This window comes from Chryseobacterium sp. RU33C (assembly GCF_900156015.1).
GTDB classification, from domain to species: domain Bacteria; phylum Bacteroidota; class Bacteroidia; order Flavobacteriales; family Weeksellaceae; genus Chryseobacterium; species Chryseobacterium candidae.
This window is the reverse complement of record NZ_FTMT01000002.1, coordinates 288358-346028: the sequence shown is the minus strand read 5'-3', so window position 1 is coordinate 346028 and position 57671 is coordinate 288358. Positions and strand designations below refer to the sequence as shown.

Annotated in this window: 52 protein-coding genes (1 of these 52 running past the window's edge); 21 read left to right on the top strand and 31 right to left on the bottom strand. The window is 36.0% G+C overall.

All coding sequences use genetic code 11. The annotated features are described in order from the left end of the window. Window positions 1-139 precede the first annotated feature (139 nt). The 5 genes from BW946_RS03370 to BW946_RS03350 all read right to left on the bottom strand — a co-directional run bounded on the left by BW946_RS03370 (window position 140) and on the right by BW946_RS03350 (window position 4623). Window positions 140-1315, bottom strand: a complete 1176-nt coding sequence (locus BW946_RS03370) for a M28 family peptidase (protein ID WP_076594817.1) — start codon at window positions 1313-1315, stop codon at window positions 140-142. A gap of 62 nt (window positions 1316-1377) precedes the next feature. Beyond that, window positions 1378-2559 carry a M28 family peptidase gene (locus tag BW946_RS03365; RefSeq protein WP_076594816.1) on the bottom strand — a complete coding sequence of 394 codons (1182 nt, stop codon included), beginning with the start codon at window positions 2557-2559 and terminating at the stop codon, window positions 1378-1380. Between the two features lie 351 nt (window positions 2560-2910). Next, window positions 2911-3255 (bottom strand): 50S ribosomal protein L20, encoded by a 345-nt coding sequence (gene rplT / locus BW946_RS03360; protein ID WP_002979659.1) that lies wholly within the window; start codon window positions 3253-3255, stop codon window positions 2911-2913. Window positions 3256-3374: 119 nt separating this feature from the next. Then, a complete protein-coding gene (gene rpmI, locus BW946_RS03355) occupies window positions 3375-3572 on the bottom strand; it encodes a 50S ribosomal protein L35 (RefSeq protein ID WP_002979658.1) in 198 nt (65 codons plus the stop codon). Between the two features lie 229 nt (window positions 3573-3801). Further along, window positions 3802-4623, bottom strand: a complete 822-nt coding sequence (locus tag BW946_RS03350) for an alpha/beta fold hydrolase (RefSeq protein ID WP_076594815.1) — start codon at window positions 4621-4623, stop codon at window positions 3802-3804. 389 nt (window positions 4624-5012) lie between these two features. Between BW946_RS03350 and BW946_RS03345 the strand changes: the two genes are divergently transcribed. The 4 genes from BW946_RS03345 to BW946_RS03330 all read left to right on the top strand — a co-directional run bounded on the left by BW946_RS03345 (window position 5013) and on the right by BW946_RS03330 (window position 10987). Then, window positions 5013-5255 carry a hypothetical protein gene (locus BW946_RS03345; protein ID WP_076594814.1) on the top strand — a complete coding sequence of 81 codons (243 nt, stop codon included), beginning with the start codon at window positions 5013-5015 and terminating at the stop codon, window positions 5253-5255. 362 nt (window positions 5256-5617) lie between these two features. Continuing rightward, window positions 5618-8086 (top strand): tetratricopeptide repeat protein, encoded by a 2469-nt coding sequence (locus BW946_RS03340; RefSeq protein WP_076594813.1) that lies wholly within the window; start codon window positions 5618-5620, stop codon window positions 8084-8086. 61 nt (window positions 8087-8147) lie between these two features. Continuing rightward, a complete protein-coding gene (locus BW946_RS03335) occupies window positions 8148-10355 on the top strand; it encodes a histidine kinase (RefSeq protein WP_076594812.1) in 2208 nt (735 codons plus the stop codon). Between the two features lie 2 nt (window positions 10356-10357). Further along, on the top strand, window positions 10358-10987 hold the full coding sequence (locus tag BW946_RS03330; protein WP_076594811.1) for a response regulator: 630 nt from the start codon (window positions 10358-10360) through the stop codon (window positions 10985-10987). 80 nt (window positions 10988-11067) lie between these two features. Here the strand turns inward: BW946_RS03330 and BW946_RS03325 are convergent, their stop codons facing one another. Beyond that, window positions 11068-11634 (bottom strand): hypothetical protein, encoded by a 567-nt coding sequence (locus BW946_RS03325; protein ID WP_076594810.1) that lies wholly within the window; start codon window positions 11632-11634, stop codon window positions 11068-11070. 86 nt (window positions 11635-11720) lie between these two features. Continuing rightward, the gene (locus tag BW946_RS03320; protein ID WP_076594809.1) at window positions 11721-12794 is read right to left on the bottom strand and encodes a resolvase; all 1074 of its coding nucleotides are present in this window, start codon (window positions 12792-12794) and stop codon (window positions 11721-11723) included. 158 nt (window positions 12795-12952) lie between these two features. On the opposite strand from BW946_RS03320, the gene BW946_RS03315 reads away from it, so the two are divergent. Further along, window positions 12953-13516, top strand: a complete 564-nt coding sequence (locus BW946_RS03315) for a hypothetical protein (protein ID WP_076594808.1) — start codon at window positions 12953-12955, stop codon at window positions 13514-13516. A gap of 145 nt (window positions 13517-13661) precedes the next feature. Here BW946_RS03315 and infC read toward each other — a convergent pair whose 3' ends face one another. Both infC and thrS read right to left on the bottom strand, forming a co-directional pair. After that, complete coding sequence (gene infC / locus BW946_RS03310; protein ID WP_027372223.1) at window positions 13662-14162, bottom strand: translation initiation factor IF-3; 501 nt, start codon at window positions 14160-14162, stop codon at window positions 13662-13664. A gap of 158 nt (window positions 14163-14320) precedes the next feature. Continuing rightward, window positions 14321-16240: a threonine--tRNA ligase gene (gene thrS / locus BW946_RS03305; protein WP_076594806.1), complete on the bottom strand. Its 1920-nt coding sequence runs from the start codon at window positions 16238-16240 to the stop codon at window positions 14321-14323. A 92-nt stretch (window positions 16241-16332) separates the two neighbouring features. Between thrS and BW946_RS03300 the strand changes: the two genes are divergently transcribed. Beyond that, window positions 16333-17520 (top strand): DUF4932 domain-containing protein, encoded by a 1188-nt coding sequence (locus BW946_RS03300; RefSeq protein ID WP_076594805.1) that lies wholly within the window; start codon window positions 16333-16335, stop codon window positions 17518-17520. Window positions 17521-17540: 20 nt separating this feature from the next. Beyond that, window positions 17541-18515 (top strand): dipeptidase, encoded by a 975-nt coding sequence (locus BW946_RS03295; RefSeq protein WP_076594804.1) that lies wholly within the window; start codon window positions 17541-17543, stop codon window positions 18513-18515. A 229-nt stretch (window positions 18516-18744) separates the two neighbouring features. Here BW946_RS03295 and BW946_RS03290 read toward each other — a convergent pair whose 3' ends face one another. Next, window positions 18745-20289 (bottom strand): hypothetical protein, encoded by a 1545-nt coding sequence (locus BW946_RS03290; protein ID WP_076594803.1) that lies wholly within the window; start codon window positions 20287-20289, stop codon window positions 18745-18747. A gap of 148 nt (window positions 20290-20437) precedes the next feature. On the opposite strand from BW946_RS03290, the gene BW946_RS03285 reads away from it, so the two are divergent. The 4 genes from BW946_RS03285 to leuB all read left to right on the top strand — a co-directional run bounded on the left by BW946_RS03285 (window position 20438) and on the right by leuB (window position 24939). After that, window positions 20438-21601 carry a 2-isopropylmalate synthase gene (locus BW946_RS03285; RefSeq protein WP_076594802.1) on the top strand — a complete coding sequence of 388 codons (1164 nt, stop codon included), beginning with the start codon at window positions 20438-20440 and terminating at the stop codon, window positions 21599-21601. Between the two features lie 30 nt (window positions 21602-21631). Next, complete coding sequence (gene leuC / locus BW946_RS03280) at window positions 21632-23020, top strand: 3-isopropylmalate dehydratase large subunit (protein ID WP_076594801.1); 1389 nt, start codon at window positions 21632-21634, stop codon at window positions 23018-23020. Window positions 23021-23225: 205 nt separating this feature from the next. Next, window positions 23226-23834: a 3-isopropylmalate dehydratase small subunit gene (gene leuD / locus BW946_RS03275; RefSeq protein WP_076594800.1), complete on the top strand. Its 609-nt coding sequence runs from the start codon at window positions 23226-23228 to the stop codon at window positions 23832-23834. Further along, complete coding sequence (gene leuB, locus BW946_RS03270) at window positions 23815-24939, top strand: 3-isopropylmalate dehydrogenase (protein ID WP_076594799.1); 1125 nt, start codon at window positions 23815-23817, stop codon at window positions 24937-24939. The genes leuD and leuB overlap by 20 nt, the downstream gene beginning before the upstream one ends. A 97-nt stretch (window positions 24940-25036) precedes the next feature. Here the strand turns inward: leuB and BW946_RS03265 are convergent, their stop codons facing one another. The 9 genes from BW946_RS03265 to BW946_RS03225 all read right to left on the bottom strand — a co-directional run bounded on the left by BW946_RS03265 (window position 25037) and on the right by BW946_RS03225 (window position 33755). Next, window positions 25037-25222: a hypothetical protein gene (locus tag BW946_RS03265; protein WP_076594798.1), complete on the bottom strand. Its 186-nt coding sequence runs from the start codon at window positions 25220-25222 to the stop codon at window positions 25037-25039. A gap of 72 nt (window positions 25223-25294) precedes the next feature. Further along, window positions 25295-25900 (bottom strand): DUF4230 domain-containing protein, encoded by a 606-nt coding sequence (locus BW946_RS03260; protein ID WP_076594797.1) that lies wholly within the window; start codon window positions 25898-25900, stop codon window positions 25295-25297. A 3-nt stretch (window positions 25901-25903) separates the two neighbouring features. After that, a complete protein-coding gene (locus BW946_RS03255) occupies window positions 25904-26467 on the bottom strand; it encodes a TlpA family protein disulfide reductase (RefSeq protein ID WP_076594796.1) in 564 nt (187 codons plus the stop codon). 3 nt (window positions 26468-26470) lie between these two features. Continuing rightward, window positions 26471-26938 (bottom strand): pyrophosphohydrolase domain-containing protein, encoded by a 468-nt coding sequence (locus tag BW946_RS03250; RefSeq protein WP_076594795.1) that lies wholly within the window; start codon window positions 26936-26938, stop codon window positions 26471-26473. 268 nt (window positions 26939-27206) lie between these two features. Beyond that, a complete protein-coding gene (locus BW946_RS03245; protein ID WP_076594794.1) occupies window positions 27207-27617 on the bottom strand; it encodes a hypothetical protein in 411 nt (136 codons plus the stop codon). A gap of 10 nt (window positions 27618-27627) precedes the next feature. Further along, entirely contained in the window at window positions 27628-28341 is a 714-nt protein-coding gene (locus BW946_RS03240) for a glycohydrolase toxin TNT-related protein (protein ID WP_076594793.1), read from the bottom strand. A gap of 487 nt (window positions 28342-28828) precedes the next feature. Continuing rightward, window positions 28829-31759, bottom strand: a complete 2931-nt coding sequence (locus BW946_RS03235; protein WP_076594792.1) for a reprolysin-like metallopeptidase — start codon at window positions 31757-31759, stop codon at window positions 28829-28831. 337 nt (window positions 31760-32096) lie between these two features. Beyond that, window positions 32097-32594, bottom strand: a complete 498-nt coding sequence (locus BW946_RS03230; RefSeq protein WP_076594791.1) for a DinB family protein — start codon at window positions 32592-32594, stop codon at window positions 32097-32099. Window positions 32595-32615: 21 nt separating this feature from the next. After that, entirely contained in the window at window positions 32616-33755 is a 1140-nt protein-coding gene (locus BW946_RS03225) for an acyl-CoA dehydrogenase family protein (protein ID WP_076594840.1), read from the bottom strand. A 191-nt stretch (window positions 33756-33946) separates the two neighbouring features. Between BW946_RS03225 and BW946_RS03220 the strand changes: the two genes are divergently transcribed. The 7 genes from BW946_RS03220 (at window position 33947) to BW946_RS03190 (ending at window position 41425) form a co-directional block, all read left to right on the top strand. After that, complete coding sequence (locus BW946_RS03220; protein ID WP_076594790.1) at window positions 33947-35860, top strand: endonuclease; 1914 nt, start codon at window positions 33947-33949, stop codon at window positions 35858-35860. 457 nt (window positions 35861-36317) lie between these two features. Continuing rightward, entirely contained in the window at window positions 36318-36923 is a 606-nt protein-coding gene (locus BW946_RS03215) for a SatD family protein (protein WP_076594789.1), read from the top strand. A 2-nt stretch (window positions 36924-36925) separates the two neighbouring features. Then, window positions 36926-37621 carry a DUF3307 domain-containing protein gene (locus BW946_RS03210; protein ID WP_076594788.1) on the top strand — a complete coding sequence of 232 codons (696 nt, stop codon included), beginning with the start codon at window positions 36926-36928 and terminating at the stop codon, window positions 37619-37621. 36 nt (window positions 37622-37657) lie between these two features. After that, window positions 37658-38380, top strand: a complete 723-nt coding sequence (gene purC, locus BW946_RS03205; protein ID WP_034698289.1) for a phosphoribosylaminoimidazolesuccinocarboxamide synthase — start codon at window positions 37658-37660, stop codon at window positions 38378-38380. A gap of 35 nt (window positions 38381-38415) precedes the next feature. Next, window positions 38416-38775 carry a four helix bundle protein gene (locus BW946_RS03200; protein ID WP_076594787.1) on the top strand — a complete coding sequence of 120 codons (360 nt, stop codon included), beginning with the start codon at window positions 38416-38418 and terminating at the stop codon, window positions 38773-38775. Between the two features lie 66 nt (window positions 38776-38841). Further along, window positions 38842-40341, top strand: a complete 1500-nt coding sequence (purF, locus tag BW946_RS03195; protein ID WP_076594786.1) for an amidophosphoribosyltransferase — start codon at window positions 38842-38844, stop codon at window positions 40339-40341. 136 nt (window positions 40342-40477) lie between these two features. After that, a complete protein-coding gene (locus tag BW946_RS03190; RefSeq protein WP_076594785.1) occupies window positions 40478-41425 on the top strand; it encodes a glycerophosphodiester phosphodiesterase family protein in 948 nt (315 codons plus the stop codon). A gap of 92 nt (window positions 41426-41517) precedes the next feature. Here the strand turns inward: BW946_RS03190 and BW946_RS03185 are convergent, their stop codons facing one another. The 7 genes from BW946_RS03185 to aroB all read right to left on the bottom strand — a co-directional run bounded on the left by BW946_RS03185 (window position 41518) and on the right by aroB (window position 47314). After that, on the bottom strand, window positions 41518-42225 hold the full coding sequence (locus BW946_RS03185; RefSeq protein WP_076594784.1) for a porin family protein: 708 nt from the start codon (window positions 42223-42225) through the stop codon (window positions 41518-41520). Between the two features lie 491 nt (window positions 42226-42716). Then, entirely contained in the window at window positions 42717-43094 is a 378-nt protein-coding gene (locus tag BW946_RS03180) for a porin family protein (RefSeq protein WP_076594783.1), read from the bottom strand. Next, a complete protein-coding gene (locus tag BW946_RS21145) occupies window positions 43069-43392 on the bottom strand; it encodes a hypothetical protein (protein ID WP_136522428.1) in 324 nt (107 codons plus the stop codon). The genes BW946_RS03180 and BW946_RS21145 overlap by 26 nt, the downstream gene beginning before the upstream one ends. Before the next feature lie 318 nt (window positions 43393-43710). Then, entirely contained in the window at window positions 43711-44298 is a 588-nt protein-coding gene (locus BW946_RS03175; protein ID WP_076594782.1) for a porin family protein, read from the bottom strand. 207 nt (window positions 44299-44505) lie between these two features. After that, a complete protein-coding gene (locus BW946_RS03170; protein ID WP_076594781.1) occupies window positions 44506-45126 on the bottom strand; it encodes a porin family protein in 621 nt (206 codons plus the stop codon). A 230-nt stretch (window positions 45127-45356) separates the two neighbouring features. Then, window positions 45357-45992 (bottom strand): porin family protein, encoded by a 636-nt coding sequence (locus tag BW946_RS03165; RefSeq protein ID WP_076594780.1) that lies wholly within the window; start codon window positions 45990-45992, stop codon window positions 45357-45359. A gap of 275 nt (window positions 45993-46267) precedes the next feature. Continuing rightward, window positions 46268-47314 (bottom strand): 3-dehydroquinate synthase, encoded by a 1047-nt coding sequence (aroB, locus tag BW946_RS03160; RefSeq protein WP_076594779.1) that lies wholly within the window; start codon window positions 47312-47314, stop codon window positions 46268-46270. Window positions 47315-47682: 368 nt separating this feature from the next. Between aroB and BW946_RS03155 the strand changes: the two genes are divergently transcribed. Then, window positions 47683-48597 (top strand): pseudouridine synthase, encoded by a 915-nt coding sequence (locus tag BW946_RS03155; RefSeq protein ID WP_076594839.1) that lies wholly within the window; start codon window positions 47683-47685, stop codon window positions 48595-48597. 529 nt (window positions 48598-49126) lie between these two features. Here the strand turns inward: BW946_RS03155 and BW946_RS03145 are convergent. From BW946_RS03145 to BW946_RS03125, 5 genes are all read right to left on the bottom strand, one after another. Then, the gene (locus BW946_RS03145; protein WP_076594777.1) at window positions 49127-49633 is read right to left on the bottom strand and encodes a pyridoxamine 5'-phosphate oxidase family protein; all 507 of its coding nucleotides are present in this window, start codon (window positions 49631-49633) and stop codon (window positions 49127-49129) included. Window positions 49634-49850: 217 nt separating this feature from the next. Continuing rightward, window positions 49851-50495 (bottom strand): ligase-associated DNA damage response endonuclease PdeM, encoded by a 645-nt coding sequence (gene pdeM, locus BW946_RS03140; protein WP_076594776.1) that lies wholly within the window; start codon window positions 50493-50495, stop codon window positions 49851-49853. Window positions 50496-50948: 453 nt separating this feature from the next. After that, complete coding sequence (locus BW946_RS03135) at window positions 50949-53402, bottom strand: ligase-associated DNA damage response DEXH box helicase (RefSeq protein ID WP_083688771.1); 2454 nt, start codon at window positions 53400-53402, stop codon at window positions 50949-50951. Window positions 53403-53500: 98 nt separating this feature from the next. After that, entirely contained in the window at window positions 53501-55081 is a 1581-nt protein-coding gene (locus tag BW946_RS03130; protein WP_076594775.1) for an ATP-dependent DNA ligase, read from the bottom strand. Then, window positions 55078-56100 carry a ligase-associated DNA damage response exonuclease gene (locus BW946_RS03125; RefSeq protein WP_076594774.1) on the bottom strand — a complete coding sequence of 341 codons (1023 nt, stop codon included), beginning with the start codon at window positions 56098-56100 and terminating at the stop codon, window positions 55078-55080. Before BW946_RS03125 ends, BW946_RS03130 begins: the two co-directional genes overlap by 4 nt. A gap of 308 nt (window positions 56101-56408) precedes the next feature. Here BW946_RS03125 and BW946_RS03120 point away from each other — a divergent pair, with 308 nt between their 5' ends. Next, entirely contained in the window at window positions 56409-56888 is a 480-nt protein-coding gene (locus BW946_RS03120) for a hypothetical protein (RefSeq protein ID WP_076594773.1), read from the top strand. 2 nt (window positions 56889-56890) lie between these two features. After that, window positions 56891-57671: the 5' portion of a T9SS type A sorting domain-containing protein gene (locus BW946_RS03115; protein WP_076594772.1), read on the top strand. The gene runs 581 nt beyond the window's last position; only the first 781 of its 1362 coding nucleotides appear in the window; its start codon is at window positions 56891-56893; its stop codon lies off the right edge, out of view.

The following is a 57671-nucleotide window of genomic DNA, read 5'->3' as shown; positions in this document are numbered from 1 at the left end:
GATTCAAATTAATAGTATATTTATTATGAATGTCATATTGTTTTTTGTAAACCTTTTGTGAATCTTGCAATTTGGTTAAAAATAAAAACCTTTGAATTCTTTCAAAGGTTTTATGTATTAGAGGGTTTTCTAAATCGTATTATCTCTCAATCATAACTTTTCTTACAACCTTTTGATCTCCAGTATTTAAAATTCCTATGTAAGCTCCGTTTTCCAGCTCTGAAGCATTAATTTTTGTTTCATTGTTTCTCTTGAAAATAGAACGTCCCTGAAAGTCTGTAATTTCAAAAGTGAAGTTTTTAATCCCGGAGTCCGGAAGTTCAATATTGATAATATCTTTTGCTGGATTTGGATAGATTTTTACACTTTCTAAAGTGTTTTTTCCAGATGCTTCATGTGTTCCCAATGTGCCGGTAGCAACAGCAAAATGCTGCAATGCTCCCACAGATGCTTTTCCTATCTTGTAAATGTAAACAGGATCTGTATTGGCAAAAGTATCATTCACTGTATGCGGATAGGTACTTCTGATTCTTTCAAAAAAACCAGTGATCACTTCTCCTTTCTGTTCAAAAGGAATATAATCCGTATCGGCAGCCGGATCTACAGCGGTTAAAAGAGGAGAGTAGAGTGCTGTGCAGTTTCTAAGTTCCTGGGTAACAGCAGCAGAAGCGGCATTATTTGTTGACAGCCCGCCCTGATCTTCATCACAGTAAACCGTATTGTTATTATTTCCCATCACACCGCCTACCTGATCCAGATTAAATACAAGCTTAATATCCAGAACACGGATGCCGCTCTGATAGACTACATTGTTGACATAATGTTTGCTTCCCAGAAGTCCTTGCTCTTCCCCTGAAAAATGAATGAATTTTACAGAATATTCAGTAGGGACATCTTTCAGAATCCTTGCGGCTTCAAGAATAATAGACGTTCCGCTTCCATTGTCATTAATTCCTAAGCCGTTAATACTGTCGAAATGTCCACAGATAATGACATATTTATTAGGATATACTGTACCCGTTTTAGTAATCACAAGGTTTTTAGAATTATAACTCCCTGCCATGAATGGGTCTTCTGCTATCTGGCTGGCTGTATATCCGTAAGAAAGATACTTGTTTTTAAGCCATGTCAGTGCATTGGCGTTAGCAGTTGAGCCTGTCGTTTTTACGCCTAAGTTAGCAAATTCCTGAAGGTAGGTTGTAATATTGGTCTGAGTTACCATATCTGCTCTGTCCTGATAAGCCTGAATGAAACTTTGGGCTTCAACACTTTGAATAGCGATAGAAACCAATAAAAAAGTAGCAATTTTCTTCATTTTGTGGGAGTAATGCTGAATATTCCTGAATGTAAACCAGATTCAGAATATTCTATCTGATATTATTTATTAATGATTATTTTTTTTGTGATACTTCCTTTATCGGTTGTAATAGTAAAAGTATACAGCCCGTTTGTTAATCCTGAAGTATTTATTTTCTCCTGATTTTCAAGCGTTAAAACAGTATTGCCTGCCATGTCATTGACTTCAACTTTAAATTGTTTTACTTTTTCCTGAAATTCCACAGTTACAAGATCTTTAGCCGGATTAGGATAAACCCTGATTGTTTCACCAGATTTTTGAACAGATGCTTCGTTGGTATTTAGCAGGTTACTGGCTGTGGATGCAACAGCAAAATGCTGTAAAGCTCCTACAGCTGCTTTTCCTACATTGAAAACATAGACAGGATCCAGATTGGCAAAAGTATCATTTACTGTATGTTCATTTTCACTTCTCAGATACTCGTAGTAACCTGTAATGGTGTATCCTTTTGCTTCAAAAGGCATATAATCAGAACTGTAAGCGTAAGAAAGATTCGTCTGAAGAGGAGAGTAAAGGCTAGTGCAGTTCATCAGTTCCTGTGTTACAGCTGTAGAAGCTGCATTATTGGAAGATACGCCTCCGGTATCTCTTTCACAGGTAATGGTATTGTTGTTATTTCCAATGAGTCCGCCAACCTGATCAATATTTAAAACCAGTTTTATATCCAGAGCCTGACTGCCATTCTGATAAGCGACGTTATTGACATAATGGTTGCTGCCCACAAGACCTTGTTCTTCTCCGGAAAAATGAATAAACTTGATTGAGTATTCTGTAGGAACATTTTTCAATATTCTTGCTGCTTCCAGGATAATGGAGGTTCCACTGCCGTTGTCACTTACTCCGGGACCTGTAATTGTATCATAATGCCCGCAGATAATAACATATTTATTAGGATATACAGTTCCTGTCTTGGTAATAATTAAATTTTTTGAAGTGCTGCTTCCGTAAGTAAAAGAATCTTCAGACATGTTACTTACGGTATATCCGTAGGACAAATATTTGTTTTTAAGCCAGTCCAGAGCATTGTTATTGGCTGCTGTGCCTGTTTTCTTAATCCCAAATCCTGCAAATTCCTGAAGGTTTGTACTGATATTGGTTTGAGTAACCATATCTGCTCTGTCCTTGTAAGCCTGAATAAAACTTTGTGCACTTATATTTTGCAGTGCAATGGAAGTGAGCAAAAAAGCGGCAACTTTTTTCATTTTTGATACTTTCTTTAGAGATTGCTAATATAGCAATAAATCATTATTTATTGCTAATTTTCAACTGGAATAGTGCTTATTTGATTTATTTATCAATAATAATATATCTTTTTGTTAAATTTATTACTTTTTTAGATTAAAATTCGCTAAATGAATAAAATATAGGTAATTTTTTCTTTATTATGGGTGGTATTTAATGATAAATTCATGTTTTATCAGTTCTGTCTAATAAGGTTTGCTGTTAATATGGCAATTACACCAGGATTTGAAAAATAATAAAGATGAGAAGTATATAACGAAAAAATCCCGGGAAACCCCGGGACTTATATTGATAACAAAATCTATTCTACATTATTTTACTTGATCTACAACAGCTTTGAAAGCTTCAGGATGATTCATTGCTAAATCTGCTAAAACTTTTCTGTTAAGTTCGATGTTGTTCTTTTTAAGAGCTCCCATAAATTGAGAGTAAGACATTCCGTGCTCTCTGGTTCCCGCGTTGATACGAGTGATCCAAAGTGCTCTGAAATTTCTCTTTTTCTCTTTTCTACCACGGTAAGCATATTGCATTGCTTTTTCTACCGCGTTTTTAGCTACAGTCCAAACGTTCTTTCTTCTTCCGAAATAACCTTTAGCGTGCTTAAAAATTTTCTTTCTGCGAGCTCTTGAAGCTACGGCATTTACTGATCTTGGCATAATTTAAATTGTTTTTTTGAAAAGGGCGGCAAATGATATTGCTCTTATTGGCACCGTTCCAGGGTTAAATTGTTGAATTTGTTTTGAATTCTTATAAACCGAATATAGATTTATAAAAACTACTTAATTGCTAATTGACGTTGAACGCTTTTCTCATCCACTTTAGCTACGTAAGAAGTAGTAGTAAGATTTCTCTTCTGCTTAGTTTCTTTCTTCGTTAAGATGTGGCTTTTGTAAGCATTTTTTCTTTTGATCTTACCAGAACCAGTAAGAGCAAAACGCTTTTTAGCACCTGATTTCGTTTTTAATTTTGGCATTGTTTTGCTTTTTTATTGTTTTTGTTATCAATATCTGTTTGAGATACCCCTAAGGACATTAGGAATAATAGTTTGCAAAAGTACAGAAAAAAAGTGATACATGAAAGTTTTTTTAATTAGCATGAACAGAGGTAATAATAACACTAAAAAGAAAAAGGCAAACCTGCATACAAACAGGCCTGCCTTTTATCAGTGATTTTTTAATAGAATTGATCTGATATCTGTAAATTTAGGATTTGAAAAACTCCAGAAGATCTCTGTTGATTGTTTCTGCTTCTGTTGTTGGCATTCCGTGAGGGAATCCGGGATAGGAAATCAATTTTCCGTTTTTAAGAAGAGTAGCAGCTACTTTACCTGTGGTTTCAAAAGGGACAATCTGATCATCTTCACCATGCATTACCAATACCGGTACTTCTACGCTCTTAAGGTCTTCTGTAAAATCGGTCTCAGAAAATGCTTTTACACAATCATAATGTGCTTTAATAGAACCGCTCATTCCCTGTCTCCACCAGTTTCTCTGAATTCCTTCAGAAACTTTGGCTCCTTCTCTGTTGTATCCGTAGAAAGGGAAAGTAATATCAATGAAGAATTGTTGTCTGTGTTTTGCCGTATTGTTTCGGATATCATCAAAAACAGAAATTGGAACTCCGTTAGGATTATTTTCATTCTGAACCATAATAGGAGTTACCGCGCTTACAAGAACAGCTTTTGCAACTCTTCCGTTACCATGTTTCGCTACATATCGGATAACTTCACCACCTCCTGTAGAATGTCCTACATGGATCACATCTTTTAAGTCTAAAGCCTCTACAATTTCTGCTACGTCAGAAGCATATGTATCCATATCATGTCCGTAAGGAGTCTGTTCAGACCTTCCATGCCCTCTTCTGTCATGAGCAATTACTCTGTATCCCTGTTCTAAGAAGAAGAACATTTGTGCATCCCAGTCATCACTGGATAATGGCCATCCGTGATGAAAGAAGACCGGCTGTCCTTTTCCCCAGTCTTTGTAATAAATTTCTGTTCCGTCTTTTAATGTAAGTGTGCTCATTGTTTCTTTTTTTAATAATTAATAAAAGTGTATTTGATTTTTTATAATCACAAATGTAGACAGAAAATAATCACAATATCTTGATCTAAGATAATAATTCATTAAAAATTTATAAACAATAATAATATATAGATACTGTTTTTAAAACTAAAATATGCTGGAAATCTTTATATTATGAAGAACTCACATAAAAAAGATCAAAATAAGTTTTAAATGATCTTTGAAAAAATTCTGTATGTTGTCAAATATAGCTGATAATCGGGATTGCTGTATTTTCAGATTCTCTCTACTATTGAAGATTAATGTAATAGATACAATTCAGTTATGCCTGACGATTTCTTCAGCTGCCAGACTTCCGAATTTATTTCAACCTATAAATTTAAATCATTATGCTTTCATCTGCAGATTTACACCTTGAAAGAACCTTATTCCTTGCTGTCTTAATTATATTTTTGGGAGCAGGATTTTTATGTACATTGATTACTTCTATTATCAATTTTCTACAAAAAAAGGATAAGAATGGTACGTATTATCTTCTTACATTTATTATTTCGGGTCTTGTCGGAGTAGTCTTAACCGCATTCTATTGTTACATGATCCTGTTTGAACAGGCTGAAGTCTATATGCCTTGAAAGAACATATGATGCTGTATATCCTAAAAAAGAGAGGTACCTGAAAACCCCTGTTATCAGGGATGTTTTTGTACCAGGTCTATTTTTATCTTTGACTCAAAATTCACTAAAGATAAAACGATTAAAATCTTTCATTTATAACTTTTATAGCTTTCTTTTTCACACCCGATTTAACGATAAATCCTTATTTCGAATAAACACTAAAAAACTATGGGTAAAAACACTAGCCAAATAAAATGGAGTGGGGAAGAAGCTGTAAAAGTAATATTACTGCGTATCTTTAGAATTTTACATTTAATCTGAAAGTAACCTTAGGTAACGGAAAATGCTGTAATGCATTCCAATATGATAAAATTTGACGAATGGCACACCGGATTTATTTATACAATTACGATCAAAAAACAAATCAGACATTCGATACCTATCTGGGTGAGTGGAACTATGAAATTCCCTTATTGCTGTATCCTCTTTTGGCAGAAGACATCAAAATGGAAGGCGTTGAATTTTTCTCAGATAAAAATCAGGGAATTGTCCAGCTGCGTTATTTTTTCAATATGCTGGCAGATACCTATCAGCTGCATTACAAGAAAGCTTATTACGAACCTGTAAATAAAATGTTCGGTTTTCTGGAAGCTTTACCTTACGACACCTTTGTATTGAATGCAACAGACGTTTTCAATATGAACGAAGAAAAACACAAAGTACAGGCAAAGGAATGGCTTGTAGAAATTCAGCAGAAAAGCAAGCTGTATAAAAAGGCTGTGAAAGCTCAGAATCTTTCGCTGCTGGATTCCCTTTTATTGCAGACCGGATATTCCTCATTTCTTGAAATTTTACAAACCGACTGGATTAATTACGGATTGGGATATTTTGAAGAACTTGCCTGTAAAAAAGCGGAATCTACTGTATTTGAAGAAAATGGAAAATTCGGTCTTAAAGATACAAAAGGGGCTATTTTAACTCCAGCGCTTTATGACGATATTTTTGAAGCAGATGATCATTACAATATATCGGTAATTCAAAAAGGTTCTTTGTTCGGTTACCTGCAAAGTGATGGAAAAGAATTAGTTTCTCCGGTATATGAAGATGCTTTTGATGTATTCGATTTTGAGCAGGAACCTTTAGGTGAGGTAAAAGTAAATGGAAAATCAGGGATTCTAAAAATCTATTCAAACACCTTGCTGGTTCCTGCGGAATATGATGCTCTCGAAAGAACAGCCTATGGATTCTTTGGGGTAGAAAAAGATGGAAAGTTCGGAGTGTTCAGTGTCGAAAACGAACTGATTATTCCTGTTGAAAGTGAAACTCCTTATGAGTATGATTATTTCTCTGAACTATTTTTCACCAAGCAAAAAGGTACCGGCAAACGAAAATATTATACGAAAGAAGGAAACTATCTGGGAGAATTTATAGAAGGCAGTATCTCAAAAGCAAGTACCTGTTTCTGGGTTAAACCGAACAAATTCGATAAAAAAGGCATATTAATAGATGAAAAAGGCCACCTTATCATAGACGAAGCAGATCAACTGATTTTAATCGATAATTTTGAAACTCTTGCTGTTCGTAAAGACAAAATCTGGAAGATTTATCATGCTTTAAAACATCGTTTCCTGCTGGAAAATGAATCTATTAGTAAAGTAAGAGCAGAATCAAATAGAGGATATAACAACAATGTCTTTATCATGGAAACCAACACAGGATCAGGACTTTTTGATGCAGATAATGAGAGCTGGTTAATCGCTCCGCAACCAGAAGTCAGGAAGATTCACTATCTGGAAAATGGATTTTTATCGGTTCAAAAAAATGAAGGGTATCAATTGTTCGATTTTGAGAATGGTCTGTCAGTCCAATTGTATGATTATATTTCCAATCCTTTGAATTACAGGACAGAAGAAGGTTTGTTGTTTTTGTATCAGGGTGAAAGCATGTTTAGAATGCATGAAGACAAAAAAATTCATAGGGTAGAGGTTTCCGAATATGGTATCGTTTATCTGGACCGGTATTCATTCCGGGGAAAAGATTTGGAATACTTTATTTCCTTTTATAACCGTTGGAAAAGCCAGACAGGTAAGAACGCAGAACAATTCATGGAGGTTGGAGCAGTTAAAAAAATGGCTTTTGACGCAAAAGAAAATCAGAATTACCACGAAGCACTTCGTCTGTTTGAGTTATCTGCTCAAAAAGGTGACATGGATAGTCTGGTAGAAATAGGATTACTGCTTACCGATCCTGAAATAGAATCATTGTTTGATCCACAAAAAGGAATTATCTGTTACGAAAAAGCTGCACAACGAAACCATGCTGTAGCCTGGAACAATATCGGGGCTTTATATCAGAACGGAATAGGCTATTCTTTTAATATCAAAAAAGCAATTGAGGCTTATGAAAAGAGTGCTGAGCTTGGTGACGAAATGGCTCTTGTCAACTTGGGTGATCTGTATTATTTTGGACAACATGTGAGGCAGGATTACAATAAAGCTTTGGATTTTTATCAGAAAGCGGAGAAAAAATACGCCTACAATTACGATAAAATCTCAGAAATTTATTATCAGTTAAGAGATTATAAAAACCTTTTGGTGTACTTAAAAAAAGACTATGATCAGTCTTATTCCGGGATTTATTACGGCATTATCTACGAGCACGGTATGGGAGTAAAAACGGATCTGAAGAAAGCCATTAACTATTTTGAGCAGGCCAATACTTACAGTACCTATGAATATGCAACTCAACGTTTGATGTATTACTATGGTGAAGATCCGGTATTTAAAAATGAAAAGAAATACCTGAAATGGAGAGCTTTTGCCGAAAAGCATGGTTTCGAAACAGGTTAGCAGGTATTTACCTATATTTACGTTCTTTACTATAATACAACTTAATAAAGATAAGGGTTTGATGTACAGGTTATTATTTATGTTTGCTTTGTTGGTTTGTCCTTTTTTTGCTCAGGCACAGGATGTTTTGAACAGATTAGAAAAAGAATATGGCCATGCTTCAAACAATACAGCAGAACAGCTGAATCTGGCTTCCAAGTATGCCACTGCTTTATTTTTCCATAACCATAAACCTAAATCGTATCAGATTTTAAATACCAATATTTCCATCGCTGCAAAACAGAGCGATGGTAAGTATGCTGTTATTTTATATGCCGTACAGGCTATGAATTATCGACTGGATAATAAAACACATGAATCCTTTAAAAGCCTTGATATGGCGAAAGGATACAGTTTAAAAACAAACAGTAATGAAGCTAAAGGCTACTTTTACTATGCCAAAGGCTGGATCCTGGCACGTAATAATAAAACGACCGATGCTGTTGCCGCTTATCTAAAAGCGATTAAATATTATGAAAACTCACCAACCACTTCCACATTGTATGGAAGGTTTGGCAACGCAGCGAAAGAGCTGTCAGCTATCTATTCTAACCTCAATGAATACCAGCTGGAAGAAAAATACAGCAAGCAGTTCTTATTGTTGGCATCCAAACAAAATGATCCCAATCTTACCTTTGATGCATATATGCGAATGGGTTATGTATATGAACAAAAATACACCCAAACTCCATCTGATACGGAGTTTAGAAATAAGGCTGAACAATATTATTTACAGGCTATTGCTACTTTCAATAAAAATAAAAATTTGATGCTCAACAGGAGCAGCCTATCGTATGCCGCCATCAATCTGGCGAATTTGTACACCGGATTTGACAGAGATAAGTCCATACACTATGCAAATTTAGCCAATACAGTGAGTCTGGAAATTGGTGATCCTATTCATATTGCTTCTTCATTCGGAATTTTGGCAGAGCTTGCATTGCAGGATAAAAACTATGATTCAGCCAAATCTTATTTTCTGAAAGCCTCCATGGAAATTGGAAAAAGCCCGGTGAGAGATCATAATATAGAATTATCCATTCTTGAATCTTTATCAGGGATCAGCGAAGAGCAGGGAAATTATAAAGAAGCCCTGACCTATTATAAAAATTATCTTGATCAGTACAAAAAAGTTTATGATCAGGAAAAGCTGGATATTACCAAAAGATTGGAATCTCAGTTTGATAAAGAACGGCAGGAACAGAAATACATCAAGCTACAGCTTGAAAGTGACAAGAAAGCACAGGAAATTAAACTGATCAATATTTTGCGCGCACAGCGTGAACAGGTTTACAACAACTTGAAACTGGTGGAAGAAAACCAGCGTGAGCGACTAAAGTTTTCAGAACTTGAGTCCGAAAAAAAAGAACAGCAGCTTCGTCTGGCAAAACTGGAAACTCAACAGAAAAATAATGATATTCATAACTACAAAAAGCTGCTGGCATTTAAAGAAAAGATTAATACATACTATATCTTTTTTATTGTATTCTTCATTGTTTTGATCCTCTTATTGTTGTATGCCTATAAACAACGTGCCAGGTCTATTAAGCGAAGAGACGAATTGCATGCTTTAGCAATGGAACAGGAGAAACAAAATTCGAAAATTTCTACCCTTACCGCATTGCTTGAGGGGCAGGAGCAGGAGCGTGGCCGTCTTGCCCGTGATCTCCATGACGGATTGGGAGGCTTGCTTTCCGGAACGAAACATCAACTGTCTTATTTAAATCCTCATCAATCCGAAAATATAGAAGAAGGAATTTCAAAATCAATTGAACAAATAGATGGTGCTGTAGAAGAGCTGAGACGGGTGGCGCATAACTTAATGCCTGATTTATTAACAAAATACGGTCTGGAGGTGGCTATTCAGGAGTTTGCTTCCCGAATTTCCAATCATACCCTGGAAATCCATACAGAGTTTATCAATTACAGCAATTCCATATCGAAAGAAAAACAATTGATTATTTATAGGATTATTCAGGAATTGGTTAATAATGCTATAAAACATGCTGATACTTCAGAAATTATTATTCAGATAAGTGAAGGAGAAAACCTGTTAAACCTTACTGTAGAGGATAACGGTAAAGGCTTTGATCATACAGGCTTAGACGTTAGAAAAACAGCAGGTTTTCATAACATTGAACTTAGAGTCCAGTTTTTAAAAGGAACCATGAATATTAACTCCGAATTAAATATTGGTACGAGTATAGAACTTCAAATCCCTATTCATTAAACATGATAAAAGTAGCCATAACGGACGATCATCCGCTTCTATTGGAAGGACTTAAGAATATTTTAGGACATAGTGAAACAATAGATGTGGTAGAATGTTTCAAAAACGTCTCAGAAATGAATACAGGTCTTGCAAAACAAGAGGTTGACATTTTGCTTCTGGACATTAATCTGGCAGAAACCAACAGCATTGAACTCATCAAACCATTAAAGAAAAAGTACAGCAGCCTTCAGATTATTATCCTGAGCGTTCACAATGAAATGCCCGTCATCAACAGCACTCTGGCAGAAGGTGCTTTGGGATACATTCAAAAAAATGCTTCAGTTTCCGAAATCCTGGAAGGAATCACCACCGTATATGCCGGTAACAGGTTTTTATGCTCTCAAACCAAGGCTGTTCTGGATAAAAAATCAACAGACGGACTTAGCCGGGTTCCAAAATTAACCCGAAGAGAAAAGGAAATTCTGGGTGAAGCGGCGAAGGGGCTTACCACCAATCAAATGGCAGAAAAACTTTTTATAAGTCCGCACACGGTAGAAAGCCACAGAAAAAATCTTATTGAAAAATTTCAGACATCTAACCTTAGTTCAGCTATAAAATTAGCCATAGAATACGGCTTGATTATCGAATAAAATAGTCATCCGGAAAAAGGCTGCTCACATCATGTAAGCAGCCTTTTTCTTATATAATCAAATAATTTGGTTGTGTATGGTTAATTCTTGAATTTCAACGCAGCCTGAAACAGGTTTTTTTTGTCTACTAAATCATATTCATCATTATAAACGGGATGGTACATCAGTATAAAAACGCTGCCGTCAAAATCTTTTACATTGATGGGCTGATCTGCCATGATATCATAAAACCTTGTAATAGTACGGGTAGCAGTCCATTGCTTTGCATTGCCTTTAGGATTTTTATCAAATCTGTGATCTTTTTCATCTGTATAATACCAGTATGAAGGTGCTGAATCCATCAGAAACATTTCTTTATCCTTGTTATAGAGTTCTTCAGCCATACCTGTATTCTGAAACCAGGGAATTTCGGTGTTCAAGACGCCCAAAGCTCCTGCGTAGATGTCTTTATTTGTTGTAGCACCCACTAGAAATCCTTCCAGATTGGCAGATGTAATTTCAAACAAAAAAGGAGATTTTTTCAGTTCATAAACATCATTTACAGGTTCAATTACTTTTCCGTCCTGTTTAATAACAACTTTTAACGATTGTGAGAAAGCCATAAAACTTAGCAAACAAAAAAGAAGGGTCAAACTTAATTTTTTCATTGTATCTCTTTAAATAATTGCAGCAAAGATATTGGACTTTATTCCCTTACACACTGGCTGATTTCAGGGGTTTTTAATTGTATTCTCTAAAATAAATTAGCTTTCAACTGGATTTTTATATAAGCTGTTTTCTGCTTTTTACCATTGGATGAAGAAGAATTAATAGGGTAAACTTCTGCGTAGAAGGTGTCATTATCTGTCCAGAATGCTTTTTTATCATCTGCTATTTTGAAGTTGGTGAAATTCACATATAAAAGATTGTCCTGTTTTTTGGTTTGAGGAAAGTATTTTGAAATGACAAAATTACTCCCCACATCATTATTGGATGAAACAAAGGCAACCCAGCCTTTAGAAGGAAGGATTTGTGGGTAGCCTTCGATACTCAGCTCAAACATCACTGCATTTTTTACACTGAAAAAAGAATAATAGGAATCTACAACTTCATCAGAATTTTCTTTGAATACTTCCAGATTTAAGTAAGATGACCTTCCTACATATTCATTGGCTAGCGGTCCGGTCTCCGTAGAGACACTTTCATGTTGTGTAATCACTTCTTCTTTGCCATTTTCTTTGTATACCCAGTTATCTGCCTGTAGTTGTATACTGGGATTCTTTACCAGCTTTTCACCCATTTGCTTTTTTGAGCTTGTATTAAATTCATGTTCTGATATCTCATCAATACTCCCAAATTTTTTGAAAGATTTATTCTTGAAATCACTCGATTCCTTAAAGGTACTGCTTCTGATCTCATAAAGATCAACCCCCTTTAAAGTAAGTTCATATGCTGGTGTAAATTCCGACTTCAGAACAAAAGCTTCAATACTATTTGAAATGTCATTATTAATGCTGTAGTGAATAGAATAGAAGTCCTTAAACTCTTCAAATCCATAATAATTATCAAGTTTATTGTAAGGTATTTTCAAATGGGCGGCATCTTTACCAGGTGTTACAAAAAACTGTACAGAATCAAGCTTTGTAAATAATTGAAACGGTACCTCCTGAATATTATCCACTCCTTTTATTTTTTTGAAATCAGCAAGGGTTATTGTTTTCTGCTTAACCTCAGTTTGTGCTTTGTTAGTTTCTGATTTTTTATTCTCCTGTTTGCATCCTGTAAGAACAATCATAGATGATATGAAGAAATGGTTGAATACTTTCATTTTTTATATTTTTGAGCAAATGTATCAGTATTAAGGCCAGCAGCCAACAAAACTCCCTGATACAGGGAATAAATGGCTGAAAACAGGGATGTATTGAACGATGGATTTTGGAGAATTTTACAAAACGATAACCCCAATATTATAATTTAATTTATAAAATGAAAAACTTAATAATCAGCCTTTCAGTGATGACTGCTTTATTAGCATCCTGCTCACCCTCTGCAGACAAAAAATCAGGAACAAATACCTCTCCTGATACTCTAAAAGAAGTTGCAGCATCTAAACCGAAACCCGTGAAGAGTGATCCGGCAACAGTAGAAATGCCAAGTGATTTTTCAACGTTGGTTCCTATTGATGTGTTGAATAGTAAAAGCACTAATGTGCATGATAAATATGGGATAGAATTCTCCGGAAACTGTTATTCATGTGACTTGGCAAGCCTTTCTATAACAAAAAAGCAGATCAGATGGACCAATATCTGTGATGAAAAAGACACTTTCGAAACTGATGATTTTTCATACTCTAATGAAGGAAATAAAACCATCTTGAAGACACCGGAAAGAACCTTTATTTTAACCCAAATAGATAAAGCGCCCGTTTACGAACTCGTGATAGAAGGCAAAAAACCGGAATTAAAAAACAAAAGGATATCCAGATATTTTACCACGCAAAAAGCTTTACCTCTTTTTACAGAACACGATTGCGGTGATTTTGAAGGATAGTAAGATTGTATAAACTTTTATAAAAGTTGGATTATTGATCCGGGCGATAGGGTAGTCCGGATCAACAATCTTAAGCTTTTTCTGAAATCCGGGCAATAAAAAACCTCAAATTGCTTTGAGGTTTATATGTAAAATAATGACTTAATTATTTTGCCGGTTTTTTAGGACTCATCATCATAATCATCCTTTTTCCTTCAAGTTTAGGAAGCTGGTCTACTTTTCCCACGTGCTCTAATTCCTGAGCAAGTTTTAAAAGCAAGATTTCTCCCTGATCTTTAAAGATAATCGAACGTCCTTTAAAAAATACGTAGGTTTTTAATTTAGAACCTTCTTCAAGAAATTTTTCAGCATGCTTCTTTTTGAATTCATAATCGTGATCATCAGTCTGAGGCCCGAAACGGATCTCTTTTACAACCACTTTTACCTGCTTAGCTTTAAGTTCCTTCTGTTTTTTCTTTTGCTCGTATAAGAATTTCTTATATTCCAATACTCTTGCAATAAAAGGTTCTGCCTTGTCAGAAATTACTACTAAATCCAATTCCTGTTCCGCAGCAATCTGTCTTGCTTTGTCAATTGGATAAATTCCTGGCTCTACGTTATCGCCCACCAAACGAAGCTCTCTCACACGAATTTTATCGTTGATCAAGTGTAAGTCCTCTTGTACCGGACGTCTTTGTGGGCCCCTGTTGTTAAATCTTTGTGCTATTGTATTATAATTTTATTGGTTAATTACTTAATTTAATTGATTCAAATATTTAAAGATTCCGTTAATTTTTTTAATCTTTGAATCCTTCAATCTTTAATTTATATTGCTGCTTCTTTTTTGAAGTAAGCTACAAAATCTTCCATCTTCATCACTCCAAGATCTCCTTCACCGCGTCTTCTTACAGAGATCGTGCCTTCTTTTTCTTCATTTTCTCCTACGACAAGCATAAAAGGAATTTTATTCAATTCAGCATCACGGATCTTTTTACCGGTCTTCTCATTTCTGTCATCAATCTGACCGCTAATATCGTGATTTTCCAAAAATTGTGAAACTTTTTTTGAATAATCTACATATTTTTCACTGATCGGTAGAATAATAAATTGATCCGGACTTAGCCATAGTGGGAAATCACCTGCTGTATTCTCCAGCAAAATAGCAATAAAACGCTCCATAGAACCGAATGGTGCTCTGTGGATCATCACGGGTCTGTGCTTTTCATTATCATTTCCGATATAATGAAGATCGAATCTTTCCGGAAGGTTATAATCCACCTGGATGGTTCCAAGCTGCCATTTTCTTCCTAAAGCATCTTTCACCATGAAGTCAAGCTTAGGGCCGTAGAATGCAGCTTCTCCGTATTCTATTACTGTTTTTAAACCTTTCTTTTGAGCTGCATTGATGATTGCACTTTCTGCTTTCTCCCAGTTCTCATCAGAACCGATGTACTTTTGCTTGTTTTCAGGATCTCTTAATGAAACCTGAGTTACAAAATCTTCAAAACCTAAAGATTTGAATACATAAAGCGTCAAATCAATTACTTTTTCAAATTCTTCAGAAAGCTGATCCGGAGTACAGAAAAGGTGAGCATCATCCTGAGTAAATCCACGAACTCTCGTTAATCCGTGAAGCTCTCCACTTTGCTCATATCTGTAAACCGTCCCGAATTCTGCATATCTCTTAGGTAAATCTCTGTAGCTCCATTGTGAAGTTTTGTAAATTTCACAGTGGTGAGGACAGTTCATTGGCTTTAGCAGGAATTCTTCTCCTTCATTCGGAGTTTTAATCGGCTGGAAGCTGTCTTCTCCATATTTATCCCAGTGTCCTGAAGTTACATATAATTCTTTTGCCCCGATGTGTGGAGACATTACAAATTCGTAACCTCCTTTTTTCTGGGCATCAGAAAGGAAATTTTCCAGTTTTCTTCTTAAAGCAGTCCCTTTTGGCAGCCAAAGTGGTAAACCGGCACCTACTTTTTCAGAAAATGCGAAAATTCCAAGTTCTTTACCTAGTTTTCTGTGGTCTCTTCTTTTAGCTTCCTCCAGTCTTTCAAGATATTCAGTAAGGTCTTTCTGTTTAGGGAAAGAAATACCGTATACTCTTGTCAGTTGAGGGTTCTTTTCATTACCTCTCCAATAAGCTCCTGCAGCATTTAATATTTTAACCGCTTTTACGATTCCTGTATTTGGAATGTGACCGCCACGACATAAATCTGTGAAGTTATCGTGTGTTACAAAAGTGATTTCCCCATCATTAAGATTAGAGATTAATTCCACTTTGTAAGGATTGTCTGCATACGTTTTTAAAGCTTCTTCTTTAGAAACCGGATACAAAGAGAAGGTAGAACCTTTCTTTGCATTTTCCAAGATCTTTTTCTCAATCTTTTCAAAATCTTTTTCAGATAAGCTTTCATCCCCGAAATCTACATCATAGTAGAATCCGCTTTCAATTGCAGGACCGATGGTCAACTTAGCATCAGGATAAAACTCAAGGATTGCCTGCGCCAGAAGGTGGGCAGAAGAGTGCCAGAAAGCCTTCTTTCCAAGATCATCATTCCAGGTCAAAAGCTGTACCGTAGAATCCGTGGTTATAGGTGTGGTCGTTTCTACTTGTTTGTCATTAACAATTGCGGAAATGGTGTTTCTAGCCAATCCCTCGCTTATAGATTTTGCCACATCTAGAGGAGTCACTGCTCCCTCGAATTCTTTGACACTATTGTCTGGAAGTGTAATTTTTATCATTGTTTACTAAGAAATTTTAAGATGCAAAAATACGGAATTTTTAGATAAAATACTATATTAGCCTATAATTAGAATGAGAATTAATATTTAAAATGAAAAAGATACTGGTTGTATTTCTATCACTGAGTTCCGTTTGTAGCTTTTCACAGAAAAAAAACACTCCATTTTCTGTTACTTATAACAAAAATATTGAAACCTATTTTCTTGCAGAAATTCTTTCCGCAGAGCATAGAAGGAACAATAAAGACTTTGAACTTTATAAGATAAAAGAGTGCTCTGTTTACCAGCCTGTTGTAAAAAAAGCTTTACAGAAATATAGCCGGCTGAAGAATTCAAAAATTGCTGTTTCTACAGCAGAACTCAATGATGTTTTAATGGAAAAATATGGTTCCGGAAATGATGTCCTCATGAAACCTCTTATGTATCATAAGGAATTTCCGGCAGTAGACTGGCTCAATGATTATCATTTTGAAAACAATAATCTGACCAGGGAACAAAATAAAGAAGCTACAGATTTAATTAAAAATTATATTTCTGATCTTTCAAGATTCTATATTCAGGAGAATATAGGGCAGTTTTTTAAAGAGAATGAAAGCTTCTATAATGGTGGGATAGAGGAATATAACAAACAGATTCCTGCCGGATTTACGGCTGCTATGGAGCGGTTTTACGGCGAAAGCTTTAATGCCTATACCATTATTATTTCTCCTATGATGATGTGGCCTATAGAAGATAATGAAGGAAGAGGAATTGCTGCAGAAGTCGTTTTGAAATCAGGAGCAAAAAATATTTATGAGATTGCAAGTCCGTTCGTGAGAGTACAGAAACCTGCAGAATTTGGCTATGACAATCAGTTTCAGGCACGTGTTTTAAGTGTTCATGAATTCGGACACTCTTTTGTGAATAAAGAAATATATAAAAATAAGGAACAGCTGACCAGGTTTAAAGATTTATTTGAAAAGTCAAAATTAAAAGAAGTGATGATTAAAACAGGAGGTTATGGGGATTATCAAACCTGTGTTGCGGAACATCTGGTGAGATTGGGTGAGATTGAAACTGCCAGAATTCAGAAAGATGAAGAAAGGATAAAAAGACTTCAGGAATATCATTTGAAAAATAATTTCATTTTTATACCCCTATTAGAAGAAAAATTAAAAGATTACAATTCTAACAGAAAAAAATATAAAACATTCGGAGATTTCGTGCCGAGACTGCTTGAAGCTTTTGAAAACAGTTCTGTAGAATTTATCAATGATGAACTTAAAAAAGTAAAGAAATAAAACTTTAAAATTACAATAATATGAATCCTATTAATATTGATCTGCATTGCGATTTATTATGCTATTTACTGCGGCCGGGGTCATTAACAGATGACAAAGAGCTTGGCTGTTCGCTTCCATATTTGCAGGAAGGAAATGTAAAGCTTCAGGTGATGGCTATATACTCAGCAACAGATGAAAATAGTACTGTTTATGGAGCAAAGCAGAGCGAAATATTTTCAGATCTCCTTCAAAATGAAAGCTTTTTTTTATTTGATGGTGAAAACTATAAGAATCCTGAGAACACAGATAAGGTAGGGGTTATTGCTTCCATTGAAAATGCATCTGGCTTTTGTGGTGAAAATGATACCCTTGATGCTGGCTTTAAAAATTTGGAAGCGATCATTGAAAAAACACAGAAAGTTCTTTATCTTGGAATAACCCATCATACTGAAAACCGATTTGGAGGAGGAAACAATTCTGATGTCGGACTGAAAGATGACGGAAAAGTCCTGCTTGACTATTTTTCAGAAAAAAATATTGCTATTGATCTGGCTCATACCAGTGATCAGCTTGCTTATGGAATTCTTAATTATATCGATCAGAGAAACTATAAGATTCCTGTGTTAGCAAGTCATTCTAACTATAGACAGGTCCACGACAAAAAAAGAAATCTTCCTGATGAACTGGCAAAAGAAGTCATTAAAAGAAAAGGATTAATAGGGCTCAACTTTATCCGCAATTGTGTTGATGATACCAACCCGGAAATGTTGTATGAACATATTCAGTACGGTCTTGATTTAGGAGCAGAAGATGCGGTTGCATATGGAGCCGACTTTTTCTTTTGGAAAAACCACCCGGATAAATCCCGATATCCTGTTTTCTTTGAAGGATATGATGATGCATCCGTTTTTAATGCCATCAATAAAGAAATTGAAAAACGCTTCTCTTCAGAATTAGCAGAAAAGATCAGTCATAAAAATGCATTGGATTTCATAGAGAATATGTATCAATAAAAAATATTTCTGTCCGATTAAATCAAAGCATAATTAAACAGGTCGCTCCCATTGGGATCTACTGTTGGTAGAAAAAAATGAATTCCCCATAGAAATAAAGCTCCGGAGGAGCGACCTGTTAATACCTAAGTCTGTGAGACTATATTAAAAAAAACAGTTTTTTATGTTCTATTTTACTTGAGATAAATCATTCTAGATTATTGTAAAATAGAATTTTACATATTTTTATTTAATGTTTTCTTTTGTACTTCACTTTATGCTTGATAATCTCAACCACATCCACATGCTGAACTTTAGATTTGATCCATCCATGGATGTCAATATAGAATAAGGAGCGTCGGTAATACTCATTGTTGGAAAACTCTTCCAGCTTTTTATCAAAACTTTCAAATGCTTTCTGTCTCTGATCCGGCACCTGATTATTAAGGTTCTTGAAGAACTGGATGCTTTCAAAATGGAATTCTTCCGGCTTCTTCATTTTCTTGGCAAACTTCAAAGTAGAAGCAATAAATTCATCATAATCTTCATCATTACCGGACTCATATTTTGCCATTAAGATCAGAATCCGGGTATGGAACAACAGGTCTTCCTGCACATTTCCTTTGGATTCGATGACCCTCATGGAATATTCAATAGATTTGTCAAACATTTTACTGCCGAAGAACATGGCCGCCATTTTAAGGTAGAGAATCATAAAATGGTGTTCATCTATTCTTTCTCTAAGTTTTTCCATTTTTAATTCCACTTCAGGAATAAGTTTGGTTCCTGTAAAAAATTCTCCTTTTACAAAGTGAATATTCATCAGGGTATTGTAATGGGTAAGGAAAATAAGAGACTGGAGATTTTCATTCTGAACAAAATTCTCCGTATGTACCATTTTGTTGAAATTCTGAAAATGCTCTTCCAGAATATCAATATTTCCATATAAAAACAGGATTTTCAGCAAATAAGTATTTCCCTTGATATACCAAACAGGATGGCTGTAAATCATTTCAGGCTTTTTATGAAAAAGATCTACCCACTGATAGGCATATTTTAAGGTGTATTTATAATCCTGTAAGAGCTGGTTTTTCCAGACATGGGCTTTGTAATACCATAATTTCTCCGTGAAATTCAGTTTCTCAGGGTTAATATTTTTAATCTCAGCATTAAAGATATCCATTACTTCCTGTCGGTCTGCATCGTTTTTTACATAACCATGGGTAAGCATTTCGCTGTATAATTTCAGAGAAAGATTAGATAATTTTGTGGTATAACGGTTTTGTTTACTGATCTCCCGGGACTGTTTGATAAGCTCTTCCGCACGGCCTTCAATACTTCGTGTAATAAATTGTGATTCAATTACTTTTTCAAGATCTATGATCTCCGATGCAATACTTTTTTCATCCAGTTCCAGTGCCGTTTGCTTGGTCTTGTCTAATATTTTTAAAGCCTGTTTATAAAGCCCTTTCTGATACAGAATGTTGGCGAAATCCAACTGTTCACGAAGCTGTATTCTGTAGTTCTGATGACTCGGGTTCATACGGAGACTTACAAGAATCTGTTTGTAAAGATGGGCTTTAAGGTTGGAAAGCTGTTGTTTTGTAGATATTTTTTTATCAATGATAATACTTTCATCGTATTCTTTCATTTTGTCCATCTCAGAAAATAACAGCAAAAATTTGGCATCTACGTTAATTCCGAGCCGGTTTACGTAGAGTTTAAACTGTCTTTTTTCAGAGGTCGTCAATGACTTTACCAATACAAACAAAAAATCTTTCTGCAATTCTGCCATTGTAAATTTTTAGGAATTAAATTACTGATTAATAAATAAATACAATTGTTTTCTAAGCTATTGAATATTGTAATTTTCAGGAAAAGTGAAAATGAAAAAATAACGCAAGCTGTAGTTTTGAGCCAAAATTAAGTAAAAAACTTCATTTATGAATTCCGAAAAAATTGAAATTTTTGACACGACACTGAGAGATGGGGAGCAGGTTCCGGGATGCAAACTGAATACGGAACAAAAACTGATTATTGCTGAAAGGCTTGATACGTTAGGAATTGATATTATCGAGGCAGGATTTCCAATTTCCAGCCCCGGAGATTTTGAATCTGTTTCAGAAATTTCAAAACTGGTGAAAAATGCGAAGGTATGCGGACTCACAAGAGCCAATAAAAAAGATATTGATACTGCGGCAGAAGCACTGAAGTTTGCAAAGAAACCAAGAATCCACACAGGAATCGGGACTTCGGATTCTCATATTAAATACAAATTCAACTCCACAAGAGAAGACATTATTGAAAGAGCAGCTGATGCGGTAAGATATGCAAAAACATATGTGGAAGACGTAGAATTTTATGCTGAAGATGCAGGAAGAACGGATAATGAATATCTTGCAAGAGTATGTGAAGCGGTCATTAAAGCAGGAGCAACTGTACTGAATATTCCTGATACCACAGGATACTGTCTTCCGGAAGAGTATGGTCAGAAAATAAAGTACCTGAGAGAAAACGTAAAAGGAATTGAAAAAGCAGTGCTTTCATGTCATTGCCATAATGATCTCGGACTGGCTACAGCAAATTCTATTGCAGGAGCAATCAACGGAGCGCGCCAGATAGAATGTACCATCAACGGATTAGGAGAAAGAGCTGGCAACACAGCATTGGAGGAAGTTGTCATGATTTTAAAACAGCATAAAGATTTGAATCTGCATACCGATGTGAATTCCAGAATGCTGAATGAAATGAGTGCGATGGTTTCTGATCTGATGGGAATGTCCGTACAGCCTAACAAAGCCATTGTAGGTGCTAATGCCTTTGCTCACAGCTCAGGAATTCATCAGGATGGTGTGATTAAAAACAGGGAGACCTATGAAATCATTGATCCCGCAGAAGTAGGTGTAAATGCTTCTTCGATTATACTGACTGCGAGAAGCGGACGTTCAGCATTGGCTTACCGTTTCAAGCATATAGGCTATGAAGTAACTAAGAATGAGCTTGATTACTTATATCAGGAATTTTTGAAGATCGCTGATCTTAAAAAAGAAATAGATAATGATGATCTGAATGTAATGATAGATTCTTTCAGCAGAAAAATAGGATAGGTTTGATGTAAAATCAAGATAAAGTAAACAATGAACAACAATAAAAAGACACTTTTTGATAAAGTATGGGACGCTCACGTGGTAGAAACTATTCCTGACGGACCTCAGATCATTTATATAGACAAGCATCTTATTCATGAGGTAACCAGTCCTCAGGCCTTTGCGGAACTTGAATCCAGAAATCTGGAACTCTTCAGGCCGGAACAGATTGTAGCCACTGCAGATCACAACGTACCTACTTTGGATCAGGATCAGCCCATTAAAGATGATCTTTCAAGAAATCAGGTAGAACAGCTTGCGGAAAACTGTAAGAAAAATAATATTGAACTTTTCGGATTGGGACATCAATATCAGGGAATTGTTCATATTATCGCTCCGGAATTAGGGATTACCCAGCCGGGAATGAGCATTGTATGTGGTGACAGTCATACCTCTACCCATGGCGCATTTGGATCTATTGCCTTTGGGATTGGAACCAGCCAGGTGGCTCAGGTATTTGCCAGCCAGTGTTTATTGCTGAATAAGCCGAAATCAATGAGAATTACAGTCAATGGCAAATTAAATGAAAATGTTCAGCCTAAAGATGTGATTCTTTATATCATTTCAAAAATAGGAACAGACGGAGGAACAGGATATTTCTGTGAATATGCAGGGAATGTATTTGAAGAAATGTCAATGGAAGGAAGAATGACGGTCTGCAACATGAGTATTGAAATGGGTGCCAGAGGCGGAATGATTGCTCCGGATGAAACTACTTTAGAATACGTAAAGGGAAGGAAATTTGCTCCGGAAGGAGAAGACTGGAATGAAAAAGCAGCGTATTGGAGAACCCTGAAAACAGATGAAGGAGCTGTTTTTGATCAGGAACTCAGCTTTGATGCTTCGGATATTTACCCAATGATAACTTATGGTACCAATCCGGGAATGGGTATTTCAATCCGCGAAGTTATTCCGGCACCGCAAAATGAATCCGAAGAGAAAGCTTTGAAATATATGGGGCTGGAAGCCGGACAGACAGTTAACAGTATCAAGGTTAACTATGTCTTCATAGGAAGCTGTACCAATGCAAGAATAGAAGATTTCCGCTCTGCGGCCCAGTATATTAAAGGGAAAAGTAAATCTGATGCTGTAAAAGCACTTATTGTTCCCGGATCTCAACAGGTTGTTAAACAGATTTATGAGGAAGGTTTGGATAAAATATTCAGTGACGCAGGATTTCAGATTCGTCAGCCGGGATGTTCAGCTTGTCTGGCCATGAATGATGATAAAATCCCGGAAGGAGAATATTGTGTCTCCACCTCCAACAGAAACTTTGAAGGCAGGCAGGGACAAGGTTCAAGAACTATTCTTGCCAGCCCGCTTACTGCAGCAAAAGCAGCCATCGAAGGTAAAATTTCAGCTTTTGAAAGTTTAAATTAAAAGTATTTTAAATTATGTTTTAACCACAAAGACACAAAAGAAGACAATGCTTACATAAGAAGAAGTTATTATTTACTTACATGAAAAAAGCACTTAAGCTTTTTTTGAAAATCTTTGATTTTCATTCTTATGCGAACTTCTTATGTGGATTCTTTTAATAAAGTAAAAAAAACTTTTGTGGTTAAAGTCTAACAATGTAGAACACATGCAAAAATTAGTTGTTTTAAAATCCCGCGCAGTTCCATTGCCGGCAGAAAATATAGATACAGACCAGATTATTCCGGCAAGATTCCTGAAAAGTATAGACAGAAAAGGTTTTGGAGAAAATCTGTTCAGAGACTGGAGGTTCAATATCCATACGGGAGAACCTAATCCGGAATTTGTTTTAAACAATCCAAAATTCGAGGGTGAAATTTTAGTGGCGGGAAATAATTTCGGTTGTGGAAGCAGTCGTGAACACGCAGCGTGGGCATTGACGGATTATGGTTTCAAAGTAATTATTTCAAGTTATTTTGCAGATATCTTTAAAGGAAATGCCCTGAATAACGGACTTCTTCCTGTAAAAGTTTCAGAAGAATTTTTAAAAGAAATCCTTGAAGGAATTAATGAAAATCCTGATAATGAAATTGCCATTGATGTAGAGCTGCAGTCTGTCAGCTTTAAAGATACCACGGAAACCTTTGAACTTGATTCCTATAAAAAAATATGCCTGCTGAACGGCTACGATGATATTGATTTTTTAATCAGCAGAAAGCAGACCATCACAGAATTTGAATTAAAAACACAAAAAGCAAATGAGCGACAATTATTTTAAAATCGCGGTTCTTCCCGGAGATGGGATTGGCCCGGAAATCATCAGTGAAAGCATTAAAATATTAGATGTTATTGCTGAAGTTTTTCAATATAAATTCCATTTTGATTATGGATTAATTGGTGCAGAGGCTATTTTTAAAACAGGAAATCCTTTGCCTGAAGAAACACTGAAAATCTGTAAAGAGTCTGATGCAGTACTTTTCGGAGCTATAGGCGATCCGGTTTTTGATAATAATCCGGAAGCGAAAGTAAGACCTGAACAGGGATTATTAAGACTTCGTAAGGAGTTAGGATTGTTTGCCAATATCCGTCCCTTGAAAACCTATGCGTCTCTGATTGATAAGAGTCCGCTCAAAAGAGAAATTATTGAGGGTGCCGATATCCAGATTTTCAGAGAACTGGTGAGCGGGATCTATTTTGGTGAAAAATTTACAGATCCGGAAGGTAACTACGCTTATGATGTCTGCAAATATAGCCGCGAAGATATTATTCCGATTGCACACATGGCATTCCAGGAAGCTCAGAAAAGAAAGAAAAAGCTTACCCTTATTGATAAAGCCAATGTTCTGGATACCTCAAGATTGTGGAGAAAAACCTGCCAGGAAATTGCACCGGAATATCCTGATGTACAACTTGATTATATGTTTGTAGACAATGCAGCCATGCAGCTGATTCTTAATCCTAAGCATTTTGATGTTATTGTAACGGAAAATATGTTTGGTGATATTATTTCTGATGAAGCAAGTGTAATAGGTGGTTCTATCGGATTATTGCCTTCTGCTTCAGTAGGAGAGAAAAATGCTTTGTTTGAGCCTATTCATGGGTCTTATCCACAGGCAAAAGGAAAAGGAATTGCCAATCCTGTTGCATCTATTTTAAGCGTTGCCATGATGCTGGATCATCTTAACTTACAGAATGCAGCAGATAAATTAAGACAGTCTGTAGAACATGCTATTGAGAATAAGTATGTAACAATTGATCTTAATACCAAGCAGTATTACTCCACAAGTGAAGTGGGTAGCTTTATTGCTGATCATATCAGATATTCCGAAAAGTCCTATTACAATTTTGAAAATATCAAGATCGGAAAATCCACCATTGTATAGAAACAAATGTTTAGTTAGATAGTTAGAAAGAGAAGTTCCGCCTCATACGAGGCGGAACTTTTCGTTTTTCATTATAAATAAAGCCCTAAGAGCTTTTTTATCTTTTTGTATTATCCGTTTTTCCTGATTGGTTTTTTGAAGATTTCTGAACATCTTCCTTATCAATATCAGGCGGATTGGTCTTTTTTGATGCTGCAGGAATATTCTGGAAATCCTGATTTTGCTTTTGGGTTTCTGCGGTATTGGCAGATTCTTTTTTATGGTTTTTTCCTTTTGTATCCATGATTTTGAATTTTAAATGTCAACAATATGGATCATATCATTCAAAGGGTTTGCCAAACAGAAATATTTTCTTCTAAAGTCCCAGAATACCAATTTTTCCGGTTTTGTCTTCTATTTCATAATTTAAAGCCTTTGCCAGAACAAAAACATTATTCAGATTTTCCATCAGCTGTTTGCGGCCTTCGGTTCTCAGCTGATTCTGGTCAATTGATTTTTCTGCTGTTTCCTTAGCTTTTTGAGTAACACTTTTAATATCTTTTTCCGAGATTCTGTTAAAGAAAGAATCGTCCAAAGACTGGATCTCAACGCTTGGAGTTATTCTTATCTCAGCATCAGGAAGCTCAGTAATAATAAGCTTTTTGTTGATGGAGTCTACTTCGATCTTCATTTTGTTGAGATCATAAGAAACCTGTGCATTAGTCTTTGTATACGTAATGATGCTGTTGCTGGAAACTTCTTTCCCAAAAACCTCATAACCCATTTTGGTTTTCTGCATGCTGGATGTATTCTGTTCCATCACCACCATTTTATTCATCTTGGAAATTTGATTGGTCAGAATATAATAATCTGATTTTTCAGTTTTACTTCCAAGATTCAGGCAGGATTTCAGACCAAAAAACAGCAGCACCATCGCGCCGGCACCCGCTGCAAAGGATAATATTGTTCTATAATTTCTCAAAATCTATTTAAAAATTTCTTTGATAACAGACGAATCGTTCTTTTTTAGAATTTGAACCAAATCCCTTTCAATATATCCTGTAGTAGGCATTTCGATAATTCTGCCTACTTCTTTTCCATATCTTTTCAGGATAATGGTAGGAACTTTCTGAAGATTGTAAAGACTTTCATCTCCGGTAGGAGACTCTTTCTTACGGTTAACAGCAATAATATTCAATTTACTGTCCGGATAACTCACGGCTTCCAATATTTTCATCAGTCTTGGAAAATCTCTGTGGCTGTCTTCACACCAGGTTCCTATGAAAACAATAATATCATAAGTTCCGATTTTTTCTTTTTTTAAATCACTGACTGCTTTTTGGTCAAGAACATACTCATCATGTTCTTTCACATACCAATCTGCATAAGGAGCTTTCAAAAACTGCTCTTTCAACTGGTTTCCTAAAAGCATTTTGCCGTCATTCTGAGTTTCAACTTCACGGTTTACCACAACTTTTTGTGCAGTAACCTGTTGTGCAGCCAAAAACAAGCTTGAAAAGGTAACAATATTGGTAATAAATTTTTTCATATTTTATTTTTCGATAATTGATTTTAAATCAGCAGGAGAGTAGTATTTGTTTTTTAATACTTTATGATCTGCCTGTCTGTAAACATTGAATTTTTCTCCGGACTTTTCATAAAAAGATTCTACTTCCTTTTCTTTGTAAAATTCTACGGTTTCCTTTGCCTGCTCTTCATTATCACATGCTTTCGACATATTGGAGCGCTGAACTTCGTTGAATAGTTCTACAAATTTGTTGCCAAGTCCGAATTCCAGTACAGCACCACTCAAAACATACTGAAGATCACATAATGCATCTGCAATTTCTACGATATTATTATCTGCAATCGCTTGCTTCAGTTCGTTTAATTCTTCCTGTAAAAGCTCTACTCTCAGACTGCATCTTTCAGGAGAAGGAATTTGTGGGGTATCTAAAATAGGGGCTTTGAAAGTAGTATGGAATTCTGCTACTTGGTTCAGACTATCAATTTTATCCATGAATTTTTTTATTTCCCACAAAGATAGAAAAGGATTTGTAAAATGTGAAATGTACAGGGAGAAATCTATGAATAAAGAGGAAGAGAGCATATAATGATTACAGTATCACAGATAATAAATTGCAGCATTTCATTTTCAGAATAAAATTATTTAAACCCAAACATCTGTGAAAATCTACCTTGTCTGTGGGAAAAATTTAATCCATAGAAATCAAAAACCACAACTTGAAAATTGTGGTTTTGTGATGAATCTTTGGGTATATTTTTAATTACTCATATTTCCACACTCCGGAAATGGTCAGTATCATCAATCCGGGCTGCTTTTCCCCATAGCTGAATATGGCTATATATTTTGATTGACAGGAAGTGCAATGGGTACCAAAGTATAATGTTGGCAGATCATTAACGGTCAATTCGCCGAAATGAAACATTCTTTGGGAGGTTTCGCTGACCATTCCATGTTTTAGCAATTCACTTTTAGGTAACACCTTATCTTCATGATATAATTGCATAACAGGAAATCCTGATTCGTAAGGAGCTATTGTAATTGTATTTTTGTTTCCGCAATGAGAGCAGATAAAAATTGTTGCTGCTGATGGGAGCGCTTCGTCATTGATAAAGGAACTTTTTTCAACATAAGCTTTTCCGGTAATGTTTATTTTTTCTGATATTGAGTACATCTGAGTTAATTTATGGCTGGATAACCGTGCCTACTAAGTTAGGATATTTTCCGCTGGGACTTTTTTTAATGGTAATTTTAATATAACCTTCTTCTGCCAGCTTATTCCATGTTTTCTGGTATCCTGTATTGATATCAATTGGGATTTTCCACATAGTTTGTTTTCCTTTTCCTGCCTGGCTGAACCAAGGAATAATGTCTGCTGTCTGTGTTTTAAACTGCATGGAATTATTCAAAACATCAATTTCATAATAAAAATCGTACTTGTCTTCAGGCTGATTTAAAGCTCTTTGTGTAAAGGTATATGTGTATCCGTTAATGATAGGACTTGTGAAACTTCCTCCCAGTGTCGGAACTCCGGTTCCGTTATAACTGCCCACAGCTCCGCTGTATCTGTCGAACTTTTGTCCAACCTGCAAAGGAACATCATCAACGATATTGTAACCTCCGTTGGCAGGCGGCCAGCCTCCATTTAAATTATTAGCCTTAAAAAGGGATTCCAATTCACTCCATTTTCCCCTTTTGTATAAGTCATAAGCTTGATTTCTGACTGCTTGACTTACCGAATTATTAGCGTCATAAGTTACAGCCAGTTCATCCGCATTTTTATAAAATACAGTGACGACATCAGGATTGGTGTCTGGTTCATCATCTCTGTCTGAATTACAGGCAACCGAGAACGAAGTAATAGCTAAAAAAAAGAGGTACTTAAATAAATGTTTCATATAAAAATTTTAAATTGTTTTAAAATTATAAGGGTATTTGAAGGGTACCTTTTTGAAACATCTTTTTCCCGATAAACATCTTAAGTAAAATACTGAAATGAGTATTGCTGATGTTTTTCCGGTCTGTAGCAGGAGTTTTAAGGACTGGAATCTGGATTAATAATGTGATTTTTGACCGGAAATTATCGAAATACCGATGTACGCCAAAATAAACTCAAAAGAAGCAACAGCATCAGACGTTAAAAAACGATCTGGAGCTCCCTTAAATACAATCTGGGCAAACGGTACAATAAAATATTCTTATGCTATAAATTTAAATCAAAAAACTTAAATACTAGTTATTTTCTCTAAAATAAATTATTATTTTGAAATTAATTTTATTAATAAAGAGGTTTTTAAAAATTTTATATAAAACTTTAAATAAAGAAAAACCGTTCTGTGCAGAACGGTTTTTCACATCGTTTAATTTTAAAAAGTTTATTAGTTACTAATTTTTAATAAATCTCTTAGAAGATTCTCCAATTTGAATCATATAAGCACCTTTAATAAGATTGCTTACGTTTACAGAACCTCTTTGAAGCTTTCCTGAGCCAATTAGTTTTCCACCCATATCGAAGATCTTATAATCTTCTGAAGTTGTATTGGAAATATTAAGTATATCTCTCACAGGGTTTGGGTAAAGCTTCACATCTGTGATCAGATCTTTTGTATTCTGAAGATCTCCTTTTCCTGAAGAAACAATATTAAGAGTATAGTCTTCTACCTGTCCGTAAGTAAAGGCTTCACAAGAAGAAGTAGGGATTGAGCTGTATTTCATCATTACTCTCATTCTTGTAGACCCAACCGTAGCTGTAGATGGAATGGTGATAGATCCGGTAACCGGGCTGGTTGTAGAACCTGCTTTTGTCCATGCCAGTTCGCCGCTGTCTGTGAAGTCCCCATCTCCGTTGTAATCTATATACACTGCGTAGGCTTCGCTATATTTTGTAGAAGTCCACACCGGAGTAATTGAAATTGTATAAGCGTTTCCTCTGGTAACATTGGTAGAAACTGAAGTGAAGTTTTCGTAACCTGCAGTTCCTGTAGATGTATTGTTAATAGAACCGAATTTTACATTTCCAATTCTTTCATCCGCAGTATTGGATGCTGAAGAAGAACAGTAAGTAACAGTTCCGCCTGAAAGAGTTGTAACACTTACGGTGTTGCTGGAAACAGAAGCGTTTCCTGCTGCATCTTTTGCTTTAACAGAGAAAGAGTATGTAGTAGCAGGAGTAAGTCCTGTTACAGTATACGTAGTAGAAGCTGTAGAACCAATTAGTGAAGCTCCCTGGTAAACGTCATATCCTGTAACTCCTACGTTATCTGTAGCCCCTGACCATGAAAGATTTGTTGTGGTAGCAGTAGTTCCTGAGGCAGCAAGGGTAGGAGCTGTAGGTGCAACAGTGTCAGGAGTTCCGGAACCTGCATTTACAGAGATGTTAGCATTGTTAACATCAAAGAAAATATGGTTTGATCCTTTTACCATAATTCTTCCTGTTGTTGTATTGGCATTAGGAATGGTTACTGCCTGTGAACCATCATTTGGAGTTCCTGCCAATAGGGTAGTCCATGTATTTCCATTGTCTGTTGACCAAAGGATATCAACATTGGCTGTGTTTACTCCGTTGGCTGTAGTCCCTGCCACATTCCATGTTACTGTTTGAGAACTTCCTCCAGCGTAGGTTGTTGCAGAATTCTGTGAAGTGATATTGAATGGTCCTGCAGTTCCGTTAACAGTGATAACAGCATCGTCGGAATTATTTCCTGAGCCTCCTGCTTTGTTATCGCGAACGGTAAATCTGAAGTTTAATGTTCTGGCAACGGAAGAAAGCGCCTCTACAGTGATTTCAGAACCTGCAGTAGTGGTTGCTCCTGCCAGAACTGAAGCCATTCTCGGGAAATATCTTGCCGGAGAAGTGGTTGGAGTCCATGATCTGAAGTTTGGTCCTGAAGCTTTTGTAGCGCTTGCGGCTGAACTTGCTCCAGTTTGGGAAGAAGAAGCATTGTCCATTTGTTCCCAGATATAGGTTAAAGAATCTCCGTCTGCATCCGTTCCTGTTCCTGTCAGTACGAATGGAGTTCCTTTTGGAATGGTATAATCCAATCCTGCATTAGCTGTAGGAATTGTATTTCCGGTGTTGGTATTAACAGAGCAGGTTTTAGCTTTAATATTATTGGTGATCTGCTGGATACTTATTGCATGGAAAAATGCATCGGAATGCGGTTGAATATCCTGGCTGGTAATTCCTGCATATCCCATAATTGTTGATCCTGAGCCCGGTTCCATATTGGCACCTGTTCCTTCATTGTTCATAGAGAATGTGTGGTTTCCACCAAATTGATGTCCCATTTCGTGAGCCACGTAGTCGATATCGAAATTGTCTCCTGAAGGAATGGCATCTGCCGGAGAAGTGTATCCGCTTCCTTTTGAACCATTTGTACAAATACAGCCGATACAGCCGGCATTTCCTCCACCTCCTGAAGCTCCGAATAAGTGACCGATGTCATAATTAGCCTCTCCAATTACAGATGTTAAAGTGCTTTGCAGCTGAGAATTCCAGCTGCTCATTCCTGAAGCTGCAGAATAAGGGTCTGTAGAAGCATTGGTGTAGATGACAGCATCATTGTTGGCGATAAGAACCATTCTTGCTGCGAAGTCTTTTTCAAATACACCATTTACACGGGTCATGGTGGTATTCATTGCAGCTAAAGCCTGAGCTTTTGTTCCTCCGAAATAAGTGGTGTATTCTCCTGTGCAGGACAGTGCGAGTCTGAATGTTCTCAGTTTGGCATCATCAGCATTAGGCCTTGCTGCAAGAGTGGAATTGGAAACTCCTTTCTGTGCGGCATCCACCACGGTACATTCAAACTTATTAAGATCATCTTTTTTGTCAGACTTTCTGTATACTACATAAGAAGAAAGATCTTTGGTGTAAGGTTCGATGAAAACAGCTGATTTATCACCATAAATTTCCATAGAAGACAGCCCTAGTGGGGAAACACTGAAATAGACTGTGGAATTAGGATCATCCAGACCTTGTCCTACATAGGATTTGATATCCGGATATTTTGCTGCCAGCTCAGGAGCAAAATTGGAATTCTCCCTCACTTTAAAATTTTCCATTCTGCCTTCAGAATTCGGAAAAGAGATAATGAGTTCTGATTTTTCGCCTGCAGCCAGTCTTTTGGGAGCTTTTGCCAGGATGTTTTTCAATCCGTTGATATCCAGGTTGTATACCTTAGGATTGCTGATGCTGGTTTTGTTTTCAAAAATCTCTGATGAAGTTTTTTTTGAACCTTCAGACCAAAGACGGTCAGTCTGTGCGAAAGAAATACCCGAAATAAGGAGCATTCCAATCAGCGTTAATTGTTTTTTCATATTAAATATTAAATTTGATTGTGGAATATCAAATGTAATAAAAAATATATTACGAAAAACGAATTTTTTTAAGAAACATTTGGACTTTTCGTGTAATATATTATGTGATGCATTTTATATAATTGAAAAAGCTCATTAATAAAAGAAAATTGAAATTGATGAAATGTATTTTGATTTGAAAAAAATAAAATATTGGTTATTTATTAAATTGAGACAATATAATCTGTGAATTATTTAATACTATATAAATAACGATGATAAATCAAGTTTACTGTATTGGTCCACAAAAAAAGCTGTTTCATTTAGAAACAGCTTAGTATATTAATATAATTCTTACTTACATATTATCATCAGCAGTAGGGCCATAAAGTCCGGGAACTTTATTTCCGGTTGATCTTAAATAAACAACCAGCTCACCTCTGTGATGGTACAAATGATTGTAAAGAAAAGCTCTTATCACCTGAACTTTTGGCATAGGAGGGAAAAGTACATTTCCGTCCATTTCCATTTTCCACTCATTGAAATAAGTGCTTTCATCAGAGTTTTCAAGAACTTTCTGTGCGTTGGCAACATTTTCTTCAAATTTTGCAAGGATATTTTCCGATTTGGAAATGTCTCCTTTGTCATACCTGTACGTACCCATATCAAAAATATCCTTATTGAAAGTGGATTCATACCAATTGTATACTTCAGCAATATGAGACGCAAGCTGGCCTGTGGTCCAGTTTTTTTCGGACGGTTTCCAATCCAGTGCGCTGTCGGGAATTGCCTGTAAAATTTTTCTGGTGTTTTCAGCTTCATGCAGAAATTCACCTAAAAGTGCCTGTTTAATCATTTGTATTGGGATTTTAAAATGTTATTTTGTGATATCTCTTCCGATTACCAGTCTCTGGATCTCAGAAGTCCCTTCACCTATAGTACAAAGCTTAGAGTCTCTATAGAATTTTTCAGCAGGGAAGTCTTTTGTATATCCGTATCCTCCGAAGATCTGAACCGCATTGTTTGAAATTCTAACGCAAGCTTCAGAAGCATATAGTTTTGCCATAGCTCCTTCTTTTGTCATTTTTTGTTTTGCGTTCTTAAGAGTAGATGCTCTTTGAATAAGAAGTTCAGCAGCATCAATTTCTGTTGCCATATCTGCTAACATAAAGTTGATCGCCTGGAAATCTGCAATAGGTTTCCCGAACTGATGTCTTTCTTTTGCGTATTTTAAAGCTGCTTTGTAAGCTCCTCTTGCAGTACCTAAACTTAATGCAGCAATAGAGATTCTACCGCCATCCAGAACTTTCATAGCCTGCTTGAATCCTTCACCTACTTCGCCTAAACGGTGAGAATCCGGTACACGTACGTTATCAAAAATTAATTCTGCTGTTTCGGAAGCACGCATTCCTAATTTATTTTCTTTTTTTCCGGAAGTAAAACCAGGCATTCCTTTTTCCAAAACAAAAGCTGTAGAGTTATTTTTAGCTCCTATTTCTCCTGTTCTTGTCATTACCACGGCAATATCTCCTGAAATAGCGTGGGTGATAAAGTTTTTAGCTCCGTTGATGATCCACTCATCACCATCTTTTACAGCGGTAGTAGACATACCTCCTGAATCTGAACCTGTATTGTGTTCAGTAAGCCCCCAAGCTCCGATTACTTTTCCGGAAGCTAACTGAGGAAGCCATTTGTGTCTCTGTTCTTCATTTCCAAATTCATAAATATGGTTGGTGCAAAGTGAGTTGTGTGCAGCTACAGAAAGACCAATAGAAGGGTCAACCTGAGAAATTTCGTCCAGAATAGTAACATACTCATGATAACCTAGGCCAGAACCTCCATATTGTTCAGGAATTACAATTCCCATAAAACCCATTTCACCTAATTGGTGGAATAAGTCTTTTGGAAATGTTTGGCTTTCATCCCATTCCATAATATTGGGTCTGATGTTCTTTTCTGCGAATTCTCTAGCTGTTTCCGCTATCATTTTGATGTTGTCAAGAGTCTCTGTATTCATATAATAATAGTTAATTCCCAAAGATAACCAAATTGATGGAATGCTAAAATAAATTATTTCATTCATACTATGTAAAGGGCAATCCCTTTAATTATCAAAATTTTATATTTAGATAATTAATACTTTCTTAATAAAATATTCAGTCATTTGCGTTTTTTATTTCACTAATTTAGTTTCCCAATTTTTAAGGTATGAAAAAAATTCTACTTCCTATCATTTTAATTTCCTCATATATTTGCGCGCAGGCTCCTGCCGGATATTATGACGGAACCATCGGGCTGACGGGATATGCACTGAAATCAAAACTCCACGATATTATTTCGGAAAGAATGATCAACTGGCATTATGACGACCTTAAAATGTTATATGGGCAGACTGATCTGGATATATATTATGATCATGATGTTTCCAATACTCAATATTTGCTGGATATTTATTCTGAAATCCCTTCTGGACCTGATTCCTATGAGTACACTGTAGATCAGATGGCAGCAGGTGTAGGTGCGGAAGGTCAAGGGTATAACCGGGAGCATATGATGCCGCAAAGTACATTCAGTACAAGCTCATCCATCAGCGATTATCCTATGTATTCGGATCTGAATTTTATTATTCCTGTTGATGGCTTTATCAATCAGCGGAGAAGTAATTATCCTTATGGGATAGGAAATAATACGAATCATTATATTTTTTCCAACACGTCGAGGGTATCGAATGCAGCTATTCCCAATTATCCTTATACCGGAAGAGTGTATGAACCTATTAATGAATTTAAAGGTGATATCGCGAGGTCATTATTATATTTTGCTGTACGGTATGAAGGAAAATTAGGCTCATTCAATACAGCTTATACTACTTCCGCTAATCTTACTTCTGCTACAGATCAGTGTCCGTTAGACGGAACAGAAGAAAGAGCGGTTGATCTGGCTTATATTGCTATGCTGAAACAATGGAATACAGCAGACCCGGTTTCACAAAGAGAAACTGACCGGAACAACGCCGTTTATGCCATACAAAAAAACAGAAATCCATTTATTGACCATCCTGAATGGATTGATATGATCTGGTCCGAAACCCCCGACAATATTGCTCCTGCAGCTCCGGGATCACTGGTTTCAACCCAGCAGAATGCTTATTTTGTGAATCTGAGCTGGACAGCCTCTCCTGATAGTGATGTTTTAGGGTACAGGGTTTATGTGAACGGATCAACGACACCTGTTGCGGTTACAAAAGGGACTTCGGTCAGTATAGATCATCTGAGTCCTTCAACTACTTATACCTTTACAGTGAAAGCTTTTGATAAAGCCTATCTGGAATCCCCGTTCAGCAATACATTGACAGCTTCAACGACTGCTTCGGATTCTTACGCTCCGGATCTTATGATTACAAAATATATATCCGGAACGAATACGGAATTTATAAAGAATAATGCTCTGGAAATTGTCAATAAAACAGGGCATGAGGTGAATTTAAATAATTACAGAATCAATATTCAGTTCAGAAATAGCAGTTCTGGAGCTTATTATAGTGGAGATACCTATGAGCTGGAAGGTAAAGTAGGAAATAATGAAACATTTGTTATTTTGAATCCAAAAGGTACTTTGTCATGTTATACAACCGGGCAGGCAAAGTTTGCTACAGCTTCTGATCCTATGATGTATGCCGGAGGGAACTACGTAGAACTTGCTTATAACAAAACCGTGACGGTAGATGCTATTGGGACAAAATTCACAACCAATAATAACGGAAATGTATCTTTATACAGAAAGAGTACCATCAACCAGCCAACCAATACATTCAGTATAGGAGAGTGGGATTCTTACCCGTCCAACTACTGCCAGAATCTGGGGGGAACATTATCTGCCACAGAGCTGATCGCTGACAATAAAGAATTTATAATATACCCGAATCCGGTTGATGATCATCTTTATGTAAACGGAGAAACAGAGAAAGTAAAAACAGCCCAGATCATAGATCTTTCCGGAAAAGTGATCTACACTGAAAAATATCCTTTCAGAAATAAGAAAAGTATTTCCGTACAGGGAATTCCTACTGGGATCTATTTCCTGAAGCTTGATGAAAAAGCGCATCAGTTTATTAAAAAATAATCTTACCTTGACCTTGACAGGCTTTAGTCAAGGTTATTTTTACGAAGATTTAACGAGCTAAACCTAACAGGTTTTAAAAACCTGTTAGGTTTATTTTTATATGATGTAGAAATGATTCAAGATATTGTTTCACTTTACGCTCAATAATTATTCTAGCCCTGATAGAAGCGGTTACCCCACAGCAAGCTTCGAGGAAAGGAGGGCGCGAGGAGTATGAGCGGATAGCAGGAATAGCTTCTCTCTTCAAAATAATGTAAAAATGGGGAGTTAAACTTAGTCTGATCATAAAATTTTAATCCGTATTTTGATTTTTTTCTGATTTAACAATGGAATATAAATCCTTAAAACCATTATATTTACTGCATCATTGATATAAGCTGATTCGCTAATAATGAATATCTATAAGTGTTTCTGCTTATATTTTTTATATATAAGTAATTATGCTTATATTTGCAGTATGATAGCGGTTATTACCGGTGATATTATAAATTCACAGCATGCAGACACTGAAGTTTGGATTACCAGGCTTAAACATCTTCTCGAAAAATGGGGAAGCGCTCCTCACACATGGGAAATCTACAGAGGGGATGAGTTTCAGTTCAAGTGCAATATTGATGACGTTTTCTGGCGTTTTCTAGCCATAAAATCTCTTATTAAAAGTGTCGAAAATCTGGATGTAAGAATGGCTATAGGTATTGGTGAGGAAAGTTTCTCTTCTGAGAAAATCACTGAATCCAACGGTACAGCTTACGTGAATTCCGGGAGATTGCTTAATGATCTTAAAAATGACGGTCATACTGTTGCTATTAAAACATCCAGTGATCCTGTAGACAGGGATCTTAATATCCTGTTGAAATGGTCGTCCAAGGATTTTGATAACTGGACCATGGCTACAGCGGAGATCATTCATGAAATGATCATGAATCAGGATATTACTCAGGAAGATCTTGCCAAAAGATTTGCTATTTCACAGTCTTCTGTAAGCCAGAGGCTGAAACGAGCCAACTATGAGCTCATCGTGGAAACCAATCAGTATTTCAGAAAGAAAATTTCAGAATTATAGGTATGATCTTTATCAAACTCATATTGGCACATCTACTCGGAGATTTTATACTTCAGCCAAATTCATGGGTTGCAGATAAGGAGAACTCTAAACTGAAAAGCAGGTTTTTATACATTCATGTTCTGATTCACATTATTTTAAGTCTTGTTTTTCTATGGGATCTTCAGCTTTGGTGGGTTGCTGTATTGGTGGGAATCACTCACTTTATTATTGATGCAGCGAAGCTTACTTTCCAGAATGTAAAGACTAAGAAAAGATGGTTTTTCATTGATCAGCTGCTGCATGTTCTGGTGATTACAGGAGTTTCTTTTTATTTCCGGGAATTCAGCTTTGATTTTTTACAGAATCAGGAATTTTTAAAGATAATCATGGCTGCATTGTTTCTTACAACACCTGCTTCTATTTTTATCAAAATCTTATTGTCATCCTGGACACCCGCTCCGGATGGTCCCAATACTATTCAAACCGAATCTTTATCAAGTGCCGGAAAATATATCGGAATTTTAGAACGTCTGCTGGTTTTCACTTTTATCATGGTGAATCACTGGGAAGGCGTAGGTTTCATGGTGGCTGCCAAATCTGTTTTCAGATTCAGCGACCTTGCACAGGCAAAACAGAGAAAGCTTACAGAATATGTATTAATTGGTACGCTGCTGAGCTTCGGACTGGCTGTCTTAACAGGAATAATAATAAAATAAATCAATAAATCTAACTACAATTTAGAAAGTAAAATTATGAGTCAAAAGAAAGAAATGTTGTACGAGGGGAAAGCAAAACAAGTATTTGCAACCGATAATCCTGATGAAGTAGTAGTACGTTTCAAAGACGATGCTACAGCATTTAATGCTCAAAAAAGAGGTCAGGTAGATCTTAAAGGGGAAATGAACAACGCGATCACAACTCTTATTTTTGAATATTTAAATGAAAAAGGGATCAAAACTCATTTCATCCAAAAATTAGACGAAAGAGAGCAGCTGGTAAGAAAGGTTTCTATCATTCCTCTGGAAATGGTAGTAAGAAACTACTCTGCAGGAAGTATGGCACAAAGATTAGGAGTGGAAGAAGGAATTAAATCTCCGGTAACGATCTTCGATATCTGCTATAAAAAAGATGAGTTGGGAGATCCGCTTATCAATGACCACCATGCCGTTTTCTTAGGAGCAGCTACTTATGAAGAGCTTGACGAGATGTATGAGCTATCTTCAGATATCAATGACATCCTTATCGACCTGTTCGACAAAATCAATATCATTCTGGTAGATTTCAAAATCGAATTAGGTAAAACTTCAGACGGTGAAATCATCTTAGCAGACGAAATCTCTCCTGATACCTGCAGACTTTGGGATAAAGATACCATGAAGAAATTAGACAAAGACAGATTCAGAAGAGACTTGGGAGAAGTTACTGAGGCTTATGTTGAAATCTACAACCGATTGAAGAACTTACTTGCAAAATAATTTCAGAAATTAGAAGTTAGATATTAGAAATTAGTATGAAATCACACCGGATAGAAGATTTGAAGGTTTGGACAAAATCAATGGCTTTGGTGAAAGAAGTTTATTTGATTTCTGCTGAATTACCCATGGAGGAAAAATTCGGACTACAATCTCAAATCAGAAGATGTGTAGTTTCAATACCATCTAATATTGCAGAGGGAGCCGGAAGAAATAATAAAAATGAATTTTATCAGTTCCTTGGAATTGCGTTTGGTTCTACTTACGAGCTGCAAACTCAACTTCAGTTACTGATTGATTTAAATTTTATATCTGAAATGAAAATAGCTCCTTTAAAGGAACTTTTAGCTGAAATTCAAAAAATGATTTATTCATTAAAAGCAAGTTTAAAATTATAATTGAAGTTAACTTAGACTAATTTCTAACATCTAATATCTAACTTCTAATCATTAGAAAAAATAGAAATGAAAAGTTTAGACATTCATAAAAGTGAATATTTAAAACAGTTTGAAACCAAGACTTACGGAAGGAATCTTTTCAGAACTCAGGAAGAGGAAAGACTGGATGCTCCTAATGAAGAGTGTGGGATCTTCGGAATGTATTCGGATAATGATCTGGATACTTTCTCCCTTTCACAGTTTGGTCTTTTTGCATTACAGCACAGAGGTCAGGAAGCTTGTGGTATTTCCGTTTTAAAGGATGGAAGAATCACAAACATGAAAGACGAAGGACTGGTTTTGGATGTTTATAAAGAAATTCAGGAACCTGAAACTTTTATGGGAAATTCTGCAATTGGCCATACCCGTTATACCACTGCAGGAGATAAAAAGAAATATAACTTCCAGCCATTTTTCGCGAAAAACGAATATGACCAGATTATACTTTCCATAGCACACAACGGTAACCTTACCAATGCCAAAGAATTAAAAGCAGAATTAGAAGCAGAAGGCGTAGTTTTCAGAGCGACTTCCGATTCTGAAGTCATCCTGAGACTGATCCAGAAAAACCTTGATTTAGGTCTTCGTGGAGCGATCAAAGCAACCATGGAAAAGATTGAAGGTGCTTATTCCGTAGTTGGGATGACCAGGAATAAATTCTTTGCATTCAGAGACTTCAATGGTATCCGTCCGTTAGTGTTGGGAGCTATTGATGAAAAATCCTATGTAGTGGCTTCAGAATCTGTAGCTTTAGATGCTGTAGGCGCTCAGTATGTACGTGATATTCTTCCGGGCGAGATCATTTATACCAATGAAAACGAACCTGGAAAGCTTCATTCTTATATGATGGATGAAGCGAAAGGTAAGCAGAGAATCTGTTCTTTCGAATATATTTATTTCGCAAGACCTGACTCTACTTTAGAAAACATCAATGTATACGAGATCAGAGAAAAATCCGGAGAGAAAATCTGGGAACAGGCTCCTGTAGAAGCTGATCTGGTGATTGGAGTTCCGGATTCCGGAGTTCCGGCTGCTATTGGTTTCTCAAAGGCTTCAGGAATACCTTTCCGTCCTGTTTTGATCAAAAACAGATATATCGGAAGAAGTTTCATCGTTCCTACACAGGAAATGAGAGAAAGGGTAGTAAACCTTAAGCTGAACCCGATCATTTCTGAGATGAAAGATAAGAGAGTAGTCATTATTGATGACTCTATCGTTCGTGGAACAACATCGAAAAGACTGGTTAAAATTTTAAAAGATGCAGGTGTAAAAGAGATCCACTTCAGAAGTGTTTCTCCTCCAATTATTGCTCCATGTTATCTGGGAATTGATACTCCGTCTAAAGATGATCTTATCTCAGCGAATATGACTACGGAAGAACTTAAGAATTATCTGGGAGTAGATTCCTTAGAGTTTTTAAGCATAGACAATCTGAAAGACATTTTAGGATCAGCCAACCACTGCTTCGGGTGCTTTACAGAGGAATATCCTGTAGGAAAAGGAGAAGAGGTGGATTTATTCAACTAATCTCTTTATTAAAATACTAAAAGAACCGGGTGTACAGCCTGGTTCTTTTACTTTATAAATGTAGCAAAAGATTAATATTCCTGTATTATTTAGGATACAATGGAGCTTTAATTTTGTCAGATTAAAACTTCAGGATATGAAACACGCACTTTTTACGGGTATTTTTCTGGTATTTGCCCACCTTTATTCTTCACAGACTTTCGATAATCAGGCACACCGAGGAGGGAAATCCCTTTACCCTGAAAATACAATCCCGGCTATGAAAAATGCTCTGAAAATGAATGTGACAACCCTGGAAATGGATCTGGCCATAACGAAGGACAAGAAAGTCATTCTTTCTCATGACGCTTTTCTCTCACCGGAACTGGTTACAAAGCCGGATGGAGCTTACATTCCCAAAGATTCAGGTTTTTATTACAAAATTTATGAAATGCCTTACGCAAAGATCAAAACCTTTGATGTGGGATTGAAAAAATTGAATAACTATCCTGATCAAAAGAAAATGAAAGCTCAGAAACCTCTTTTTTCAGATGTAATAGACACTTGCGAAACCTATGCCCGTGAATTGAAAAGACCACTGCCTTTTTACAATGTAGAAACAAAGACACGTCCTTTTTCTGATAACATTCTTCATCCGGAACCAAAAGAATTTGTGGATCTGATGATGAAGATTATTGTAGAAAAAAAGATACAGGACAGAGTGATCATCCAGTCTTTTGACCCGAGAACGCTGGAAATCCTTCATAAAGAATATCCTAAAATAATGACTGCTTTACTCGTGGAAAAGGTAGATGATAAAAAGCTGGCTCAGCAGCAGGCTTATTTTAGAAATATTCCGGTAGAAAAGTTCAACCTGTATCCCCATCACCTGAATGGAGTAGCCGGAGATATGAAGTTCCTGAGCTTTACTCCTACTATTTACAGTCCTGAACATAGTCTTGTGACCCCTCAATTAGTACAGGAATGCCATTCATTGGGCATGAAAGTAATCCCATGGACCGTGAATACAAAAGAAAGATTAAAGGAATTAAAAGAGATGGGAATAGACGGTATCATCAGCGATGATCCGGGAATATTCGAATAAAACTTATTGCAATATAAATAGCCGGAAGAAAATCTTCCGGCTATTTTATGCGTGCAGGGTTAATGCACTTCGGTTAAAAAACTGGTTCTAAATTAGAATTTATAGTTCAGGCCTAACTGAAATACTCTGTTGTTGTTTTCAGCTGCTGGTCTGCTTTTATCAATTTTTGTCAAGCTATTTACATATCTTGCACTGATACCGATGTTGGATGTGATATCATATCCTAAACCAAGACCCAATCCGAAATTGAATTTATTGATCTGATCTTTGTCGATATCTTGAGTATTAGAACTTGTAGTGGTTGTAGTAACACCTCCTGTAGTACTTGCTACACTTGTTTCTCCTTTAGTTTTTCCGTTGATGAAATAACTGAATTCAGGTCCTGCCTCAATATAGAACTTGTCAGTAGGTCTCATCTGAACCATTAAAGGAACAGAAATATAATCCATTTTTACTCTGCCCTGTACTTTGGTTTTTACATTCGTAACTCCATTGTCAGTTTCTGTAGATGAGATTACATCTTTTGCCCCCATTTGGTTGTATAATACCTCAGGCTGTAAGCTGAATTGTTTTGAAAGTGGAATATTAACAAATGCACCGGCATGGAAACCTAGTTGCTGAGTGTTGATTCCAAACTTTTGCTGGCTGAAATATGCTGAGTTTCCTCCAGCCTTAATTCCGAATCTAACGGGTTGTACATCTTTTTTTAGTGGTGATGCATTAACTGTTTTAGTTTCTGTTTCCTGAGCGAAAGCTAGTGTACCAGCAGTTAATGCTAATCCTAAAAATAACTTCTTCATAATTTTATTTTTTAATTTTACTATTTGTGTGTCGGATATCTCTCAATCAGACCCGAATTATTTTGCAAATTGCTTGCCAAAGTCGAAGAGTGCCTGTTTAAAGGGATTTTCAGGTGTTTTTTGAAAAGTTTATTTTAAGCCATTTATCCCTTTTTGATGAATAAATATTTTGTATAATGAATGTTTTGTGAAAATAGTTGAATGCTCATTGCACTTTATTATTGATAATTCAAATAATAAAAAAAATGAACTGGAATTGGATTTTTCACGAATTAATAGAAGTTCCGGGTTCTTTTTAAGAATAGAAATAAAAATACCGGACTCTTAAAGCCCGGCATCCGTTTTGAAAATAATAAATATCTCTATTTAAATCGATTTGCAACTCCAGCCTGAATTGCATTATTTCGTACTTTATCACCGTCGTTGTATCTGTAAACTTCACTAAGACCAGCCGTAAATCTTGCCGTTACGCCAAAGTTTTCAGTAAAATATTATCCGGCACCAATGCCTAATCCCATATTAAAACGGTTAAAAAGCCCTGTTGAAATATTCTTTGAAATATGTTCCGTACGATCAACTGTAACTGAATTTCGGGTAGTCTCAATAGTTGTTAAATCTCCTTTTGTTCTTCCTCCCGGCAGATATCCTAATTCAGGTCCTGCTTGTACATAAAGCTTAGGAAGAATATTATATTGAGCCATTACAGGAAGAGATAGGTAATTTAATGTCGTACTGTAATCATAGTGTTGTGTTATTCTGTATTTTCCTGAACTTGTTCTGTAATTGTAATCTGCTTTTGATCCCTGCTGGCTGAAAATTAGTTCCGGCTGGATGCTGAATTTATCAGAAACAGGAATATTCGCAAACACTCAGGCGTGAAAACCCACTTTCATTATTATCATACTCATAACCATCTCCTCTGGTAAGTGTAGAACCATTAAAGCCTGTTTTGACACCAAAAGAGACAGGAGAAGATTTTGCCTGTTGTTTTTCCTGTGCATTGGCAGAGAGGCCAACCATAATTGCTAGTACTGCAAAAAAATCATGATTGAAGTTTAATTTCCTTCCCGGCAACAAAATACCTGCTATAAAATGAGAAATTGATAAAATAATAAGCGAAAAAGTCAGGCTTAAACTAATTAACCTGACTTTTTCTATTGAAATCAAAATGTATCTTATTGATAAACAAAATATCTTCAGTATTCTGTTGTATACTCTAATTGCCATTCTGGCTGGCATAATTCACGTTAAAGTTTAATGGTAATAGTTAGATTTGATTTTGATATTCAGTTGAATATCAACTGGATCAAAGTATACTCATTATGAAAACATGAACCATAAATTGGGAATTTCCGGGATAGAGTACAATCAGTTAATTTACAGGCAAATTTCTTGCCAAAAATATTAAGACCAATAAAAAAGCCGAATTATATTAAATCCGGCTTGTATTGATTAGTGGTTTGCTTTAAAAGCTAAATTGATTTATTAGAATTTATAAGCTAAACCAAATTGGAATACACCATTTTTAGCTTTGTCTTCAGATAGGTCTGGTCTGTTTTTCGCTACATCTGTTAAACCTGCAACATATCTTGCCGTAACTCCAATGTTTTGGGTGAAATAGTATCCAGCTCCAAGACCAATTCCGAAGTCAAATGATTTGAAAACATCTTTGGCATCTGTAGAGCTTGATTTATATTTTAATTTTGAATTCACAAGAAAACTGAACTGTGGACCAGCTTCCAGGTATAGATTAGGCAGAGCATTGTACTGAAGCATTAAAGGAACAGAGATATAATCTAGGTTTGCTTTAGCATCGCTGTCTGCTTTAAACTTTGCGCCCATTCCGCTATACATTACTTCTGGTTGGAAAGAGAAGTCCTTAGCCACTGGAATATTAGCAAATACTCCTCCGTAAAATCCAGCTTTAGAGTTGAAGTCATTATCAGAAATAGTAGAGATATTAAGACCTGCTTTTACACCAAATCTAACTGGAGAAGATGAAGCAGTAGAAGTCTTCTGAGAGAAAGCGAAAGTACCTGCTACTAACGCAAGACCTAAAAAAATCTTTTTCATAAGTTTTATATTTTAATAGTTTTTAAGTTTTATTTAACATTTCATTAGGAATCAAACTGCGTGCCAAAGTTAAAATATACTCTTAATTTACTATTTACCGTGTTTTCTTGAAGAATAATTTTTTCTATTGTATTAAAAAAGCCGGATTAATTTTAATCCGACTCCACTTTAATTATAAAAAATTACTGAGAAAAGCTATATAAAGCCTTAGAATTTGTAGTTTACTCCTACCTGGAATACCCCATTTTTTACAGATCCTTCTCTGTCATATCCATATTGATATTTTGTTTTTACAATATCAGACAGACCTGCATTATATCTCAGATTTATCCCAATGTTTTTGGTAAAATAGTAGCCAGCTCCCAATCCGATTCCAAAATCAAATGATTGTGTTGCATTTTTTAAAGCACCGGTAGAAGCACTTTTCTTTAATCTGGCATCAATTAAAAAGTTAAATTGTGGTCCTGCTTCCACATATAGATTTGGAAGTGCTTTATATTGGAACATTACAGGTACAGAAAGATATTCTAAATTAAGTTTTGCATTACTGCCGCCTTTCTCCTTTGCTCCCGCAGCACTATATAATACTTCCGGTTGAACAGAGAAATCTTTAGAAACAGGAATGTTTACAAAAGCACCACCATAGAATCCAGCTTTTGAATTCATATCCATATTAGAAAGATTGGAAACATTAAGGCCTGCTTTCAAACCAAATTTGATTTTTGAAGAAGATGTTAATGGAGTAGAAGCATCAGTAGAAGTTGAAGTGCTTTGAGCAAATGCAAAAGTGCCTGCGATAAGTGTGAGGCTTAGGAAAATCTTTTTCATAGATTAGTTTATTTTTTATGTTGTTTAACGCTCGGAAAGCAACAAACAATATGCCGTCAATTACCTTGTATAAAGACTTTATATGTTTTTAACGAATGTATAAATCATCTATTTGGGATGTATTTACAGTGCTTTATCTACTCATTATTATTTTAACATAAAAAAAGACCAGATTAAAAATTAATCTGATCTTTTCTATTGAATATAAAATTTGTTAGTGAATGTGCAGCTTATTTGAATTTATAAGCTAATCCTACCTGAAATAGGTTGTTTCTCACTGCATCAGAACCACTAGGTCTGTTTTTTGCGATATCTGTTAAACCTGCTACATATCTCGCTGTAAGTCCAAGGTTCGGAGTGAAATAATATCCTGCACCAAGACCAATACCAAAGTTGAATGTATTTAAGTTGTCTTTGTAGTTATCAGTGGTATTTGATTGTCCATTAGATTCATTTTTGAACTTGTTTTTAGCACTTACCATGAAACCGAATTCTGGTCCTGCCTCAACATACAAATCAGGGATCAGGTTATACTGGAACATTACCGGTACCGTAATATAATCTAGTTTGGTAGAAGCTGAATATTTTGTTCCTGCAAAAGTATAATCTGATTTATTACCATATTGCGAATACTGAACCTCCGGCTGAACGCTGAATGAAGCCGCTAACGGAATGTTGGCAAACACACCTGCGTTAAATCCAATTTTAGATTTCTGATCATCAAGACCACTGTCTTTTGAAAGTGAAGAAACGTTCATTCCTCCTTTTACCCCGAATGTTACCGGATTAGAAGATGTATTTCCTGTCTGTTGAGCGAATGCGAATGTTCCTGCAGTTAACGCTAATCCTAAAATTAACTTTTTCATAACTTTAATTTTTTAATTTTACTCTTTCTTAATTTTAAATTTTACTACTATTCAGCATTTTCAGTTGAACGCAGAGTATCTTTCAAATTGCTTGCCAAAAATATTTTTTATGATTAAAATCAATAAAAAAACCACTTAGTGTTGAAGTGGTTTTTGTTTTATGTAATTGATTATCAATTTATTGTATTTTTAAATAAACATTTGTTTAGATGTTGTCTAAATTGACAATTTTGTCAAAAGTTGTATTAAGAAATGAAACTGTTGTGTGAAAATTATTAAGCATCATTCAATTTTCTATAAAAAGAAATAGCTTCAAGAATGTTTTCCTGGCTGCACTGATGATCATATTGGCATGAACCTATTCCTGAAAGCAGGGAAAAATTGATTTTACGGTCTGTATTCTTTTTATCATTGAGTAATAAAGCCGTAATGTCTTCATCTTTAAAATCACTGATATCAAGGTAAGGATAGTATCTCTGAATGTTTTCAATGATTATTTTTGAATCTTCTTCAGAAATAAGGTTTTCAAGATAAGCAAGATGAGCTTCAGCAATCATTCCCATAGCCACAGCTTCACCGTGAAGGATTGGATTTTCCTGCTGAAGACATAAACTTTCTACCGCATGTCCTATTGTATGCCCGAAATTAAGTGTTTTTCTGATGTTCTGCTCATGGAAATCCTGATCTACAACATTCTGTTTAATATTCATAGAAGCCTGAATATGAGGAAACACTGTTTCCACTTCCAGTTTGCGGATCTGAATCAGCTTATCCCAATGATTTTTATCAGCAATTAACCCATGTTTCAGCATTTCTGCAAAACCACTTCTTAATTCTTTAAAAGGCAGTGTTTCTAAGAATTTTGGAAAGATAAAGATTTGCTCAGGGAAAGCAAAAGTTCCCACCATATTTTTATAGTGCATCAGATCGATCCCGGTTTTTCCGCCTATGGAAGCATCACACATTGATAAAAGGGTAGTAGGGATATTGACAAACTGTATTCCTCTTTTATAAGTAGATGCAACAAATCCTCCCATATCCGTAATCACACCGCCGCCAAGGTTAATAACCAGTGCTTTTCTGTCTGCCTGCATTTCTGTAAGAATTTCCCAAAGCTGATTGGCTGTCTGAATATTTTTCATTTCCTCTCCAGCCTCAATCTCTAAAATTTCAAATGCAAGATCCGTTTCCATATTTCCTAAAAGAACAGGAAGGCAGTATTCATGAGTGTTTTCATCTACAAGAATGAAAATTTTACTGAAAGTTTTTTCGTGAAGAAACTCGTTGAGCTGAGAGAAATTATCGTTTAATATTGTTATCATCTTCTATTTTATATAAAGTTAAAATGTAAACTATAGTGCAAAGTTATGATTCTTAATTTTTAACTCGTAACTAAATTACTATCTTTGCAGAAATTTTTAGAATGAGCAGAGATAATAATAATTCAGACAGACCAAAGAGACCAAGAATTTCAACCAAGAAAAGTTCTGATGATTCTCGTGCTTCCAGATCTGGAAATTCTTCAGGATCAAAACCTTTTAACAAGCCTTTCTCTAAAGATGGAGGAAAAAAAGGCCCGGAACATAAAGGATCCAATTCAAGATTTGAAAAGAAACCTTTCAAAAGAAATACAGACAGTTTCGAGAATTCCAACGATGATTCAGGATCAAAATCTGAAAGAAAACCTTATATCACAAACAAAAGTGAGAGCTATGAGAAGAAATCTTTTGGAAAACCTAAGAGAGGAGGGAAAAACTTCGATACAAGAGATAAGTACGAAAGAGGCAGCCTGAAATACGGAAGAAGACATTCCAGCGGTGATGACAGAAATGATGACAAAACAAGATCTTTTGTACAGAAAAGAAGGCTGAACAAAATTGAAAAAGACGTTCATAAAGACAGCATCCGTCTTAACAAGTATATTGCTAATTCCGGAATCTGCAGCAGAAGAGAGGCTGATGATTTGATTACTCAGGGATTGGTAGAAGTAAACGGAAAGGTGGTAACTGAAATGGGATATCAGGTACAGAAAACAGACAGAGTAGTTTTTGACGGACAAAGTATTACTCCTGAAAAACCTGTATATGTACTTTTGAATAAGCCAAAAGGTTATATTTCTACAACAAAAGATGATAAAGCAAGAAAAACCGTAATGGATCTTGTGGCGAATGCTTCTCCGTACAGGCTTTTCCCGGTTGGAAGACTGGATCGTTCCACAACAGGAGTGATCTTATTAACCAATGATGGTCACATGACTAAAAAGCTGACGCATCCATCTTTTGATGCTAAGAAGATTTATCATGTTACATTGGATAAAAAGCTTACCGGTGAAGATTTACGCCTTATTGCTGAAGGTATCCGTCTTGATGAAGGAGTAGCTGTGGTTGATCAGATTTCATATATTGAAGGAAAGCCTAAGAATGAAGTCGGAATTGAGATTCACATCGGATGGAACCGTGTTATCAGAAGAATTTTCCAAAGATTAGGATACGAAGTAGAATCTTTAGACAGAGTGATGTTTGCAGGATTAACGAAGAAGAATATCAAGAGAGGACACTGGAGAATCCTTACAGAACTGGAAGTAAACAACCTTAAAATGCTTTAGAATAATGATGAATTAAGCGTTATCAATGATGAATGACAGATTCACATTTCCAGCTTACTTCATTCTTTCAAAAAGTATCTTCAGGATAAAGAATAAAAAAGCACAGAATTATTTTCTGGACACTATCCCGCGAAGCGTGTAAGTAAAAAAGTTAGGCTTGGATTTTATAATCTGAGCCTTTTTTAAATACGCATAAATCGGTTAAGAACAATTAATTTTGGATAAACATTGTCCATTTTTTGTAGTTTCTTTTAAAGCGAGATACACTGATTCTTCGGATTTCAAGAAGAAATTCAAAAAATACAGTAAGTTCATCACATTATTTTCGCCAGGAGTGAATTGAATTGCATAAGAATATTTGCTTTCCATTACTTTGAAAACAATTCCCTCCAAACAATGAGATATAAAAAAAGCTATCTCAATTGTGAGACAGCTTCATTTTTTTCTCTCGCAGATCACAAAAACTGCTCTGACAATTAAGTGCAAATCTGCTTAATCTGTGAGAAAATGTATTCTTTATTTAATATTTTTAAATCGTTGCATTTCCTTCCACACCGTCGGAATTATCGGTTTTGTTTCCTGTGATTGCGGCCGTTACAAAACTAAACAGGCTTACCAGTTTTCCTGCTTTGGTATCCCAGTAATAGGTTTCTTTAGGCTCTACACGGATAATGGTAACATTTGGATCGTCTTTTCCGTCAAACCATGCTTTAGCAAGAGGAGACCATTTATCTTCTATAGTTGCTTTATCTTTATAAATAGAAGCTTTCCCATAAACAGAAAGATATTGGGAATCACTATTGTTCATAAAAAACAATTGTACTCTTCGGTCTTCTTTTATTTCAAAATTCTTATTGCTGGTTCCGCTGCTGATAAACCAGAGATTTCCGCTGTCGTCTGTTTCCTGTAACGTCATCGGTCTTGAATTGATAGGAGTAGTTTCCAATTCTGTACAGAACATACATATTCTTGCACTTTCCGAGAGTTCTTTGATCTTTTTGATTGCTTCCAGGTGGGTAAGATTTTGTGTTGACATAATATAATATTTTAGTTATTGGTATTCATTAAAACATTCAAATACCTGACCAAAAGGGAATAAATTGTGGTACCTGGGCTTGATTTCTTTTCAATAAATAAGTTTTACGTAAATTTGATGAATGCAGATTTCGCCTCCTAAACATCTGGCTTCTTTTATCAGGCATTATATCTTTTTGGAAAACAGAGAACAGCTTCTTAAATAAAACCTTAAACTATCAAATTTCATAGATTTCTGCGTCTGTAAACACAAAAAACGTACTTTTTTGGGGTAGATTTTTCGTATCCAGTCCTGTGAATTCACTGAAAGCAGGTAATAATAATTGATTGCTGCTAAGAGCAAAGCATGGAAGCCTGATATTTTTCACCGCAGAATTCAGCACAATTCCCGGGTGAATATGTCCTGTAATCTGAAATCCGGATCTTGATGCATCAAAATCATGAATGAAAGTAATATCATCTATTTCCAGCCATTCAGATTTGTGATGAAAGCATAATTTTTTTTCCAGGGTTTCTGAAATCCGGTCATGGTTTCCTTCAATAAGATAAAACTGTATATCAGGATACTGATTTTTCCAGGTACAGAATTCATCCACATCAGAATTGTCTCCGGCATGAAGTAAATCTCCAACCACTACAAACTTTTCAGGCTGAAAATATTCAATCAGCGCTGATAATCTTTCCAGATCACTTTTCATAATATGATTGGCCAGTGCAATACCATTTTTACGAAAATGAGCTGTTTTTCCGATGTGCAGATCAGAAAGAATCAATGCTTTTTCTTTTTGCCAGAATGCTGCCCGCTGATTGGTCAGAATGAAAGTTTCATTTCCGATGGAAATATTTTTAGTTGCTATAAACACTTGATAGATTGAAAAATTGAAGGTTTAAAGTTAAACTATTTAAATAAATAGGACCAGCCAACTTTCCGGCTTACATGAAATTTTTCCATTATTTAAATTTTATTAAAATTCTAAGAAGATATACTCTAAGTTACGATGATTATTTAAGTTTATCAAGAAAATTAACGGAGAATATAAGGCTGAGAATAAGGTTAAAACGATAGGCTTTTTATTTGATTTTATAAATTTTAGAATCTCGCAAAGACGCAAATTTTATATTATCTGTTTTTATTTAAGGCGCAAGAACATTTCGACTTAGCTCAATGTGAGATTTTTAGCAAGATGAACGGGACTGAATTTTACCGGAGATAAAATCTTTGCGCCTTAAAATGTTATTATTATCAATTTTTTGCGTCTTTGCGGTAAACAAATATTTATCGGCATATCTGTTCTTCCAGAAAACACATTAATTGATTATAAAAGATCACTTATATTAGACAGTTTCAGCATTCTTTTAATCCTCGCATCCAGTCCTTCACTGGAAAGAGTCTGTCTCAAGCTGTCTACTTTGATCGGGAAACTGAGCGGAGTGAAGGAACGGGAATGTTTCAAAATAATTTCAGATTTTTCAATTCTTTTAAATGCTTCTACTAATCGCTGTTCCTGAAGCTGCATATTAAATACTTCAGTATAAGCCTGTTTGATTAAAAAATGATTGGGATCATGGTCTTCGAGTACTTTAAAGATCAGTCCGGCAGAGCTTTGCAATGATTTGTTGGAACGTTGCTGTCCTGCATAATTCTGAATCACCATGCCTGAAATCACTGCAATATCTCTGAATTTTCTTCTTGCCATTTCCGCTGAATTGATACTTGCGATCACATCGTTCATCAGATTATCTCTTGTTAAAATTTCTTGCAGATTATTTTCATTTAAGGGAATTTCCTTATCACTGAAAAGTTCAAATCCATAATCATTCATGGCCATAGAAAAGGAGATAGGGGCCAGTTTTGAGATCCGATAGGCAATCAAAGCGGCCATTACTTCATGCACAAGACGCCCTTCAAAAGGATACATGAACAAATGATATCCTTCACGGTTTTTGATCATTTCCACCAGAAATTCATCTTCTCTGGGAATATGTGAGTTTGTTTCCTGATTGATCAGAAGAGGATGCAGAAATTTAAGCTCTTTTTCCGAAGCTTTCGGATTTAAAGCATGTGAGAGTTTTTCTCTTAAAAAATGTCCCAGATTGCTGCTTAATGGAAGCCTTCCGCCAAGATAACTCGGAACTAAAGCTTTTCCTTTGGCTGCTCTTACATAGACCGTCATATCCTTAATCATGGCGACTTCCAGTGTACGTCCGGCCAGAATAAATTTTTCTTCTTTTTTCAGTTTTGAAATAAAATACTCTTCAATCATTCCGATATAGCCGCCGGAAATAAATTTCACCTTCAGCATCGCATCACTTACAATCACACCCATATTCATCCGGTGGAGCATAGCAATTTTTCTTGAAGTTACTTTATAAAGGCCGTCTTCCATAATGACGATTTTATGGAACTCTTCATAGTTCTTCAGTACGCTGCCGCCAATAGTAAGAAATTCCAGAATGCTTTTCCATTCTTCGTCCAGCATTTCCTGAAAGGCATATACTTTTTTGATTCTTTCATATAGTTCGTCAGGAGAAAAGCCATCTCCAACTGCCAATGTCATCAGAAACTGAACCAGCACATCGAAACATAAAACCTGTGGTTCTCTGGGTTCTACCACTTTCTGTTTCACGGCTTCTTTTAAAGCTGAAACTTCAATCAGTTCCAGAGAATGGGTAGGAACACAATAGATTTTTGAGGTTTCAAAAGGAGAGTGGCCGCTGCGTCCGGCTCTTTGAAGAAAACGCGCAACTCCTTTGGCTGATCCTACCTGAATGACGGTGTCAACAGGTTTAAAATCGATTCCAAGATCTAGGGATGATGTGGAAACTACAGCTTTTAATTTTCCGGAACTTAAATTTTCTTCAATCCAGATTCTTAAATGGGTATCAATAGAACTGTGATGGATGGCGATCTGACCCGCAAAATCAGGATAAGCATCCAATAAAAGCTGATACCACATTTCACTCTGACTTCTGGTATTCGTAAATACAATGGTAGATTTTGATTCCAGAATAATAGGAACCACTTTATCTGCAAGTTTGTTTCCAAGATGTCCTGCCCAGGGTAATATCTCAATTTCATCCGGAAAAACCGGGAGAATGTCTATTTTTTTCTGTTCTTTGGCTGTAATTTTTGTCTTTTTACAGTCATACGGGATAAGCACATCCATAGCTTCATCCAGATTCCCAATGGTGGCGGTGATGCCCCATATTTTAATCTCCGGAACATATTTTCTAAGCTGGGAAATCCCGAGTTCTGCCATAACACCGCGCTTTGAACCCAGTAATTCATGCCATTCATCCACAGCCACACATTTCATATCAGTGAAAAAACGTTCATTATTTTTCTGGGCGAGAAGCAAGTGGAGACTTTCAGGGGTTACAACAAGAATTTCAGGCATTTTTTTCACCTGCTGCTGTCTTACTTTGGGATCGGTATCTCCGTTTCTTACGCCTACCGCCCAATCGAGTCCGATTTCGTCAATCGCTTCCTGCATCGCTTTTGCAATATCTTTGGAAAGAGAACGAAGAGGGGTTATCCAGATCATTTTCAGCCCTTTTTTGTATTGCTCAGGATGATTCAGGAAATCTGAAATTAAGGCTAAAAAAACAGAAAAAGTTTTCCCAAAACCTGTGGGAGCAACAACCATTCCGCTGTATCCGTTTCCAAATTTCTTCCAGGTTTCCAGCTGAAATTTAAAAGGAGCAATACCTTTATTGGTCATCCATTGCTGAATGATCTTTAATCCGTTGGTATGTTCGAAAGCTGCCAATTTATATTTGATTTAAATTTTTAACGCAAAAGACGCTAGGGTTTTATATGATATTATTTATTTTTTCTACCGCAAGGGCGTTTCACTCAGCAAAGGTTTTATTGGATTAATTTTTTAATTTCTTCAAGAGAGTCGATTTCATCTACTGTTTTGTCTTTCCGCCACCTTACAATTCTTGGAAACCGCAGGGCTACACCACTTTTATGACGGTTGCTGAAACCTATTCCTTCAAAAGCAATTTCGAAGACCAGTTCTGCTTTTACGGTTCTTACAGGACCAAATTTCTCAATAGCATTTTTGGTCACAAACCGGCTCACTTCCATGATTTCCTTATCCGTTAATCCTGAATAGGCCTTGGCAATAGTGACCAAAGTATCTCCATTTTTTACGGCAAAAGTATAATCGGTGTAATAGGCACTTCTTCTTCCGCTGCCTTTTTGGGCATAAATAAGAACTGCATCAATGGTAAACGGATTTATTTTCCACTTCCACCAGTCGCCTTTTTTTCGTCCTGAGTGATAAGGTGAGTTTTTTTGTTTTAGCATGAGTCCTTCACTGTTTACATCCCGTGAGTTTTCACGAAGCGAATTCAGTTCATCCCATTTTTCAAAATCCAGACTTTTGGAAATACTGATGCGTTCCGGATTTTCATTCAATAATAATTCTTCCAGTAAGGCCCTTCTTGCAGAGATTGGTTTTTCCCTCAGATCATTGTCTTCCAGTTCCAGCAAGTCGTAGACAAAGACTTCTATGGGGATTTCCGAGAGCATTTTTTTAGTTAAAGTTTTCCTGTTTAATCTTTTCTGCAATTCATTAAAATTTAAAACTTTACCCTCTTTTACCGCAAGTATTTCTCCATCTATGACAAAGTTGCCTTTCATGGCTTTTATAACTTCTGTAATTTCCGGAAATTGCTCGGTCACGAGTTCTTCACCTCTTGACCAGATGAAGACTTCATCGTTTCTGCGAATGATCTGTCCGCGTATTCCGTCCCATTTGTATTCTACCAGCCATCCATCAGGATCTCCCAATTCTTCAGTTTCTTTTTCCAAAGGATAGGCAAGGCAGAAGGGATAGGGTTTTGAGTTGTCAGGATTTACATTTTCCGCATCAATAAGCTCTTTGAAAGAAACTTCATCCGGCAGCCATTTACCCATTAAACTGTGCATCAGAGCACTGGATTCCTGCCCTGAAAATTTGGTCAGCGCATTGATTAATGTTTTGTCTGATACTCCAATCCGGAAACTTCCGCCAATTAATTTATTGAATATCAAACGTTCGGTATAATCCAGCCCATTCCATGTTTGCAGGACAAATTCTTTTTTTTCTGCGTCTGTTTTGCCTTTTAAGTTGGTAATATCATTCATCCATTCTGATAATGAACGTTCTATTTTTTCCTCCGGAGGCGGAAGAATTAATGATAAAGTCTCTCCGAGATCGCCTACGGAAGAGTAAGATTCCTGAAACAGCCAGTAGGGGAGTTTTGTGATTTCCAGCGCCCATTCTTTCATGTAATTGGTGTTGACATTCCTCTTAGGTCTTTTTCCGGTAAATAAGGCTATAAACCATACTTTATCTTCATCAGGAGCGCGTTCCAGATAATCAATGATGGCATCAATTTTAGCATTGGTTTTATTGGTGGTTTCCAACGCATTGATAAGCTCTGCAAAATGTCTCATGATTCCGGATTTTCAGGGTTTTCTTTTTCAGATTCCTCTTCTTCGTCACCGTAAAGTGTTTCTACAACATCTGCTTTAATTCCTGTTTCATTCAGATATTTTGAAAAAACTTCTGTCTGTCCGTGGGTAACGTGTACCAGCTCTGCTTCGGTTGCTTTTACAGTCTGAAGCAATCCCTTCCAGTCTGCATGATCACTCATTGCAAATCCTGCATCTGCACTCCGCCACCTTCTTGCACCGCGCACCTGCATCCAGCCGGAACATATTGCTGTGGCCGGATCTGGAATTTTCTTAATGATATTACTGTCGAGTAAGGCGGGTGGAACAATAACAATTTCATGTTCCATTTCTTTAGGGCGTTCTCTGAAATCTGCTATTGTATATTCAGGAAGATCAATTCCTACTGTTTCAAAGGCTTCATTCAGTTTTCCAATGGAATAATGGACGTATATTTTCCCCAATTCTTCCACTGCCTTCATAATACGCTGGGCTTTTCCCAAAGAATATCCAATAAACACAGAGGTTTTATTGTTTTCTTTATTTTTCAGTACCCAGTTCTGAAGTTTTTTATTTAAATCCTGAACTTCCAGCCAGTTGTAGATAGGCAGACCAAAGGTGCTTTCTGTCACAAATTCATTACATTTTACCAACTCGAAAGGTGTACTCAGTCCATCTTCCTGAACTTTATAATCTCCCGAAATTACAGTTACATATCCTTTATACTCAAGCTTTATCTGGGCAGAACCAATGATATGCCCTGCTGGATGAAGTGAAAGTTTTACATCATTGATGGTAATTACTTCTCCATACTCTATGCTCTGGCATTCGATATCCGTCCCGATTCTCTGATGCAGAATAGGTTTGGTAAAGTGGTGGCAAAGGTATTTTTTCATTCCCCAACGGGCATGATCGGCATGGCCATGGGTAATAACCGCCATATCAACGGGCCTCCAGGGATCTATATAGAATTTCCCTTGCGGACAGTAAATTCCTTTTTTGGTAAATGTGATTAATTTCAATGGTGTGAATGGTTTAAAGAGTCTGCTTCAAAAACTTAACCAAAGTTTTAAAAATAACAATTTTTATTACCTATAGATAACAGAAGTCATCAGTTATGCAAAAACAGGTGATTATTTTGTTGGCCAAGGTCTAAAAATGGATAAGTAGTTAATTTTTATTTTCTTTATTTATATTGTTTTTTGTATTTATTTTAAATATTTATATTGTTTTTTGATTAAAATTTTAATAGAAAACATTTTGTTTGTTAAATAGTAAATAATATTAGTTATTTAATGTTTAATTGATTATTTTTATAAAAAAATGAAAAATGAGAAATTTATTATTTATTACTGTCTTTCTGTTTTGCAGTTTTCAAAAAAGTGAATCGCCTTCAGACAGATCTATAAGAGTAGAAAATAGGGTAAAAAAGAGTGAACGTATTATTTATTTCTTCTTTAAGGCACATAAAGACAGCTCCGGGAATGAAAAAATTACTCTTCATGAAACTAAAATTTCGGATGGGAAACTGAAATCAACACCTTTCTTTGACAGGAATGAAGTGCGGAAAGGAGACCTTATTATTACGGTCATTGAGGCTGATGGAAAAGAAGGAGCCAGGCAGCTTGTAAGAGATCCGCTGAATCGTGAGCTGGAAGTTTACGAAAAAGAAGGAATCTCCAGACACAGGGCTTCTCTTCAAAGTGCAGAATTCAATATCAGATTTTCATATGCTGATAACATTCAGTGGGTAAAAGTTGAAAAAGCCACAGATTCCGGAGTACAGTTATTATTCACTCAAAAACTATAATTATGAAAAAGATTTTATTATCTCTTCTTGTAGGAAGCAATTGTTTTGGACAGACATTTGAAAAAGTTACCTTATTGCAGAACGGAAGTAATGATAAACGTATTGTTATTGCTGTTTTAGGCGATGGGTTTACCGCTGCACAGCAAACTTCTTTTGTCTCATCAGCGCAGTCAACAGTTAATTATCTTTTTACAAAGAGTCCTTATAATGAATATAAAAATTATTTTAATGCTTATGCTGTAAAAGTAATTTCTCAGGAATCCGGAGTTAAGCATCCAGGAACGGCAACGGATGTTATAGAACCTGTTATACCTATCTCAAATCCAAACAATTATATGGGTGCAAGTTTTGATATTGGTGTGCACAGATGTATTCATACCAATACTCCAAATAAGGTAGGACAAGTTCTGGCGACGAATGTCCCAGACTATGATATTACTTATGTACTGGGTAACTCTACAGAATATGGAGGTTGTGGAGGTACCTATGCTTTTGCTTCACTCAATAGTTCTTCAAATGAACTTGTAGTGCATGAGCTGGGGCACTCATTTGGTAATTTGGCTGATGAGTATTGGTTTCCCGGTTCGCTTGAATCCGCAAATAAAACACAGAATTCTAACCCATCAACGATCAAATGGAAAAACTGGGTAGGTACTAACAATGTAGGAATCTATCCCCATGCCGAAAGCCCGACATGGTTCAGACCCCATGAAAATTGCGAGATGAGGTATCTTGACCAGCAGTTCTGTTCCGTTTGTAAGGAGACAATCATTGAGAAGATTC

Bases quoted from the DNA above. Each gene is read 5' to 3' on its own strand.
- BW946_RS03370 (WP_076594817.1), bottom strand. From the start codon at position 1,315: ATGAAGAAAATTGCTACTTTTTTATTGGTTTCTATCGCTATTCAAAGT.
- BW946_RS03365 (WP_076594816.1), bottom strand. From the start codon at position 2,559: ATGAAAAAAGTTGCCGCTTTTTTGCTCACTTCCATTGCACTGCAAAAT.
- rplT (WP_002979659.1), bottom strand. From the start codon at position 3,255: ATGCCAAGATCAGTAAATGCCGTAGCTTCAAGAGCTCGCAGAAAGAAA.
- rpmI (WP_002979658.1), bottom strand. From the start codon at position 3,572: ATGCCAAAATTAAAAACGAAATCAGGTGCTAAAAAGCGTTTTGCTCTT.
- BW946_RS03350 (WP_076594815.1), bottom strand. From the start codon at position 4,623: ATGAGCACACTTACATTAAAAGACGGAACAGAAATTTATTACAAAGAC.
- BW946_RS03345 (WP_076594814.1), top strand. From the start codon at position 5,013: ATGCTTTCATCTGCAGATTTACACCTTGAAAGAACCTTATTCCTTGCT.
- BW946_RS03340 (WP_076594813.1), top strand. From the start codon at position 5,618: ATGGCACACCGGATTTATTTATACAATTACGATCAAAAAACAAATCAG.
- BW946_RS03335 (WP_076594812.1), top strand. From the start codon at position 8,148: ATGTACAGGTTATTATTTATGTTTGCTTTGTTGGTTTGTCCTTTTTTT.
- BW946_RS03330 (WP_076594811.1), top strand. From the start codon at position 10,358: ATGATAAAAGTAGCCATAACGGACGATCATCCGCTTCTATTGGAAGGA.
- BW946_RS03325 (WP_076594810.1), bottom strand. From the start codon at position 11,634: ATGAAAAAATTAAGTTTGACCCTTCTTTTTTGTTTGCTAAGTTTTATG.
- BW946_RS03320 (WP_076594809.1), bottom strand. From the start codon at position 12,794: ATGAAAGTATTCAACCATTTCTTCATATCATCTATGATTGTTCTTACA.
- BW946_RS03315 (WP_076594808.1), top strand. From the start codon at position 12,953: ATGAAAAACTTAATAATCAGCCTTTCAGTGATGACTGCTTTATTAGCA.
- thrS (WP_076594806.1), bottom strand. From the start codon at position 16,240: ATGATAAAAATTACACTTCCAGACAATAGTGTCAAAGAATTCGAGGGA.
- BW946_RS03300 (WP_076594805.1), top strand. From the start codon at position 16,333: ATGAAAAAGATACTGGTTGTATTTCTATCACTGAGTTCCGTTTGTAGC.
- BW946_RS03295 (WP_076594804.1), top strand. From the start codon at position 17,541: ATGAATCCTATTAATATTGATCTGCATTGCGATTTATTATGCTATTTA.
- BW946_RS03290 (WP_076594803.1), bottom strand. From the start codon at position 20,289: ATGGCAGAATTGCAGAAAGATTTTTTGTTTGTATTGGTAAAGTCATTG.
- BW946_RS03285 (WP_076594802.1), top strand. From the start codon at position 20,438: ATGAATTCCGAAAAAATTGAAATTTTTGACACGACACTGAGAGATGGG.
- leuC (WP_076594801.1), top strand. From the start codon at position 21,632: ATGAACAACAATAAAAAGACACTTTTTGATAAAGTATGGGACGCTCAC.
- leuD (WP_076594800.1), top strand. From the start codon at position 23,226: ATGCAAAAATTAGTTGTTTTAAAATCCCGCGCAGTTCCATTGCCGGCA.
- leuB (WP_076594799.1), top strand. From the start codon at position 23,815: ATGAGCGACAATTATTTTAAAATCGCGGTTCTTCCCGGAGATGGGATT.
- BW946_RS03265 (WP_076594798.1), bottom strand. From the start codon at position 25,222: ATGGATACAAAAGGAAAAAACCATAAAAAAGAATCTGCCAATACCGCA.
- BW946_RS03255 (WP_076594796.1), bottom strand. From the start codon at position 26,467: ATGAAAAAATTTATTACCAATATTGTTACCTTTTCAAGCTTGTTTTTG.
- BW946_RS03250 (WP_076594795.1), bottom strand. From the start codon at position 26,938: ATGGATAAAATTGATAGTCTGAACCAAGTAGCAGAATTCCATACTACT.
- BW946_RS03245 (WP_076594794.1), bottom strand. From the start codon at position 27,617: ATGTACTCAATATCAGAAAAAATAAACATTACCGGAAAAGCTTATGTT.
- BW946_RS03240 (WP_076594793.1), bottom strand. From the start codon at position 28,341: ATGAAACATTTATTTAAGTACCTCTTTTTTTTAGCTATTACTTCGTTC.
- BW946_RS03235 (WP_076594792.1), bottom strand. From the start codon at position 31,759: ATGAAAAAACAATTAACGCTGATTGGAATGCTCCTTATTTCGGGTATT.
- BW946_RS03230 (WP_076594791.1), bottom strand. From the start codon at position 32,594: ATGATTAAACAGGCACTTTTAGGTGAATTTCTGCATGAAGCTGAAAAC.
- BW946_RS03225 (WP_076594840.1), bottom strand. From the start codon at position 33,755: ATGAATACAGAGACTCTTGACAACATCAAAATGATAGCGGAAACAGCT.
- BW946_RS03220 (WP_076594790.1), top strand. From the start codon at position 33,947: ATGAAAAAAATTCTACTTCCTATCATTTTAATTTCCTCATATATTTGC.
- BW946_RS03215 (WP_076594789.1), top strand. From the start codon at position 36,318: ATGATAGCGGTTATTACCGGTGATATTATAAATTCACAGCATGCAGAC.
- BW946_RS03210 (WP_076594788.1), top strand. From the start codon at position 36,926: ATGATCTTTATCAAACTCATATTGGCACATCTACTCGGAGATTTTATA.
- purC (WP_034698289.1), top strand. From the start codon at position 37,658: ATGAGTCAAAAGAAAGAAATGTTGTACGAGGGGAAAGCAAAACAAGTA.
- BW946_RS03200 (WP_076594787.1), top strand. From the start codon at position 38,416: ATGAAATCACACCGGATAGAAGATTTGAAGGTTTGGACAAAATCAATG.
- purF (WP_076594786.1), top strand. From the start codon at position 38,842: ATGAAAAGTTTAGACATTCATAAAAGTGAATATTTAAAACAGTTTGAA.
- BW946_RS03190 (WP_076594785.1), top strand. From the start codon at position 40,478: ATGAAACACGCACTTTTTACGGGTATTTTTCTGGTATTTGCCCACCTT.
- BW946_RS03185 (WP_076594784.1), bottom strand. From the start codon at position 42,225: ATGAAGAAGTTATTTTTAGGATTAGCATTAACTGCTGGTACACTAGCT.
- BW946_RS03175 (WP_076594782.1), bottom strand. From the start codon at position 44,298: ATGAAAAAGATTTTTTTAGGTCTTGCGTTAGTAGCAGGTACTTTCGCT.
- BW946_RS03170 (WP_076594781.1), bottom strand. From the start codon at position 45,126: ATGAAAAAGATTTTCCTAAGCCTCACACTTATCGCAGGCACTTTTGCA.
- BW946_RS03165 (WP_076594780.1), bottom strand. From the start codon at position 45,992: ATGAAAAAGTTAATTTTAGGATTAGCGTTAACTGCAGGAACATTCGCA.
- aroB (WP_076594779.1), bottom strand. From the start codon at position 47,314: ATGATAACAATATTAAACGATAATTTCTCTCAGCTCAACGAGTTTCTT.
- BW946_RS03145 (WP_076594777.1), bottom strand. From the start codon at position 49,633: ATGTCAACACAAAATCTTACCCACCTGGAAGCAATCAAAAAGATCAAA.
- BW946_RS03130 (WP_076594775.1), bottom strand. From the start codon at position 55,081: ATGAGACATTTTGCAGAGCTTATCAATGCGTTGGAAACCACCAATAAA.
- BW946_RS03120 (WP_076594773.1), top strand. From the start codon at position 56,409: ATGAGAAATTTATTATTTATTACTGTCTTTCTGTTTTGCAGTTTTCAA.